At 55.0% G+C, this 57,671-nt stretch carries 17 protein-coding genes and 1 riboswitch (2 of these 18 only partly in view); of the genes, 12 read left to right on the top strand and 5 right to left on the bottom strand.

The window, feature by feature from the left end:
* The 6 genes from R70723_RS27570 to R70723_RS27545 form a co-directional block, all read left to right on the top strand.
* A protein-coding gene (locus R70723_RS27570) for a response regulator transcription factor (RefSeq protein ID WP_039877258.1) crosses the window boundary here: on the top strand, nucleotides 1-1,041 show its 3' portion. 510 nt of this gene lie to the left of the window's left edge; the window shows 1,041 of its 1,551 coding nt (coding positions 511-1,551); its start codon lies beyond the left edge, outside the window; it ends in the stop codon at nucleotides 1,039-1,041.
* A 112-nt stretch (nucleotides 1,042-1,153) separates the two neighbouring features.
* Nucleotides 1,154-2,959 (top strand): sensor histidine kinase, encoded by a 1,806-nt coding sequence (locus tag R70723_RS27565; RefSeq protein WP_372238281.1) that lies wholly within the window; start codon nucleotides 1,154-1,156, stop codon nucleotides 2,957-2,959.
* A gap of 114 nt (nucleotides 2,960-3,073) precedes the next feature.
* Nucleotides 3,074-4,063: an ABC transporter permease gene (locus tag R70723_RS27560; RefSeq protein WP_076418583.1), complete on the top strand. Its 990-nt coding sequence runs from the start codon at nucleotides 3,074-3,076 to the stop codon at nucleotides 4,061-4,063.
* A gap of 14 nt (nucleotides 4,064-4,077) precedes the next feature.
* Nucleotides 4,078-4,977, top strand: a complete 900-nt coding sequence (locus R70723_RS27555) for a carbohydrate ABC transporter permease (protein ID WP_039877255.1) — start codon at nucleotides 4,078-4,080, stop codon at nucleotides 4,975-4,977.
* Nucleotides 4,978-5,161: 184 nt separating this feature from the next.
* A complete protein-coding gene (locus tag R70723_RS27550) occupies nucleotides 5,162-6,904 on the top strand; it encodes an ABC transporter substrate-binding protein (RefSeq protein WP_039877254.1) in 1,743 nt (580 codons plus the stop codon).
* A gap of 104 nt (nucleotides 6,905-7,008) precedes the next feature.
* Complete coding sequence (locus tag R70723_RS27545) at nucleotides 7,009-9,414, top strand: glycoside hydrolase family 95 protein (RefSeq protein ID WP_039877253.1); 2,406 nt, start codon at nucleotides 7,009-7,011, stop codon at nucleotides 9,412-9,414.
* 149 nt (nucleotides 9,415-9,563) lie between these two features.
* Here R70723_RS27545 and R70723_RS27540 read toward each other — a convergent pair whose 3' ends face one another.
* Entirely contained in the window at nucleotides 9,564-10,043 is a 480-nt protein-coding gene (locus R70723_RS27540; RefSeq protein ID WP_039877252.1) for an SRPBCC family protein, read from the bottom strand.
* A gap of 317 nt (nucleotides 10,044-10,360) precedes the next feature.
* Here R70723_RS27540 and R70723_RS27535 point away from each other — a divergent pair, with 317 nt between their 5' ends.
* A complete protein-coding gene (locus tag R70723_RS27535) occupies nucleotides 10,361-11,500 on the top strand; it encodes a transglutaminase domain-containing protein (RefSeq protein WP_039877251.1) in 1,140 nt (379 codons plus the stop codon).
* 150 nt (nucleotides 11,501-11,650) lie between these two features.
* Here R70723_RS27535 and R70723_RS27530 read toward each other — a convergent pair whose 3' ends face one another.
* Both R70723_RS27530 and R70723_RS27525 read right to left on the bottom strand, forming a co-directional pair.
* The gene (locus tag R70723_RS27530) at nucleotides 11,651-13,111 is read right to left on the bottom strand and encodes an amino acid permease (RefSeq protein WP_039877250.1); all 1,461 of its coding nucleotides are present in this window, start codon (nucleotides 13,109-13,111) and stop codon (nucleotides 11,651-11,653) included.
* 158 nt (nucleotides 13,112-13,269) lie between these two features.
* A riboswitch (Lysine riboswitch) is annotated at nucleotides 13,270-13,484 on the bottom strand.
* A 100-nt stretch (nucleotides 13,485-13,584) separates the two neighbouring features.
* Nucleotides 13,585-14,718 (bottom strand): virulence factor, encoded by a 1,134-nt coding sequence (locus tag R70723_RS27525; RefSeq protein WP_039877249.1) that lies wholly within the window; start codon nucleotides 14,716-14,718, stop codon nucleotides 13,585-13,587.
* 446 nt (nucleotides 14,719-15,164) lie between these two features.
* Between R70723_RS27525 and R70723_RS27520 the strand changes: the two genes are divergently transcribed.
* The 3 genes from R70723_RS27520 (at nucleotide 15,165) to R70723_RS27510 (ending at nucleotide 40,992) form a co-directional block, all read left to right on the top strand.
* Nucleotides 15,165-15,863 (top strand): thioesterase II family protein, encoded by a 699-nt coding sequence (locus tag R70723_RS27520; protein WP_039877248.1) that lies wholly within the window; start codon nucleotides 15,165-15,167, stop codon nucleotides 15,861-15,863.
* A gap of 105 nt (nucleotides 15,864-15,968) precedes the next feature.
* Nucleotides 15,969-36,320: a non-ribosomal peptide synthase/polyketide synthase gene (locus R70723_RS27515; RefSeq protein ID WP_052421500.1), complete on the top strand. Its 20,352-nt coding sequence runs from the start codon at nucleotides 15,969-15,971 to the stop codon at nucleotides 36,318-36,320.
* A 151-nt stretch (nucleotides 36,321-36,471) separates the two neighbouring features.
* Nucleotides 36,472-40,992 (top strand): non-ribosomal peptide synthetase, encoded by a 4,521-nt coding sequence (locus R70723_RS27510; RefSeq protein WP_052421499.1) that lies wholly within the window; start codon nucleotides 36,472-36,474, stop codon nucleotides 40,990-40,992.
* A gap of 84 nt (nucleotides 40,993-41,076) precedes the next feature.
* Here R70723_RS27510 and R70723_RS27505 read toward each other — a convergent pair whose 3' ends face one another.
* Nucleotides 41,077-41,838: a GTP 3',8-cyclase MoaA family protein gene (locus R70723_RS27505; protein ID WP_156123853.1), complete on the bottom strand. Its 762-nt coding sequence runs from the start codon at nucleotides 41,836-41,838 to the stop codon at nucleotides 41,077-41,079.
* A 9-nt stretch (nucleotides 41,839-41,847) separates the two neighbouring features.
* Nucleotides 41,848-42,897 (bottom strand): cysteine peptidase family C39 domain-containing protein, encoded by a 1,050-nt coding sequence (locus R70723_RS27500; RefSeq protein WP_039877246.1) that lies wholly within the window; start codon nucleotides 42,895-42,897, stop codon nucleotides 41,848-41,850.
* 391 nt (nucleotides 42,898-43,288) lie between these two features.
* Between R70723_RS27500 and R70723_RS27495 the strand changes: the two genes are divergently transcribed.
* On the top strand, nucleotides 43,289-43,495 hold the full coding sequence (locus R70723_RS27495) for a hypothetical protein (protein ID WP_039877245.1): 207 nt from the start codon (nucleotides 43,289-43,291) through the stop codon (nucleotides 43,493-43,495).
* Between the two features lie 653 nt (nucleotides 43,496-44,148).
* Nucleotides 44,149-57,671: the 5' portion of a non-ribosomal peptide synthetase gene (locus tag R70723_RS27485; protein ID WP_331281994.1), read on the top strand. It continues 10,180 nt past the right edge of the window; the window shows 13,523 of its 23,703 coding nt (coding positions 1-13,523); its start codon is at nucleotides 44,149-44,151; the stop codon falls past the right edge of the window.

Below are 57,671 nucleotides of genomic sequence, written 5' to 3'. Positions count from 1 at the left end.
AGCGAGGTTGTGCTGCTCAAGCTGCTGAATCCTGCCAAGGGGGAAGAAGGAAAGGAAGAACGTGTCCGCAGTGAATTGGAGCGGCATTGGCAGCCGGAGGAGGCCGAGTTTTTCAGTCTGCCTCCCTATGCCGGCCTGCTGCTGAAGGAGCCGCTCAATGATGACGCAGCACGCATTGCACTTTGGCAGGAGCTTAACCGGGTCATCTCCAGGGAGGGGCTGGACTTTTACGCCGCAGCCGGAGGAACGGCTGCAGATCCGGACCAGCTTGCTGCTTCGTACAGCACAGCGAAGCTGCTGCTGGAGCAGGCTTTTTTCGGAGACAGGGAAATCTTGTCCGGCGGCTTCATGAAGCATTGGGCTGAGGCTGCGGAGGAGCCCGAGGAGGAGCAGGGAGAGCACGGCGAAGCTGAGCGTGATGAAGAGATGGAGCTGCTGCTGGCAGTTGAGACGGGCAGCACTGAAATCCTGTCACCGCTGGTGAAGCAGATGATCGGCAAGCTGGTGGAAGGCAGACATGATGAGGCTTATATCAAAAATAATCTGATCCGGAGCATCAGCAGCATCATTGCCCGGCTCGAGGCAGCCAACCCGGAGGTGCGTGCTCTGGTCAGCGATAATCCGTCCCCGGCGAGCGACGTGTACAACAGCTTTTTCCTGAGTGACATTCACCGTATGGTTGCAGATTATCTGGAGCAGCTGGCGGTTCAGCTGAACAGCGGGGGACGCGGGGATGAAATCAAGCGGATCACAGATCTCATCCAGCGCCGCTATAACGAGAACCTGAAGCTTGGGATGCTGGCGCAGATTTTTAATTATAACAGCGCTTATCTGGGTAAAATGTTCAAGAATCAGATCGGTGAGCACTTCAACACCTATCTGGATAAAGTGAGAATCGAGAAGGCGAAGCAGTTTCTTTCCCAGGGCATGAAGGTCTATGAGGTTGCAGAACGGGTCGGTTATATGAATGCTGATTACTTTAACGCGAAATTCCGTAAATATGTCGGTGTGTCACCGAGCGCCTTCCGCAAGGAGCATTAAGCTGCCGCAGGGCTTGCCGAACGTGAAGCACAGGTTTATGATAGACGGGCTGTTCCCCATCCGCAGCGGATGAGCGGGGCGGCCTGTTTGACATATCCGGGGGAGGATGAAGATGAAGCAGCTTGTTAGCCTGATTAATAATATGAAGCTGAAGTATAAGCTGATGATGTTTTATGTGGTGGTCGTTATGATTCCGGTGCTGATTGTCGGGATTATTCTGATCAGCTATTTCCGGAACGCAGCGCTGGAGCGGGCCATTGACCAGGCAACCAATAATGTGGAAAAAATTAAAAGCCAGATGTCCAGCAAGCTCCGGGTGCCTACGGATATCTCCAACCTGCTGTTTTTTGATGAAACGCTTAAAGTGTTTGTGAATACGAAGTACCCGAATATCCTTGAGCTGACAAAGGCTTATATGGAATATACCGATTTTCAGGCGTATATGTTCCAGTACCGGGAAATTGCCAATATCCGCTTTTTTATCGACAATCCGACGCTTGTTAACAACCTTGCTATTACCCCGCTGACCCGGGAGACAGAGGAAAGACCCTGGTTCAAGAAGGTAAAGGAGACCAAAGGTATTTACTGGCTCTACATTGACGACAAGGAGGATTTTTTGAGCAAGACCAAGGGCAGTATTAACAAGCTGAGCCTGATCCGCCAGGTGTCCTATCCTGAATACAACAGTACTGGAGTCATTATGGTCCAGGTTAATCAGGATGAGCTGAACAATATGCTCTCCCAGGAGCCGTTCGAGACCATTATTACCGATGAGCAGGGCTATATTGTAGCAGCCAAAAACCCGCAGCTGGTCGGCACGACACTTGCCTCCTTCGATATTGGTGTCAATCTGGAGAGCCAGACGGAAAAGGTAATCCAAACTCAGGTTAAGGATAAGGACTCCTATGTCATTCTGGATGAAATGAAACCCGAGCTTAGCATCAGCAAGCTGAAGATTATTTCTGTGTTTGAAACCAAGAGCATTCTAAGCGAAGCCAATAAGGTCAGCGTGCTCGGTCTGCTGATTGTCAGCGGCGTGCTGCTGGTTGCGCTGGTGATGGTGTATATCATCTCTCTGCTTACGACGAACCGTCTGCTGCGGCTAAGCCGCCAGCTGAACCAGGTAGCGCTGGGCAATCTGAATACTGTCTCCCACATCGACGGTACGGATGAAATTGGCCAGCTCTCCCGCCAGTTCAATTATATGGTATCCAGCATCAATCAGCTGATTAGCCAGGTAATTGAATCTAATGAGAAGAACAGCAGGCTGGAGATTGCCCAGCGTGAGATCAAGCTGAAGATGATGGCCAGCCAGATTCATCCTCATTTTCTGTTTAATGCACTGGAGTCGATCCGGATGAACGCCCATCTCCGAGGTGAGAAGGAAATTGCCAACATTGTCCGGCTGCTCGGCAAGCTGATGCGCAAGAATCTGGAGGTCGGCCGGGAACGGGCCCCGCTTAAGGAAGAAATCGAAATGATCCGCTCCTACCTGGAAATTCAGAAATTTCGCTACGAGGACAGGCTGATGTATGAGATTAACTTTGAGGCGAAGGCTGCAGAGGTACTGATTCCGCCGCTGATTATCCAGCCGCTGGTCGAAAATTCCGTGGTGCATGGGCTGGAGAATAAAGAGGGGACTGTGCATGTTCATGTGAGCGTGACGATGCGGGAGCAGGAAATACGGGTCCGGGTTACCGATGATGGCGTGGGGATGTCGGAGAAACGCCTTGCGGAGCTGCAGGAGGTTATTGCCAAAGCGGAGGAAGAGCAGGGAGGCCGGATCGGGATGCGCAATGTGCATCAGAGGCTGGTGCTGTATTACGGGGAGCAGCATGGACTGAGGATTGCCAGCGAAGAAGGGAAGGGTACGGAAATTTCCTTTACTATCCCCAATGATAGCGATTACAAGCATTAGTTCCCGGTCTGCTGTTTCAATGTCTAATTAGTATATGATTTTAGATAAAATATGTCGGGTATTCGCTTACATTTTGGTACGGTATGATATGAATATAAAAACGAAGGGGGAATAATGATCGTGAAAGCGCTCACTGAAAACGGTGTTACAGCAAATGAAAGCGTAACCCCCCACCCACCTACGAAGCGGAAAAATAGTGGATTTTGGAGTAGTGTACTGCAGCAAAAGTACTTGTACCTAATGTCTATTCCATTCGTAATCTGGGCTTTTATCTTCAGCTACCTGCCCTTATGGGGATGGATAATGGCTTTTCAGAATTATAAGCCTGCCAAATCCTTTGGCGAGCAGAAATGGGTCGGATTGGACAACTTCAAAGAGCTGTTCCAGGATGAACGCTTCTACCTCGTACTAAGAAATACACTGGCAATGAGTATTCTCGGATTGATCGTCGGCTTCGTGGTTCCTATCCTGTTTGCGGTTCTGCTTAATGAGCTGCGCGGGAGTGTATTCAAGAGAACGGTTCAGACCGTATCCTACCTGCCTCACTTTGTATCCTGGGTTGTTGTCGGCGGGATTGTCTACAAGACCCTCTCCATCGACGGAGGGATCGTGAATGACTTGCTGCTCTGGCTGAATGTTATCGATGAGCCGATTCAGTTCATGGCCCAAGGGAAGTATTTCTGGGGAATTGTAACGGGAGCCGACATCTGGAAAGAAACCGGCTGGAATGCGATCATCTATCTGGCAGCGATTACAGGTATCGACAAAGAGCTGTATGAAGCGGCAAAAGTGGACGGTGCAGGAAGAGTCAAGCAGATGTTCAATATTACGTTACCCGGTATCCGTTCAACCGTTATGGTCCTGCTGATTATGAACATCGGCCACCTGGTCGGTATCGGCTTTGAAAAGCAATTCCAGCTGCAGAACAACCTGGTTACCGATTATTCGGAAGTGCTGGATTTGTATGCGCTTAAATACGGTATTCAAATTATGCGGTTCTCCTATGGTACTGCGATAAGCATGTTCACCTCCGTAGTCAGTGTAATCCTGCTGTTTACAGCTAACGGTCTTATGAAGAAATTCACTAAAGAAAGCATTATGTAAGGAGGGGTTCATAAATGGCTAGCAAGGCTTTTCAAATGACAAAGTCTGAACGTGCATTCGATATATTCCTGTATGTTTTTCTTACCCTTGTAATGATCGTAACGTTATATCCCTTCCTCAACGTGCTGGCGATTTCTTTCAACGAATCTACAGATACCGTCCGCGGCGGCATTTACATCTGGCCGAGAGCCTTCACGCTTGAAAACTACGAACGGATCTTCAGCTATACCGGCCTGATTCAAGGCTTCAAGATTTCGCTTTTACGTACCCTGTTAGGTACATTGTTCGGTTTGATCAGTGCTTCCATGCTGGCCTTTACGCTCAGCCGTCCGGAATTCAGAGCCAGAAAATTTATCTCCACATTCCTGGCCCTGACGATGTATTTCACCGGCGGTATGGTGCCGATGTATATTCTGATGAAGGACTTGAACCTGATCGGAACGTTCTGGATTTATGTCCTGCCGGGAATGGTCTCCGCCTTCAATGTCTTCATTATCCGCTCCTTTATGGACGGTCTGCCATTTGCCCTGCAGGAATCAGCAAAGCTGGACGGTGCGAATGACTTTATGATTTTTTACAAGATCATCCTGCCGCTCTGTAAGCCGGTACTTGCCACCATTGCCCTGTTCCTCGCTGTAGGACAATGGAATGAATGGTTCACGACCTATCTGTACAACGGTAACAAGCCCGAGCTTACAACACTGCAGTATGAGCTGATGAAGGTGCTTGCAACAACTAACCAGGGCAGCGGCATGGTAAATGCCAATGATATGGCCCGGCAGATGGCGCAAATCTCACCTGAGTCGATCAAGATGGCAATCACAATTGTCGTAACTGTACCGATCCTCGTTGTTTATCCGTTCCTGCAAAAGTATTTTGTCGGCGGTATGACACTTGGAGCTGTTAAAGCCTAAATTCCGGTTATGATAGCCGGGGAGTGTGAATGCTGAGCGGATACATCTGCCGGATTACACTCCCCAAGCTTTACCGCTTGCAGGATTTATTATTATATTGATTTTGCAAGCGCTAACAACGGTATACTCAGGTTAAGCCTGATATGCATACAGGAACATACAAAATATTTGAGGGGGATATTAAATGAAAAGCAAAGGCATTAAAACTGCTTTTACACTCATGCTTATGAGCTCTATGCTGATCGCAGGCTGTGGCGGCAACAACGCTGCCAACAATACTGCAAACAATACGCCAGAGAATACCGGTAACAACACAGCAACGAACCAGCCGGCAGATGATGCAATGGATACTAGCCCTTTTACAATTTCATTCTTCGGTGGGGATGCAAGTCCGAACTGGAACAATATGCAGGATGATGTAGGTAAAGTCATTACTGAAAAGACCGGTGTAACTATTGATGCTGAATTTGATGTCGGCAGCGGCGGCGGTGACCAGAAGATTCCTATGATGGCTGCCAGCGGCGAGGTACCCGATCTGATCTTTGCAAAAGGTAACCTGAGCCTCCTGGTGGATGCCGGACTGATTATCGATTTGACTGATCTGATTGACAAGCATGCTCCGAACCTCAAAAAAGTGTACGGCGAAAACATGAACCGTCTGAAATACAGCCTGGATGATCAGAGTATCTATCAGATCCCTACTAACATGGGTGTCGGCCAGTCCTCCTTTGACGCAACCGGCGGCTTCGAAATCCAGCACCGTGTACTGAAAGAGCTTGGCTATCCTGAAGTAAAAACGTTGGCCGATTATGAAAAGGTACTGAAGGATTACGTAGCTCTGCATCCGGAAACGGACGGCCAGCCTACAATTCCGCTTACGCTGAATGCCGATGACTGGAAGATCATGATTACTGTTACGAATCCAGCCTTCATTACAACGGGTGCACCGGATGATGGTGAATACTATGTTGATCCGGAAACCTACGAAGCGAAGCTTCACTACAAGCGCCCTGAAGAAAAAGAATATTTCCGCTGGCTGAACGGCATGTATAACCAAGGCTTGCTGGATAAAGATACTTTCGTCCAGAAAGATGACCAATACAAAGCCAAAGTGGCAAGCGGACGTGTACTCGGTCTGATCTCCCAGGAATGGGAATATGCTGACGGCGAAAATGCCCTCAAGGCAGCAGGTAAAGATGAGTATACCTATGCCCACTTCCCTGTAACCATGAGCGAAGAGTATAAAGACCACTCCTTCATGCAGACTGGTATCGACGGCTACGGCCTGGCAATCACAACTGCTGCTAAGGACCCTGAGCGCATCATCAAATGGCTGGACTGGATGTCCTCCGATGAAGGCCAGATCCTGAGAAGCTGGGGTGTAGAAGGCAAGCATTACACTGTAAATGCAGACGGCAAACGTGAAGTTCCGGCTGAAATTTCCAACAGAAAAGCCAATGATTCCGCAAACTTCGCTAAAGAAACGGGTGTCGGCCAGTATCTGATCTTCGGTGCACGTTACGGAGACGGAGTAAAAGATCCGACCGACAACTACTATACTGCAACCTTCCCTGATGAAATTGTAGCTGCTTACTCCGATGCTGAGAAAGAATCACTCGCGGCTTATGGCGCTACAACCTGGAAGGACCTGTTCCCTAAAGAAGATGAGTTCCCAATCAAGGAAACCGGCGCCCTGTACAACCTGCCTGTTCCAACTGACGGTCAATATCAGGTAATCTTCAAGAAGACTACAGATATCATCCGCAAGCGTATTCCGGAAGCAATCCTGTCCAAACCGGGTGACTTCGACAAGGTATACGATGCATTCCTGGCCGAGCTGGACAAAGCCGGCGCTCAGGATATGGAAAAAGAATTCACTGAGCTCGTGAAGAAGAGAGTATCCCTGTGGACTGGTAAAGAATTTTAATCTAAAGGATACTGTCAGATAGCTAACTTAATGCAAGCAGCAGGGACCCGGTGTTAGTCCGGGTCTTTTGCTGTATACTGCGTCTATACGAAATGTGCGGGAGGATGAGGAACGTGAGCCAGAGGCAAATATGGAAATTACAGTACAAGCAGCCGGCGGCTGTCTGGGAAGAGGCGCTGCCGCTCGGCAACGGGCATATGGGCGCGATGGTATTCGGCGGCACAGCCGAGGAGCGGTTCCAGTTAAATGAAGACACCTTATGGTCAGGATTCCCCCGGGATACGAACAACTATGAGGCACTACGCTATCTGAAAAAGGCGCGTGAGCTGGTCACGGAGGGAAGCTATACCGAGGCTGAGAAGCTGATTAACAGCCGGATGCTTGGCGTAAACTGCCAGGCTTATATGCCGCTTGGTGATCTGCTGCTGAGCCAGCCGGGTGCAGAGGGCTGCACGGATTACAGCCGGGAGCTCGATCTGGACAGCGGGACCGCTTCTGTATCCTTCCGGACGGAAGCAGGCCTGTTCACCCGTGAAGCATGGATCAGTGCGCCGGATGGAGTGATGGTGGTCCGGGCTTTGAGCGAGGCAAGCGGAGGACTGAACCTTGTGCTGGCGCTTTCGAGTCCTCTGCGGCATACGGTGAAGCAGGCGGGAGAGACCGGGCTTGTGCTGGAAGGGCGCTGTCCGGCCCATATTGCTGATAACTATCACCAGGATCATCCGTATGCGATCCAATACGAGGACGGGCTGGGAATCGCCTTCGAGCTGCATTTGCAGGTTATTGCCACGGGGGGCAGCATCGAAGCGGCAGACGGGCGGCTGATTATCACCGGCGCGGATCAGGTGCAGCTGGTGCTTGCTGCGGCAACGGATTATGAGCAGGTGAAGAGCAGGGCTGCGCATTTGAAGGCTGAGGCGGCAGAGGTGAAGAGCGGCAGAACGGGCATAGAGCAGCTTAGCCCGGCTGAGAGCTGCGGACGGAGGCTGGCGGCGGCTGCCGAAGTACCGTATGAGGTGCTCAAGCAGCGGCACACAGCAGACCATCAGGCGCTGTTCCGCCGGATGGAGCTGGACCTCGGCTGGAGCGAGGCTGCTGAGCTGCCGACGGATGAGCGGCTGGCCGCCTACAAGAGCGGCGGGGAGGATCCGGCGCTGGAAGCGCTGCTCTTCCAGTACGGACGTTATCTGCTGATCGGCAGCTCGCGTCCCGGCTCGCAGGCCGCCAATCTGCAGGGGATCTGGAATGAGCATGTTACACCGCCGTGGAACAGCAACTATACGACGAACATCAATACGCAGATGAATTACTGGCTGGCTGAGGCCGGCAATCTGAGTGAGCTTCACGGGCCGCTGATTGATCTGATCGGCGAGCTGAGCAAGACCGGAGCCAGAACGGCCGCGGTCCATTACGGGGCACGCGGCTGGACCGCCCACCACAACGTGGATTTGTGGCGAAGCTCGGTGCCGTCCGGCGGCGATGCCAGCTGGGCGTTCTGGCCGATGGGCGGCGTGTGGCTGAGCCGCCATCTGTGGGAGCATTACGCGTATAACCCCGAGCCTGCCTTTCTGCAGGAGACGGCCTATCCGCTAATGAAGGGGGCAGCGCTGTTCGCGCTGGACTGGCTGGTCGAAGGGCCGGACGGCCTGCTCGTCACCAATCCGTCGACCTCGCCGGAGAACCGCTTTGTTACCGCTGAAGGAGAGCCCTGCAGCGTCTCTATGGGGTCGGCAATGGACATGAGCCTGATCCGGGAGCTGTTTGGACACTGCGTGGAGGCTGCGCGGATTCTGGACACGGATGAGGACTTCCGGCAGCAGCTGGAGCAGACGCTGCCGCAGCTGGCTCCGCTTGTTATCACTGCGGACGGCCGCTTACAGGAGTGGTTCGAAGATTTCACTGAAGCAGAGCCGGGGCACCGCCATGTCTCTCATCTGTACGGGCTGTACCCGGGGGAGCTGATCAATGAGCAGGATACCCCGGAGCTGGTTGAAGCCTCCCGGCGGACGCTTGAGAAGCGAATAGCATCAGGAGGCGGGCATACCGGCTGGAGCTGTGCCTGGCTGATCAACCTGTACGCAAGGCTGCGGGACGGGGAGGCGGCTCACGGCTTTGTGCGCACACTGCTGTCGCGCTCGGCTTATCCCAATCTGTTCGACGCCCATCCTCCGTTCCAGATTGACGGGAACTTCGGTGCGGCTGCAGGGATTGCCGAAATGCTGCTGCAGAGCCATCTGGGCGAGCTCCGCCTGCTCCCGGCCCTGCCGGAGGCATGGAAGAGCGGCAGGGTTAAGGGAATCAGGGCACGCGGCGGCTTCGAGCTTGAGCTGGAATGGCGGGACCGCGTGCTGGTATCGGCACGCATTACCGCATCCAGAGACGGGGAATGCCGTCTTGTATACGATCGCGGGCTGAAGATCACACGGCCGGACGGCAGCTTGGCCGATGCTGCTGAGCCTCTTCAGGTTAAAGCCGGTGAAGTTTACCTTGTAACTACGGATAAAGGTTAAGAGGAAGGACCTGCAATAAATAGTTGCGATATCAAACTGCTCTCTGTGCAGCATGAAGCTGCACGGGAGCAGTTTTTTTGCCGGGAATAACAAAGCCGGCGGCTGTCAGAGGCGCGGGACCTAGCCAATGAAATAATCTGCACCAGTAGTTACTCAACATATTCAGCAAGATTCTCCAGACTGGACCGCAACCCCTCGTCGTGGTCTTCCTTGCGTATTCCTTCCGGCACGTTCTCGCAAACGATGGTGACTAAAGTGCCTTCCGGCGCGGCGGCTAAGCTCCAGGTCATGATCATTTCTCCGGCATAGGCCGGATCGTCAGATTGGAACTCGGCCAGCTGTACCAGACGCTCGTCCGGAATACATTCCAGGAACCTGCCCTGGACAATATCGGTATCCTCCGAGCTTTTGCCTTGTGTCGCAGAATCCGGCTGAAGATAGGTTAAGGACATCCGGTAAGCGCCGCCTTCCCTGACATCGAACTCAAAGATATGGCACTTCATCCCCTTGGGCGGCAGCCACACAACCTGGGCTTCCGGGTCTATGAGTGCCTTGTAAATATGATGCGGTGAGGCCTTGATGACTCGCGAGGCAGCGTCGGTTCTCTTTTTGCCGGGTGTATTTGTCACAGCGTTAACCCTCCCTGTGTCCGTTTCCGTTCATGTTTATTATAGCAGTGGCCAGATTCATCATACAGCAGGGTACTATTCTATCCTAAAGCCTTATTTCACTGACATTCCAGGCCGATAATAATAGTATATATATTTAATTTGAGATAATATGGGAATAATGCTGCGAAGTGCAGCCTAGCAGATTAAAGAAATTGGGATCCATGAGATTATGGTCGTATAAAATAAATTTCCGGCATCTACTATAGAGTGGAGTACAAACTATACTCTGCAGTAAGCCACAGCCATTTGAAGGTTGCAGGAGGCAAGGGGGAAACATGCGAAAGAAACATATGTCGCTGATGAAGGCGCTACTCGGGGGGATGCTGCTGTCTGCAGCTTTACCGCCGGCGGCTTATTACGGCTGGGGACAGGTACACGCGGCTGCTGCATCCGCCTCGCTTCAATCGGTAAGCGAAATGACGCAGAAGCTGACAGGGGCAATGAGTAACCGCCGGGAGACGATCACCTTTAAATATGCAGGGAAGACCAACAAGCTGAAGGCACAGGTGCAGAGTGCAATTGACCAAGCCATGGCCAGTGATATTTATCTGTATTACATCGTTGACAGCTACGCCTTTTCATATACCCAGAACGGCCAGTCTGCCAATGTGACAGTGCAGGTGAAATACCGCGAGACGCAGCAGCAAACCGCATATGTGAATAAACAGGTAAAGGCGATTTTGCAGAAAATCATTACGCCGGGCATGAACAACCACCAGAAAATCAAGGCTATTCATGACTGGGTGGTGCTGAACCTGAAATACGATAATTCGTACACCAAATATACTGCCTACGAAGGGCTGACAACCGGCAGCGCCGTATGCCAGGGCTATTCTCTGCTTACCTATAAGCTCCTTCTCGGCGCAGGGATTCCGAATAAAATCGTCGAAGGCACTGCCAAGCCGGCGGGCGGGGCAAGACAATCGCATGCCTGGAATCTGGTTCAGCTGAACGGGCTCTGGTACCACCTGGATACTACTTGGGATGATCCGGTGCCGGCCATCGGGGGCGAGGTCAGCACAGCATACTACATGAGAACGGACTCGCAGATGCGCCGTGACCACAGCTGGACCAAATCCTACCCTGCCGCATCAGTTACCTATGCCCAGACACTGTCCGAGCTGGTCAGCCGCGGCGGGACGGCAGTGTCCGTGTATGAGCAGCTGCAGGAGCAGCTGGATTACAGGCTGTATGAGGAAAAAGAGGTCGTCAGCTCCGCTGCAGAGCTGAAGGAGCTTGCGGGCGCGGCTATGGCTTCCGGCAAGCAGTCACTGCTGTTCCGCTACCGGGGGAGCGAGAAGCTGCTTAAGAGTGATCTGCAGACGCTGTATGCGCTGGGGCTGAGTCAGCTTGCCTACACCAGCTCCGCCTTTGAGAATACCGGTGATCTGAAGGTCTATGTGACCTGGAAATAAGCAGGGGCTACGCACCCTCGATGTAAGAAACGAAGAGGTTGGGCTACTGAAATCAAGCTAAAGGGATATACAACAAAAAAATGCTCCGCGCCATTATCTGGCGGCGGAGCATTTTTAATGCAGTAAATCGTTCACCAGCTGAATGATGGCTTAATCTGCTGGAGTGCTGAGATCACAATCCTTGAGCGGAATGAGACGGCTTGGTCTGAACCAGCTGTAACCGGCCCAGATCAGCAGGAATAGCGGCACGCTGACGTAGGAGACCAGCACGCCGTACCAGTCGATGCTACTGCCGGTGAAGGCGCCCATGTTCTGGCCGAGCACTGCGATCATACAGAGTGCGAAGGCAAAGAGCGGCCCGAACGGGAACCATCTGGCCCGGTACGGCAGCTCATCCAGTGAGTGGCCCTGCTTCACAAAAGCGCGGCGGAACCGGTAATGGCAGACGGCAATGCCCAGCCAGTTAATGAAGCCGCACATCCCGGAGGCGTTAAGCAGCCAGTTATAGACGGCCCCGTCGCCGAAGAAGGAGGCGAGGAAGGCCAGCATGCCGACCGCTGTCGTTACCAGCAGAGCACCGACAGGCACGCCGCGGCTGTTCAGCTTGCCCAGCGCGCGCGGCGCCATGCCGTCCTTGGCCATCGCGTACAGGACGCGGGTGGAGGCATACATGCCGGAGTTACCGGCCGATAGCACGGAGCTCAGGATAACGGCATTCATCACAGAAGCGGCGATCGCCAGTCCGGCTTTGTTGAAGATAATGGTGAACGGGCTGACGCCGATGTCATCAATGCCCCCGCGCAGCAGGTCTGGATTCGTATAGGGGATCACCATGCCGATAACGAAAATCGCGAAGATATAAAAGATCATAATCCGCCAGAATACCTGGCGGATGGCAATCGGCACGTTCCGGCGCGGATTCTCGCTCTCACCGGCAGCAACGCCGACCAGCTCGGTTCCCTGGAAGGAGAAGCCGGCGGCCATAAAGACGCCCACGAAGGCAAAGAAGCCGCCGTGGAACGAGCTTCCGCCAAGCTGGAAGTTGCTGAAGCCGATCTTCTCGCCGCCCATAATGCCGAAGATCATCAGCACGCCGACAACCAGGAAGACAATAACGGTGATGATTTTGATAATCGCGAACCAGTATTCGGATTCCCCGTACCCGCGCGAGGAGAGGAAGTTCAGGCCGAACATCAGCAGCAGGAACAGCAGGCTCCAAAGAGCGGAGGAGCTCTCAGGGAACCAGTACTTAATAATGACCGTTGCGGCGGCCAGCTCGGCTGCTATGGTTACCGCCCAGTTGTACCAGAAATTCCAGCCGATGGCGAAGCCGAAGGCCGGGCTGACAAACCGGGTGCCGTAGGTGCTGAAGGAACCGGAATCAGGCAGGTAGGTGGCCAGCTCGCCGAGGCTGGTCATCAGGAAGTACACCATGAGTCCGACTGCGGCATAGGCGAGAAGAGCCCCGCCCGGACCGGAGGAGGCAATGGCGCCGCCGCTGGCCAGGAATAGCCCTGTTCCAATCGATCCGCCCAGGGCGATCATCGTCAGGTGCCTGGCTTTGAAGGTTTTGCGCAGTGCCGGCTGCTGGTTGTCTTGTGTTGCTTGCATACAAATGGACACTCCTTCTGAAGGTTCGTGTTTCTGTTCATGAAGGGGAGTGGTATACGAAGCCGCCCCCGTGCAAGAGGGCGGCAAATCCTGTAGGCGCAAAAAAACCGCAGACGGATCTGCGGTTTCCTGAAAATACGGCTCCGCATCATACTCCCTGTTAAGATAGCGCAACACCGTGCAGAATCCTGCAGGCCGTAGCGGCCTGAGGTGCACAGTGACAGTTCCGTGCCTGTTCGGCAACGGCCCCAGTCTGCGCGGCATTTAGGAGCGGCGGCGCAGACTTCGGCGGATATTCCTTTCGGCGGCTTCACAGGCGGCTCTTAACGCCTCTGCACGCTTACTGATAATATTCGCGACCTCTACCTCATCTTAGGTATGATGAGGCTATCTTTATACAATATGAACACAACAGGATTTAGTATAATGCAACTCCTAAGGCTCATGCAATAACAAAATACGGCAGCTGCATGTCAGGTACGGCGGCGCTCCGACATTTGCTGCCAGACAGTCCCGGCTGCTTCTTCGCCGGAAGCGATCCGCTCCAGCGCCATGCGTGCCTGCAGGCCCACCTCGAATTCCGGGTCTTCGGCCGCAGCCGCCAGTGCATCATGAGCTTCGGAGGTGCCGACCTCATAGAGGAAGCGCGCCGCCCGCCAGCGGACGAGCTTGCTGGCGTCCTTGAGCGACGCCGTCATCACCGGCGTCGCAGCCGGGTCGCCGATGTCGGACAGCGTGTCCCCGGCCGTGCGCCGCACAGCCGGGGCACTGTCAGCCATCGCCTCATAGAGCAGCTCCATCGCCTCCGGCGTGCGGATGTCGCCCAGGTACACGACCGCAAGCCTGCGCAGCTGCAGCTTGGGATCGTGCAGCGCCTTGCGCAGCTCCGGCAGGAGCTCCGCACTCGGCGCCAGGTCCTCCAGCGCGGCGTAGCGCACGCGCCAGTCGGTGTCCTGCAGGTCTCGCAGCAGCTCGTCCTGCCCCTTCTTCTGCCGCTGCTCGACGAACTCGCCGGCAGCCCCGTGCGCGATGGCCTGCTGCACGAGGGAGTCGAGGCGTTCCTGCGGATACGCCGCCTCCAGCTCCTGCTCGACCTCGCGGGCAATGTCCGGCGGCTCGCCGTAGCGCACGCCGTAATCGGTAAGCTTGCGCTCCTTGATCAGCACAGCGCTGGCCACATCGGTCACAGCCTGCGTGAAGCGGCTGGAGAGGGCGATGCGCTCCTCATTCGCGCCGGTCTTCACGCGGATCTGGATCGGGATGCCGCGGAACATCTGCACAAATACCTGCGACTCCCCGAAATGGGCTCCCGCGTTTTCATCGGCGGGGTCAAAGTCCGCATTTAATCCGTCTGCGCCGAAACGGCTCTGCACCTCCCGCAGAATCGCCGCCCAGTCGGCGCTACCCTTACGCTCCAAGGCGGCAAAGTCGGCAGCGTGATATATGCTGATAACGCCCGGAATGCCCAGCATATCGCGTGCCCAGGCAGGAGCGGTCCGCTGGCTTTCCGGAGTGTATGTCCGGCGTATGCCGGGCTCCAGGCTTTCGTCCAGATGAAGCTTCATCGTATTTGGACTTGGAGTCGGTTCAATAAATGTGATCTTCATACGTTAAGCTCCCCTTCAAACGGTACAATACCGTAGTCTTTATCCGCATTTTACATCATTTCAGCTGTGAAAAACAAAAGGGCAGAGCCCTGAACCCGCTAAAATTTAAAATTTTTCCCGATTTAATTTACAGGTTTAGGACAAACCGACTGAAATTAAAAGCCTTACTCGCCCTGTCTTCCTGCTTTTCGGGGCTGCGTCTTTGTTCATTATTTAGCGCACAGAATGAGGTAGCGGACGATCATAAACAAGTGACTAATTTAAGGGTTCGATACTTCCAAACCTGGGGCCAAAATCAACTTGACGACTGGTAGATAGAGGGATACCATGGATATTATACCTATCCTTTAACTGGAAAATGTGGGTTTGTAACCGTTAATTTCTTTATTTAAACTGATTAAATAATAATTGCATTAAAATTAAATAAACGATGAGAGAGATGGGTTATGAAATTATTCTGTTTACCTTATGCCGGTGGTTCAGCCTCTGTTTACAGCCAATGGTCAAGCAAATTAAGCGGAATCGCTGAAGTTATACCTGTGGAGCTAGCTGGTAGAGGCAGGAGAATGCCCGAACCGCCTTATCTGTCTTTGGAAGAAGCAGTTGAAGATATTACGTCGATTATTATGCAGCAATTAAGCGGAGATCCATATGCGGTTTTCGGGCATAGCCTGGGAGCCATTCTTGCATATGAAACGATTTATCAATTGAAAAGCAGGGGGGTTAAGGAGCCTGACGCCGCATTTTTCTCTGGCAGATCTGCTCCGCATGTACGAGCCAAGGATGACAGAATCGTTCACCTGCTTGCGGATGAAGAGTTTATATCGCACTTAATGGAATTAGGAGGAACTCCGCCGCAGTTTTTTGAAAATACTGAATTAATGAATCTTTTTTTGCCTATTATCAGATCAGATTTCCGGTTATCAGAGACTTATATTTTCAAAGAGAAAAGCAGTAAGCTCGGGTGTGATGTCAATATATTCTACGGTAATCAGGATGATACCTTGTCAGGAGCTATCGGAGAGTGGGATCAAGTAACTGAGAAGGATTGCAAGTATGCTGAATTTGATGGAGATCATTTTTTTATCCATAGTCAATCGCAATCTGTTATAAAGGCTCTTATTAAAGGTCTCCATCTCCGCTAGTCAGCGGCTCGCCGGGAAACCAGCGAAAGGCGGAGGTATTATTCAGAATCTATTTACTAGCCGGTTCATTCCGATCAGCACAATTAATTAGGGGGACTTACTTGTATGAGACAGTTAAGCGGGAGCGAATCTGTATTCTCATTATCACACGCACAGCGAAGAATCTGGATGATGGAGCAGCATTATCCCGATACTTCACTCAATAATGTGACACTGTATTTTATTTTTAAAGGGGAAGCGAATTTAGAATGGATTGAAACAGCCATCCACTGTAACCTCAGTAACCACACCGGGTTTGGATTGCGATTCACCCGCAGCCAGGACGGTGAGCCGTATCAATATTATATACCCCACCGCAAAACCCCGTTGCCGATGATTGATTTCAGTCCTTTAGATAATCCTGATGAAGCATTTCAGCTCTGGACACAAGAGCAGGCGGCTACCCCCTTCCAATTAGAAAATGGCCCTTTATATTACGTGGCCTTATTTAAAATCAGAGAAAATGAATGCGGTTACTTAATCAAGGCGCATCATATTATTGCCGATGGATGGTCAGGGTACGTGTTGCATCAGGACACTCTTGAGATTTATGAAAAGCTGGCAAAAGGTGAAGAACGTCCAGCGGGGAGGTCCAGCAATTTTCTGGATTTTGCTGATGATGAAGAACATTATTTAGCTTCTAATCGATACATAAAAGACAAGCAGTTTTGGTTACAGCGTTATCATGACTTTGAGTCCCCTACGACTATGGGAACTTCTAAAGCCGGTACCAACGATTCGGCTGGAACACGGAGATCATTTCGGCTGAACAAAGTGCTTTCTGACCAAGTCAGAGAAAAGCTTAGTGAGAACCGGGTTTCACTTAATGCATGGTTTGTATCGTTAATGCTTGTCTATTTGTACCGGACTACGGGACAAAGTGATTTAGTAATCGGAACTCCGGTCGTAAACCGCTCGGGACCCAAAGAAAAATCTGCAATAGGCATGTTTGTAAGCACAATGCCGCTGCGGGTGCAAATGAACGCTATACAGAGCTTCGATTCATTTAGCAGGGAAGTACAGCGGGAACTGATGTCATGTTATTTTCATCAAAAATATCCTTACGATAATCTGGTGCAAGAATTAGAGCTGCGGAAAAAAGGAACAGATCAGCTATTTTCTGTTGTTGTAAATAATTATGGCACCAGACTGGTAACAAATTTAGAAAATCTTACTGTAAGCGCAAACGAGGTTTATAGCGGACATCAATATTATCCATTCCAGTTTATTGTTAGAGATTGGTTTGAGACTGGTGAGCTTGAATTGGCGTTTGATTATAAAGCCGACCATTCGGATGGAATCGTAGAGCAAATATATAGCTCTTTTAATGTCATGCTTCAGGATATCATTCAAGAACCTGGCCTCATGATTCAAGATATCCGACTATTAGATGAAGGGGGAACCCGTCAGCTTACAGTTGGATTCAATGACACGGCAGCAGCGTATCCGCGGGAAGCGACAATCCACGGACTGTTCGAAGCGCAGGTGGAGAAGACGCCGGGTGCGGTGGCGGTCGTGTATGGCGACCAGCAGCTGACCTACGCGGAGCTGAACGCGCAGGCGAATCAGCTGGCGTGGACGCTGCGCGGCCATGGCGTAGGTCCGGAGCGTATCGTGGCAATTTTGATGGAGCGCTCGCTGGAGATGGTCGTCGGGATGCTCGGCATCCTGAAGGCCGGCGGGGCGTACGTGCCGATCGATCCGGATTATCCGGCCGAGCGGATTGCTTATACATTGAGGGACAGCGGGGCGGAGTGGCTGGTGACAAACCGGGCTGCCGAGCTTCGGACGCCGGCGCTTCCGTTTGCGGGCTGCCGGGTGTATGCAGGGGAATCAGTGCCGGAGCAGACGGGGAATCCGCCGCAGACGGCAACGCCGGAGCAGCTGGCCTACGTGATCTATACTTCAGGGACAACCGGAAAGCCGAAAGGGACGATGATTACGCACCGGAACGTGGTGCGGCTGCTGTTCAATGACCGCATGGCGTTTGATTTCAATGAGCGGGATGTGTGGACGCTGTTCCACTCCTATTGCTTCGATTTCTCGGTCTGGGAAATGTACGGCGCACTGCTCTATGGAGGCAAGCTGGTCGTTGTGCCATTGATGACGGCGAGGGATCCGGAGCAGATGGTGCGGCTGCTGAGGCAGGAACGGGTGACGGTGCTGAACCAGACGCCGAGCGCGTTTTATGCGTTGTCGCAACGTGAAATGGAAGAGGCGGACGCGGAGCTGTGCGTGCGGACCGTTATCTTTGGCGGGGAAGCGCTGGCGCCGGGGCGGTTGCGGTCATGGCAGCGGAAGTATCCGGATACGGATTTGATCAATATGTACGGGATCACGGAAACGACAGTGCACGTGACATACAAGAAGCTGGGAGAGGCGGAGATTACAAGCGGCATCAGCAACATCGGCAAGCCGCTTCCGACGCTGCGGGCCTATATTCTTGGTGACGGACAGCAGCTGCAGCCGGTCGGCGTCGCAGGCGAGCTGTGCATTGCGGGAGAAGGTCTGGCGCGGGGGTACTTGAACAACCCGGAGCTGACGGCGGAGAAATTCGTGGACAACCCGTTTGAACCGGGGGCACGGATGTACCGGACCGGGGATCTGGCGAGATGGCTACCGGACGGAAACCTGGAGTATCTGGGGCGGATCGACCATCAGGTGAAGATCCGGGGCTACCGGATCGAGTGCGGGGAGATTGAGGCGCGGCTTCTGGCGCATGCGTCCATCCGCGAAGCGGTGGTGCTGGCCCGTGAGGATGAGCAGGGACAGGCGTACTTATGCGCATATTATGTGAGCGATGAGGTGGTTGCTGTACCGGAGCTGCGTTCACACTTGGCGGGACAGCTGCCGGATTACATGATTCCGTCCTACTTTGTGGAGCTGGAGCAGCTGCCGCTGAGCACTAACGGCAAGGTGGACCGTAAGGCGCTGCCGGTGCCGGAAGCGGCGCAAACCGGCAGCGTCTACGAAGCACCGGGCACGCCGGCGCAGCTGCAGCTGGTGGAGATTTGGCAGGACGTGCTGGGGGCGGAGCAGGTCGGCATCCACGATAACTTTTTTATGCTGGGCGGCGACTCGATCAAGGCGATCCGCCTGGTCAGCCGGATCAACCGTGACCTGGACGTTACTCTTCCGTTAAAAGAGCTGTACCTGCATCAGACCATCGGCGAGCTGGCCGGGCTTCTAGTGCAGGAGCATAAGCCGAACCGGCAGCTGGAGTCAGGGCGGGAGATGCTGGAGCAGATGAAGCGGCGCATCATGGAGGATCCGGAACAGGCGAAGCATCTGCCGGAGGATTACGAGGATGTGTATCCGCTGAGCAAAATTCAGCAGAGCATGGTGTTCTACTCGAGACTGCGGCCGGAGGAGCCGATATACCACGATCAGTTTTTGTACCATTTCAAGATCGTGTCGACGGACCGGTTGGCGGAAACGCTGCAGCGGTTATCCGATAAGCATCCGATCCTGCGCACCACCTTTGATCTCACACATTTTGAGGAAGAAGTCCAGATCGTGCATACCCGGATCACGCCGAATCTTTTGTCGGAAGATATCTCCTCACTCAGCCATGAGGCGCAGGAGCGTGTGATCCAGGCATACATTGAACAAGACAAGCAAAGCTTGTTCCGGTTTGACGAAGAGGTGCTGTGGCGGGTTCACTTGTTCCGGCTGGATCCCCAGGATAATTATTGCATGGTGGCTACAATCCACCATGCAATGCTGGACGGATGGAGCCTGGCATCCCTCCAGCAGGAGGCTGTGGACCTTTATCGGCAGCTGCTGCAGGGAAAGCCGGCCAAGATGCAGGCGCTGCAAAGCAGCTACAGGGATTATGTGGCGATCAACCGGTTCCGGGAGAGTGACGAGGAGAGCCGGCAATATTGGATCAGGGAACTGGCGGGGTATACCCGGAACAAGCTGCCGTTCAACTACGCGGGCAAGAAGAGGGAGCGGGGAGGGGTCAGCAAAATATACCGCAGACCCCTGAGCCGTACGCTGCTTGAATCCTTGGAGCGGCAGGCGAAGCGGTACAGATGTACGGTCAAGGAGCTGTGCTTAAGCGCTTACGTCTATTTGCTGGGCATTCTGACGACGGAGGAAGAGATTGTTACAGGTGTGGTCAGCCACGACCGGCCGGCCATGGAGGATGCAGACAAGGTGTTGGGCTGCTTCCTCAATACGGTGCCGCTCCGCACAGAAGTGACAGGTCAGGTGTCGAAGTCGGAACTGGTGAGCCGGACGAAACAGCAGCTTGCACAAATGAAGGCGTATGAATTGTCTCTAGCCGAAATCGCCCATTTAATCGGTGAAGTGTCAAACCTGTCGGTCAACCCGGTCTTTGATACGCTGTTTAACTATACTGATTTCCATGTGCTGGAGGAAATGCGGACGGGCCAAGAGAGGGCATGGGAGACGGCGTCACTAAGTTTGGACGCAAACGAAATGACGAATACATTGTTTGATCTGGAGATTTTTCAAGCCCTACAGAAGCTGTATATGCAGATCAAATACGCGCCGGGGTATTTTGATGACCGGGAGATCGAAACGGCGTTTGCCTGGTACGAACGAATCTTAGAGGCTTTGTGCGACGAGGAGAGTGATCTCTTGTCGATGGAGCATCTGATGACGGCTGGGGAACGGCAAGATCTGGCGTATGAATGGAACCGGACGGATGTGCCATACGCCACAGAGAAGACGCTCCACCAGCTGGTTGAGGAACAAGCGGCCAGGACGCCTGATGCAGTGGCGGTCGTGTACCTGGATCAGCAGCTGACCTACGCGGAGCTGAACACGCGGGCGAATCAACTGGCGCGGATGCTGCGCGGTCAGGGCGTGGGGCCGGACGGCATTGTGGCGATGATGGCGGAACCCTCGCTGGAGCTGATTGCCGGAATGCTCGGCATTCTGAAAGCCGGCGGGGCATATCTGCCGATCGATCCGTCGCTGCCCGCTGAGCGGGTCCGGTATATGCTCAGCGACAGCGGAGCGGCAGTGCTGCTGCTGGGGCCTGGTCTGGATGTCGGCGGTTTTGAGGGCGCGGTAGTCGAGCTGACGCCTGGTGAACAAGGGCAATCGGGGGCCGACCTGCCGCTAGAGCTGGATTCCCGGCGTTTGGCGTATATGATCTACACTTCAGGCACGACGGGAAATCCCAAAGGGGTCATGATAGAGCACCGCTCGGTAGTTAACTTCATCACCGGGATGGCGCAAGTGATTCCCTTTGCCCCGGCGAAGTCGATTTTATTTGCGACGACACTGTCGTTTGACATCTCAGTGGTGGAGACGCTGCTGGCGTTGACACAAGGCATGCGGGTCGTGGCAGCGAGCAAAGAGCAGCAGAAGGACCCTCAGCAGCTGGCGGAGCTGATCGGGCGCCAGCGCATCGGCATGGTGCAGATGACGCCATCACGGGTGAAGATGCTGTTATCGGCGGGCTGTGACGCGTGGCTGGAAGGCGTAACCGAAATCCTGATTGGTGGAGAGGCCTGGACGGGCGAGCTGCTGACGGAGCTGCAAAGCAAGTCAAAGGCCGCACTATTCAATATGTACGGTCCGACGGAGACGACGATTTGGTCCGCAGTGCGGGAAGTCACCGCTGAGCAGACCGTGACCGTCGGGGGGCCGATGGCCAATACGCAGCTGTACATTGTAAATGACAAGCGGCAGCTGCAGCCGGTGGGTGTCGCGGGTGAACTGTGTATTGCAGGGGACGGCTTGGCACGAGGGTACTACAACCGGCCGGAGCTGACGGCGGAGAAATTCTTAGATAACCCGTTTGGGCCGGGAATGCGCATGTACCGGACGGGCGATCTGGCAAGATGGCTGCCGGACGGCAGCCTGGAGTACTTGGGGCGGATTGACCACCAAGTGAAGATTCGGGGCTACCGGATTGAGTGCGGGGAGATCGAGGCGCGGCTTCTGGCGCATGCGTCTGTCCGCGAAGCGGTAGTGATGGCCCGTGAGGATGAGCAGGGGCATGCGTATTTATGTGCATATCTTGTGAGCGACGCGGCGGTTGCTGTGCCGGAACTGCGTGCACATTTGGCAATACAGCTGCCGGATTACATGATTCCGTCTTATTTTGTGGAGCTGGAAAGAATTCCGCTGAACAACAACGGCAAGGTAGACCGTAAGGCACTTCCAGCGCCGGACCGGGAAGCGTACACCGAAGGCTGCGAAGCGCCGCGGGATGTGCTGGAGACGCAATTGGCGGCGTTGTTCGCTGTGGTGCTCGGGGTCAATGAGGTCGGGATCAACGATTCGTTCTTCGAGCGCGGCGGCCACTCGCTGAAAGCGGTGGCGCTGGTATCGCGGATTCATCAGCAGCTGGGCGTCGAGCTGCCGCTGCGGGAGCTGTTCGCACGGCCGACAGTGAAGGCATTGGCGGCCCATGTGCGCAGCGCCGAACAAAGCGGCTACGGCCGGATTGAGCCGGCGGCGGTACAGGCCTCGTACCCGCTGTCTTCGGCGCAGCGGCGGCTGTATGTGTTGCATGAGCTGGAGCCGGAGAGCACGCGCTACAACATGCCTGGCGTTGTGGAACTGGCCGGTCAGGTGGATATGGAACGTCTGGAGCAAGCGATTCGTGCGGTTATTGCCCGCCATGAGTCGCTGCGCACGTCGTTCACATGGGCAGACGGCGAACCGAGACAACACATACACGGAGAAGCCCCGTTTGAATTAGTGCTTCAGGAAGCGGAAGAGTCGCGGGCACAAGAGTTCACCCGGAGCTTCGTCCGGCCGTTCGCGCTGGATGAGGCCCCACTGCTGCGGGCCGGATTGCTACGGCTGGCGGAGGAGCGTTATTGGCTGGTGTGGGACATGCATCATATCGTGTCAGACGGCGTGTCGATGAATATTTTGGTGTCGGACTTCATGGCGGCGTATGCCGGTGAGGAGCTGGCGCCGCTGCGGATCCAGTACAAGGACTATGCGGTGTGGCAGCAGAGCGTGCTCGAAGTGGAGCGGATGCAGGCACATGAGGCGTACTGGCTATCGGCTTATGCGGAGGAAGCGCCGGTGCTGGAGCTGCCGGCTGACCGGCTGCGTCCGGCCGTCCAGGGCAGCGAAGGCGGGAAGGTTCATGCACAGATCCGTGCGGACGTAGCCGAGGGGCTGGAACGGATTGCGGCAGAGACGGGAGCAACGCTGTACATGGTGCTGCTGGCAGCGTATAACGTGTGGCTGCACAAGTACACGGGCCAGAATGACATTGTGGTCGGGACGCCGGTGTCGGGCCGGACGCATGGGGATACAGAAGCTATGATCGGGATGTTCGTGAACACGCTGGCGCTGCGCAATGCCCCGTCCGGGGAGAAGCGGTTTATCGACTTCGTACGCGAGGTGAAGGAGCGGACATTGTCGGCGTTTGAGCATCAGGACTACCCGTTTGAGGAACTGGTGGAGAAGCTGAACGTGCGGCGCGATATGGGGCACAACCCGTTGTTTGACACGATGCTGGTGCTGCAGAACATGGAGCAGGCGGGGTTCCGTCTGGCGGACGTTGACGTTCGTGGGGTTGAGCTGAGTCATTCGGCGACGAAGTTTGACTTAACGCTGAATGCTGTGGAGCAGGATCAAGGCCTCCAGCTGACGCTGGAATACAGCCGCGCGCTGTTCAACGGGGAGACGGCCGAACGGTACCTGCTGCACTTTGAACAGCTCTTGTCCCAAATAGCAGGACAGCCGGAAGCAAGCATTGGCGCGTACGAGCTTGTAACACCAGCGGAGAAGGAGCAACTGGTGTACGGATTTAACGACACAGCGGCGGCGTATCCGCGGGAAGCGACAATCCACGGACTGTTCGAAGCGCAGGTGGAGAAGACGCCGGGTGCGGTGGCGGTCGTGTATGGCGACCAGCAGCTGACCTACGCGGAGCTGAACGCGCAGGCGAATCAGCTGGCGTGGACGCTGCGCGGCCATGGCGTAGGTCCGGAGCGTATCGTGGCAATTTTGATGGAGCGCTCGCTGGAGATGGTCGTCGGGATGCTCGGCATCCTGAAGGCCGGCGGGGCGTACGTGCCGATCGATCCGGATTATCCGGCCGAGCGGATTGCTTATACATTGAGGGACAGCGGGGCGGAGTGGCTGGTGACAAACCGGGCTGCCGAGCTTCGGACGCCGGCGCTTCCGTTTGCGGGCTGCCGGGTGTATGCAGGGGAATCAGTGCCGGAGCAGACGGGGAATCCGCCGCAGACGGCAACGCCGGAGCAGCTGGCCTACGTGATCTATACTTCAGGGACAACCGGAAAGCCGAAAGGGACGATGATTACGCACCGGAACGTGGTGCGGCTGCTGTTCAATGACCGCATGGCGTTTGATTTCAATGAGCGGGATGTGTGGACGCTGTTCCACTCCTATTGCTTCGATTTCTCGGTCTGGGAAATGTACGGCGCACTGCTCTATGGAGGCAAGCTGGTCGTTGTGCCATTGATGACGGCGAGGGATCCGGAGCAGATGGTGCGGCTGCTGAGGCAGGAACGGGTGACGGTGCTGAACCAGACGCCGAGCGCGTTTTATGCGTTGTCGCAACGTGAAATGGAAGAGGCGGACGCGGAGCTGTGCGTGCGGACCGTTATCTTTGGCGGGGAAGCGCTGGCGCCGGGGCGGTTGCGGTCATGGCAGCGGAAGTATCCGGATACGGATTTGATCAATATGTACGGGATCACGGAAACGACAGTGCACGTGACATACAAGAAGCTGGGAGAGGCGGAGATTACAAGCGGCATCAGCAACATCGGCAAGCCGCTTCCGACGCTGCGGGCCTATATTCTTGGTGACGGACAGCAGCTGCAGCCGGTCGGCGTCGCAGGCGAGCTGTGCATTGCGGGAGAAGGTCTGGCGCGGGGGTACTTGAACAACCCGGAGCTGACGGCGGAGAAATTCGTGGACAACCCGTTTGAACCGGGGGCACGGATGTACCGGACCGGGGATCTGGCGAGATGGCTACCGGACGGAAACCTGGAGTATCTGGGGCGGATCGACCATCAGGTGAAGATCCGGGGCTACCGGATCGAGTGCGGGGAGATTGAGGCGCGGCTTCTGGCGCATGCGTCCATCCGCGAAGCGGTGGTGCTGGCCCGTGAGGATGAGCAGGGACAGGCGTACTTATGCGCATATTATGTGAGCGATGAGGTGGTTGCTGTACCGGAGCTGCGTTCACACTTGGCGGGACAGCTGCCGGATTACATGATTCCGTCCTACTTTGTGGAGCTGGAGCAGCTGCCGCTGAGCACTAACGGCAAGGTGGACCGTAAGGCGCTGCCGGTGCCGGAAGCGGCGCAAACCGGCAGCGTCTACGAAGCGCCAAGCACGCCGGCGCAGCTGAAGCTGGTGGAGATTTGGCAGGACGTGCTGGGGGCGGAGCAGGTCGGCATTCATGATAACTTTTTTGTGCTGGGCGGCGACTCGATCAAGGCGATCCGCCTGGTCAGCCGGATCAACCGTGACCTGGACGTTACTCTTCCGTTAAAAGAGCTGTACCTGCATCAGACCATCGGCGAGCTGGCCGGCTTTTTATCTCAAGAGGGAAAGGCGGAGCGGCAGCTGGAGTTGGGACGGGAGATGCTGGAGCAGATGAAGCGGCGCATCATGGAGGATCCGGACCAGGCGAGGCATCTGCCGGAGGATTACGAGGACGTGTATCCGCTGAGCAAAATTCAGCAGAGCATGGTGTTCTACTCGAGATTGCGGCCGGAGGAGCCGATATACCACGATCAGTTTCTGTACCATTTCAAGATCGTGTCGACGGACCGGTTGGCGGAAGCGCTGCAGCGGTTATCCGATAAGCATCCAATCCTGCGTACCACCTTTGATCTCACACATTTTGAGGAAGAGGTCCAGATCGTGCATACCCGGATCACGCCGAATCTTTTGTCAGAGGATATTTCCTCAATCAGCCATGAGGCGCAGGAGCGTGTGATCCAGGCATACATTGAACAAGACAAGCAAAGCTTGTTCCGGTTTGACGAAGAGGTGCTGTGGCGGGTTCGCTTGTTCCGGCTGAACACACACAATGATTATTGCATGGTTTCTACGATCCATCATGCGGTGTTGGACGGATGGAGCCTGGCGTCCTTCCAGCAGGAGGCCATGGATATATATCAGCAGCTGCTGCAGGGCAAGCCGGTTGAGACGCAGGCGCTTCAAAGCAGCTACAGGGATTATGTGGCGATCAACCGGTTCCGGGAGAGCGACGAGGAGAGCCGGCAATATTGGATCAGGGAACTGGCGGGGTACACCCGGAACAAGCTGCCGTTCAACTACGCAGGCAAGAGGAGGGAGCGGGGAGCGGTCAGCAAAATATACCGCAGACCCCTCAGCCGTACGCTGCTGGGTTCCTTGAAACGGCAGGCGAAGCGGTACGGATGTACGGTCAAGGAGCTGTGCTTGAGTGCGCACGTCTATTTGCTGGGCATTCTGACGACGGAGGAAGAGATTGTTACAGGTGTGGTCAGCCACGACCGGCCGGCCATGGAGGATGCAGACAAGGTGTTGGGCTGCTTCCTCAATACGGTACCGCTACGCATAGGAGTGACAGGTCAGGTGTCGAAGTCGGAACTGGTGAGCCGGACGAAACAGCAGCTTGCACAAATGAAGGCGCATGAGCTGTTTCTGGTCGACATTGCCCATTTAATAGGTGAAGTGTCAAGCCCGTCGGTCAACCCGGTCTTCGATACGCTGTTTAATTATACCGATTTCCATGTGCTGGAGGAGCAGCTGGGGGATGAGCTGGTATCAGAGCCGGTCCATTTTAACCTTGAAGCCAATGAGATGACGAATACATGGTTTGATTTGGAGGTATCTCAATCCCTTCAGGAACTGAACATGCAGATCAAATACGCGCCGGGGTATTTTGATGACCGGGAGATCGAAACGGCGTTTGCCTGGTACGAACGAATCTTAGAGGCTTTGTGCGACGAGGAGAGCGATCTCTTGTCGATGGAGCATCTGATGACGAGTGCGGAACGGCATGGGATCGTGTATGAATGGAACCGTACGGGTACGCCGTACGCAGCAGAGAAGACGCTGCACCAGCTGGTTGAGGAACAAGCGGCGAGGACGCCCGAGCGGCCTGCTTTAAGCTGGAAGAGCCAAAAATTAACCTATCGGGAGCTGGACGAGCGATCGAACCGATTGGCGCGGCGGCTGCAGGCCCGCGGGGTGAAAGTCAATGATCATGTCGGGTTAATGACCGGGCGGAGCTTTGAGATGATCATCGGGATGCTGGCGATTCTGAAAGCCGGCGCAGCGTATGTACCGATTGACCCGGATTACCCGCAAAGCCGAATTGCGCATATTATTGGCCATGCAGGAGTAAGCATCCTTGTCGTCGACCAGACGTATGAAGGAGCGCCAATGCAAGTTGTGGACAGCCGGGACCCTTCGCTGATTGAGCATTCCGGCGGGGCGCTGCAGCTTGCCAAAGATTCAAAGGAATTGGCGTACATCATTTATACATCCGGCTCAACCGGAGAACCGAAAGGGGTCATGATTGAACATCATTCGGCGGTAAACTTGGTCAGCTGGGTCAATCAGGAATTTAGCGTTCATGAGGAAGACCGGCTTTTATTCATTACTTCGATGTGCTTTGATTTGTCAGTGTATGACATTTTCGGCCCTCTTGCGGCGGGAGCCCAGATTGTGATTGCAAGCCGGGAGCAGGTACAGGATCCAAAACAGATGCAGCGGCTGCTGGAACAGGAAGCGATTACGATTTGGGACTCGGTGCCGACGACGCTGAACCATGTGCTGCACAGCATAGAGGAACAAGAAGAGGCGTTTAGCCAGAAAGCTCTGCGGCTGGCGCTGGTGAGCGGGGACTGGATTCCGACCGATTTGGCGGAACGGGCGAAGGCATACTTCCCTCACGTTCAAGTGATAGGACTTGGGGGTGCGACGGAAGCAACCGTATGGTCCAACTACTATCCGATCGAGAAAGTTCCGGCGGATTTGACAAGCATTCCGTACGGAAAGCCGCTGGCGAACAATACCTTCTACATTCTGGACGCTGATTGGCATCCGGTGCCATACGGGGTGGCCGGAGAGCTGTATATCGGGGGCGTGGGTGTAGCCAGAGGATATTTGAACGATCCGGCCAAGACAAGCGCATCGTTTATGCAAAATCCGTTTGTGCCGCAGGGGCGGATATACCGGACGGGGGACATGGGGCGAATGCTGCCGGACGGTAACATGGAGTTTCTGGGACGTCAAGATCACCAGGTGAAGATCCGGGGCTACCGGGTGGAGCTTGGAGAAATCGAAAACCAGTTGCTGAGACATGAGATGGTACGTGAAGCGGTGGTCGCCGCCCGAGAGGATGCAGCCGGCGGAAAATATTTGTGTGCGTACGTGGTGCTGCAGCAGGAGACAGCCTCGGCGGATATTCGGGAGCACCTTGGGCGGACGTTACCGGCGTATATGATACCAGGGTATGTGATACCGATGGAGCGTTTGCCGCTGACTCCTAACGGCAAGCTGGACCGCAAAGCGTTACCGGAGCCGGACACCAGAATGCATTCGGAAGAACAGTATGAGGCACCAAGCACCGAAACGGAGCGGAAGCTGCTCAACATTTGGCGGGACGTGCTTGGTTTAGAGAACATAGGGGTAAGTGACGACTTTTTTGCAGTTGGCGGGCACTCCTTGCGGGCAACCGCGCTGGTGTCCAAAATACAGAAGACGATGAATGTAGAGCTGACGCTGCAGGAAGTATTCCTCCTTACCACGATCAAAGAGCAGGCTCAGAAGATGGAGGGAATGTTGAAGACGGCATACAGCTCTATCGAGCCGACCAGTCTGGACAAGGATTACCCGCTGTCTTCGGCGCAGCGGCGGCTGTATGTGCTGCATGAGCTGGAGCCGGAGAGCACGCGCTACAACATGCCTGGCGTTGTGGAACTGGCCGGTCAGGTGGATACGGGACGGCTGGAGCAAGCGATTCTTGCGGTTATTGCCCGCCATGAGTCGCTGCGCACGTCGTTCACATGGGTGGACGGCGTGCCGAGACAGCAGATACACGAAGAGGTGCCGTTTGAATTAGTGCTTCAGGAAGTGGAGGAGCCGCAGGCACAGGAGCTCATATGGAATTTCGTACGGCCGTTCACACTGGATGAGGCACCGCTGCTGCGGGCCGGACTGCTGCGGCTGGCAGCGGAGCGTTATTGGCTGGTGTGGGATATGCATCATATCGTGTCAGACGGTGTGTCGATGAATATTCTGGTGTCGGACTTCATGGCGGCGTATGCCGGTGAAGAGCTGACGCCGCTGCGGATCCAGTACAAGGACTACGCGGTGTGGCAGCAGGGCGTGCTCGAAGTGGAGCGGATGCAGGCACATGAGGCGTACTGGCTATCGGCCTATGCGGAAGTAGCACCGGTGCTGGAACTGCCAGCTGACCGGATACGCCCAGCGGTGCCGGGGAGTGAAGGCGGCCGGGTGTATACGCAGATCAGTCAGGACGTTGCCGAGAGGCTGAAGCAGATTGCGGCAGAGACGGGAGCAACACTGTACATGGTGCTGCTGGCAGCGTATAACGTGTGGCTGCACAAGTACACGGGGCAAAGCGACATTGTGGTCGGGACGCCGGTGTCGGGCCGGACGCATGGGGATACAGAAGCTATGATCGGGATGTTCGTGAACACGCTGGCGCTGCGCAATGCCCCATCCGGGGAGAAGCGGTTTATCGACTTCGTGCACGAAGTGAAGGAGCGGACATTGTCGGCGTTTGAGCATCAGGACTACCCGTTTGAGGAACTGGTGGAGAAGCTGAACGTGCGGCGCGAAATGGGCCGCAACCCGTTGTTTGACACGATGCTGGTGCTGCAGAACATGGAGCAGGCGAGCTTCCGTCTGGCGGACGTTGACGTTCGTGCGGCTGAGCTGAGTCATTCGGCGACGAAGTTTGACTTAACGCTGAATGCTGTGGAGCAGGATCAAGGCCTCCAGCTGACGCTGGAATACTGCCGCGCGCTGTTCAACGGGGAGACGGCCGAACGGTACCTGCTGCACTTTGAACAGCTCTTGTCCCAAATAGCAGGACAGCCGGAAGCAAGCATTGGCGTGTATACGCTTGTAACGGAGGAGGAGAAGGTGCAGCTGCTGCAGGGGTTCAACGACACAGCGGCGGCGTATCCGCGGGAAGCGACAATCCAGGGACTGTTCGAAGCGCAGGTGGAGAAGACGCCGGGTGCGGTGGCGGTCGTGTATGGCGATCAGCAGCTGACCTACGCGGAGCTGAACGCGCAGGCGAATCAGCTGGCGTGGACGCTGCGCGGTCACGCTGTGGGGCCGGAGCATATCGTGGCGGTTATGGCGGAACGCTCGCTGGAGCTGATGATAGGACTCTATGGCATCCTGAAGGCCGGCGGGGCGTACCTGCCGATCGATCCGGCGCTGCCTGCAGAGCGCATCCGCTATATGCTCAGCGACAGCGGCGCGGCGACGCTGCTGATACAGCCTGGGCTGGATGCATGCGGATTTGAGGGCACGGTTGTCGAGCTGACGCTTGGGGGACAAGCGCAATCTGAAGCCACTCCGCCGCTAGAGATGGATTCCCGGGGACTGGCGTATGTAATCTACACCTCGGGCACGACTGGGAATCCCAAGGGGGTCATGATTGAACACCGGGCGGTTATTAACCGCTTGGAGTGGATGCAGAACCGCTACCCGATCGGAGCACAGGATGTTCTTCTGCAGAAGACGCCGATTACGTTCGACGTTTCGGTATGGGAACTGTTCTGGTGGGGCATGACCGGAGCCCGGGTCTGCATGCTTGCGCCGCAGGGAGAGAAGGATCCGGAGGTGCTGGCCGAAACGATAGAGCGTCACGGCGTCACGGTAATGCACTTTGTGCCGTCGATGCTGAGCGTGTTTCTGGAGCAGGCGGGGCAAGGTTTTGGCAGGGAGCAGCTGGGCAGCTTGCGCCGGGTATTTGCCAGCGGGGAAGCATTGAAGCCGCAGCACGTGACCGGGTTCTATAAGGTAATGCAGGGGAGCGGAGCGACGCTTCACAACCTGTACGGACCAACGGAGGCTACGGTGGATGTCACATATTACGACAGCGCTTCGACCTTCGCGGAACCGGCAGTCCCGATCGGCAAGCCAATCGCTAATACGCAGCTGTACATTGTGAATGAGAACCGGCAATTGCAGCCGGTGGGTGTCGCGGGTGAACTGTGCATAGCAGGGGACGGCTTGGCACGTGGGTACTACAACCGGCCGGAGCTGACGGCAGAGAAATTCGTGGACAACCCGTTTGAGCCGGGGACACGGATGTACCGGACCGGAGATTTGGCGAGATGGCAGCCGGACGGCAATCTGGAATACCTGGGCCGGATCGATCATCAGGTGAAGATCCGTGGCTACCGGATCGAGTGCGGGGAGATTGAGGTGCGGCTTCTGGCGCATGCGTCTATCCGAGAAGCGGTAGTGCTGGCCCGTGAGGATGAGCAAGGACAGGCATACTTGTGTGCATATTATGTGAGCGACGCGGCGGTTGCGGTACCGGAACTGCGTTCACATATGGCAATACAGCTGCCCGATTACATGATTCCGTCTTATTTTGTGGAGCTGGAGAGAATTCCGCTGAACACCAACGGCAAGGTAGACCGCAAGGCTCTTCCAGCGCCGGACCGGGAGGCGTACACCGAAGGCTATGAAGCGCCGCGGGATGCGCTGGAGATACAATTATCTGAGTTGTTCGCTGTGGTGCTCGGGGTCAATGAGGTCGGGATCAGCGATTCGTTCTTCGAGCGCGGCGGCCACTCACTGAAAGCGGTGGCGCTGGTATCGCGGATTCATCAGCAGCTGGGCGTCGAGCTGCCGCTGCGGGAGCTGTTCGCACGGCCGACAGTGAAGGCATTGGCAGCCCATGTGCGCAGCGCCGAACAAAGCGGCTACGGCCGGATTGAGCCGGCGGCGGTGCAGGCCTCGTACCCGCTGTCTTCGGCGCAGCGGCGGCTGTATGTGCTGCATGAGCTGGAGCCGGAGAGCACGCGCTACAACATGCCTGGCGTTGTGGAACTGGCCGGGAAGGTGGATATGGAACGTCTGGAGCAAGCGATTCGTGCGGTTATTGCCCGCCATGAGTCGCTGCGCACGTCGTTCAGGTGGACAGACGGTGAGCCGAGACAGCTGGTGCACGAAGAGGTGCCGTTTGGATGGAGCTGCCGCGATGTGGAAGAAGCACAGGCGCGGGAGTTCACCCGGAGCTTTGTGCGGCCGTTCGCGCTGGATGAGGCACCGCTGCTGCGGGCCGGAGTGCTGCGGCTGGCGGAGGAGCGTTATTGGCTGGTGTGGGACATGCATCATATCGTGTCAGACGGTGTGTCGATGAATATTCTGGTGTCGGACTTCATGGCGGCGTATGCCGGTGAGGAGCTGGCACCGCTGCGGATCCAGTACAAAGACTTTGCGGTGTGGCAGCAGGGTACGCTCGAAGTGGAGCGGATGCAGGCACATGAGGCATATTGGCTATCCGCTTATGCGGAGGAAGCGCCGGTGCTGGAGCTGCCGGCTGACCGGCTGCGTCCGGCGGTGCCAAGCAGCGAAGGCGGCCGGATACACACTGAAGTAAATGCCAAGATGTTAGATGCCCTAAAAAGGATTGCGGCAGAGACGGGAGCGACGCTGTACATGGTGCTGCTGGCAGCGTATAACGTGTGGCTGCACAAGTATACGGGGCAAAGCGACATTGTGGTCGGGACGCCGGTGTCGGGCCGGACACACGGGGATACGGAGCCCATGATTGGGATGTTCGTGAACACGCTGGCCTTGCGCAATGCCCCGTCCGGGGAGAAGCGGTTTATCGACTTCGTACGCGAGGTGAAAAAGCGGACATTGTCGGCATTTGAGCATCAGGATTACCCGTTTGAGGAACTGGTGGAGAAGCTGAACGTGCGGCGCGATATGGGCCGCAACCCGTTGTTTGACACGATGCTGGTGCTGCAGAACATGGAGCAGGCGAGCTTTGGACTGACAGATATTGACGTTCGTCCGGTTGAGCTGGGCCATTCGACGGCGAAATTCGATCTGACGCTAAATGTGTGGGAAGCCGAAAAAAATCTTCTCCTGACGCTGGAATACAGCAGCGTGCTATTCAACAAGGAGACGGCCGAGCGGCAGCTGTCTCATTTTGTCCACCTCTTGACTCAAATGACAGAACAAGCGGATGCCACCATAGCTTCTCTGGAACTTGTAACACTAGAGGAGAAGGAACAACTGCTGTACGGGTTCAACGACACTGCGGCAGCGTATCCGCGGGAAGCGACGATTCACGGGCTGTTCGAAGCACAGGCGGAGAAGACGCCGGATGCGATAGCGGTTGTACACGGGGATCAGCAGCTGATCTATGCGGAGCTGAACGCGCGGGCAAATCAGCTGGCCTGGACGCTGCGCGGTTACGGCGTGGGGCCCGAGCGTACCGTGGCGATTATGGCGGAGCGCTCGCTGGAGCTGATGATCGGGGTGCTCGGCATCCTAAAAGCTGGCGGGGCGTACGTGCCGATCGATCCGGCGTATCCGGCGGAGCGGATTGCTTACATGTTGGAAGACAGCGGAGCCGGTCTGCTGCTCATCTCCGGAGACACGCAAGTACCAGCAGCCTATGCGGGAGAAGTGTTAACCCTGAACACGGCGCAGTATGCAGGGAATCCGGAGAACGTACCGGTAGTCAGTGGACCGGAGAATATGGCGTATGTCATCTACACGTCCGGATCGACGGGTCAGCCCAAAGGAGTCGTGATTACCCAGCAGAGCCTGGTTAACTATATCAGTTGGGCGTGCAAGGTGTATGTACAGGGAGACCCGCTGGATTTCCCGCTGTATTCATCGGTTGCGTTCGACCTCACGGTCACTTCTATGTTTACTCCGCTTGTGAGCGGCAATCGGGTTGTCATCTATTCCGGCCAAGACATCGTCCTGGTGCTGGAGCGGATGCTGACTGAAAATCAAGTCGGGATTGTAAAGCTCACCCCGACGCATTTGAGCCTGCTGGGCGAAATCCCGGCTGCCGGTTCGAATCTGAAGCGGATTATCGTGGGAGGAGAGCAGCTCGAAGCTCATGTGGCAAGGAAATTTGCCAGCCGCTGTGCTTTTCCCGTTGAAATCTATAATGAATACGGGCCAACGGAAACCACGGTCGGCTGCATGATTTACCGCTATGACGAGTCCCAAGGAGGAATGCATGCGGTTCCTATCGGCATGCCGGCAGATAATGCAAAAGTCTATGTGCTGGATGCAAGCCGGCGTCCGGTAGCCACGGGCGTTCCCGGAGAAATGTATATCGGAGGGGAAGGGCTGGCTAGAGGATACCTCAACCGTCCGGAACTGACGGCGGAGAAATTCGTAGCCAATCCGTTTGAACCGGGAACGCAGATGTACCGGACCGGGGATTTGGCGAGATGGCTGGCGGACGGAAATCTGGAGTATCTGGGACGGATCGACCAGCAAGTGAAGATCCGGGGCTACCGGATCGAGTGCGGGGAAATCGAGGCGCGGCTTCTGGCACATGCGTCTATCCGTGAAGCGGTAGTCATCGGCCGGAAGGATGAGCAGGGACAGGCGTATTTATGCGCATATGTAGTGAGCGATAAGGCGGCTAAGGCACCGGAGCTGCGTTCGCACTTAGCAGGACAGCTGCCGGATTACATGATCCCGTCTTACTTTGTGGAGCTGGAGCAGCTGCCGCTGAATACTAACGGCAAGGTGGACCGCAAGGCGCTGCCGGAGCCGGAAGCAGCGCATACAAGTAGGGTTTACGAAGCACCGCGGACAGCGCGGGAAGCCTTGCTGGCATCGGTTTGGCAGGAGGTTCTGGGCGTAAAGCGGCTGGGAATCAAAGATTCCTTCTTTGAGCTGGGCGGGGATTCGATCAAAGCCGTTCAGATAGCTGCGCGGCTGCGGGGGCATCAGCTGCACCTGGCGATCCGGGATCTGTTCCGGTATCCGACGGTCCTGGAGCTAAGCCCGCATGTACAGACGCTGACACGTCAGACCGATCAAGGGCCAGTAGAAGGCGAAGTGCGGTTAACGCCAATCCAGCAGGGACTGTTTGAGCGGTCGGCGCAGCTGCCGCACCATTATAACCAGGCGGTGATGCTGTATCGGCGGGACGGATTTGACGAAGCCATCCTGGGCCGTGTATTTGAGGGGATCGTGTCGCACCATGATGCGCTGCGGATGAGGTACCGGAAAGAAGCGGAGGGCATCGTGCAGTGGAACGGCGGGCTGGCAGAGGCGGGCTTTAGCCTGGACGTCATTGACTTGCACGCTGAACCTGACGTGGAGACGCGGATCGCGGCGGAAGCTGAGCGCCTGCAGCGGGGGCTGCACCTGGAGCAGGGACCGCTGCTGCGCCTGGGGCTGATGAAGACCGGTGAGGGCGATCATCTGCTGATCGTCATCCACCATCTGGTGGTGGACGGGGTGTCATGGCGGATTCTGTTCGAAGATGTGCAGACGGGTTATGAGCAGGCGGAGCGGGGCGGGGAGATCCGCTTCCCGGAGAAGACGGATGCGTTCCGGACGTGGTCGGAAGCACTATCGCGCTATGCGGACAGTAAGGAACAGCTGGGTGAAATCGCCTATTGGAAACACATCGAGCAGACGCCGGCTGGGGTGCTGCCGGAGGAGGAAGGACCGGGAGAATCCGACCGGAGCGGCGGAGCGGTGACCATTGAGCTGTCGCAGGAAGAGACGGATCAGCTTCTGAACCAGGCGGGCCGGGCGTACCATACGGAAATCAACGACATCCTGCTGACGGGGCTAGGGCTGGCGCTGCGGGAATGGAGCGGCGGGCGGCAATTTGTAGTGGACCTGGAAGGGCATGGCCGTGAAGAGATCGGGGAAGCGGTGGATGTGAGCCGTACGGTCGGCTGGTTCACGGCGGTCGTGCCGACGCTGCTTGACCTGGGGGCATCCGAGGCGTTGTCCGACTGTATCAAAACAGTGAAAGAAGGGCTGCGCAGCGTACCGAACAAAGGTCTGGGGTATGGCGTGCTGAAGTATATGACGGCAGCGGAGCACAAGGGGGAGCTGAAGTTCGACCTTCGCCCGGAGATCTGCTTCAATTATCTGGGCCAGTTCGATCAGGACGTGACCGGTGGCGTATTCGAAGCGTCGGAGTACGGGACAGGCAGCAGCATGGATCGGAACCTTCAGAGTGAGTACAAGCTGAGTCTGAACGGGATGGTGAGCGGCGGGAAGCTTATGTTTACGTGTAATTATGCGGCGGATACTTACCGGAGGGCAACGGTGGAATGGTGGATGGCGTGTTATGCAGAGCAGCTTCGCAGGCTGATTGCCCACTGCACCGGGCAGGCGTACAGCGAAAAGACCGCGAGTGATTTTAGCTCTAGCGGATTAGATATTGAAGAAATAGAGAACATTTACACATTGCTTGAGCAAATGAACTAGGAAAAAGGGTTATAGCAGGGGGGTGTAAGGACATCCCTCTGCACTCTATATGAAGAGAATACGGTATCAGCAGATATCTAAATTGACTGGCCCGAGAGATTAACCCCGGTTTTATAATAGCGGTCTTTAAACAACTTGTCGGGAGGGAATCATGAGTATAAGAAGAGATTTGATAAAAGACATCTATTATCTGACGCCGATGCAAGAAGGTATGTTATTTCATTCTATGCTTTACAAGTCAAATGAGTATTTTGAACAATATGCTTTGGAGCTTGAAGGTGACTTAAATGTAACTCTGGTTAATCAATCATTTGCGATGCTGATTGAGCGATACGATATACTTCGAACCGTATTTGTCTGGGAAAAAGTGAAGAAGTCTGTTCAGGTCGTAGCAGAAACCCAAAAGGCAGATTTGATTTTCGAAGATATTTCCCAGTTAAGTGAAAATGAGAAGTCCAGATATGTGAACGAGTATAAGCAAAAAGACCGGGATCAGGGTTTTGACTTATTGAAAGGGCCTTTAATCCGATTAGCCGTTCTACAAAAAAAGTCCGATTCACACATAATGATTTGGAGCTTCCATCATATTTTGATGGATGGCTGGTGTGTAAGCATTCTTATGCAGGAGTTTATGCATATATATCAATGCCTGAAGAGTAAGCAGCCAATTCAACTAGACACGCCAATACAATTTAACCGATACATACAATGGCTGGAAAAGCAGGACCGGGAAGCGGCACAGCAGTACTGGGGCAGGTACCTGGAGAACTATGAGCAACAGGCGAGTGTGCCGCGGTCGGCTTGGAAAACAGGACATGCGGGAGCGGGAGCCGAACCGCAGGAGCATAGCTTTCGTCTGGAAAAGGAAATGACCCTGGGGCTGGAGCAGCTGGCCCGCCAGGCACAGGTGACGCTGAACACGGTGATGCAGACGATCTGGGGACTGCTGCTGCAAAAGTACAACCAGAGCAGGGATGTGGTATTCGGTGCGGTCGTATCGGGGAGACCGGCGGAGGTGCCGGGGATTGAACGGATGATCGGCCTGTTTATCAATACGGCGCCGGTACGGGTCAGCAGCTATCCCGGCCAAAGTGTAACGGCGCTGCTGCAGCAGGTGCAGGATGCGGCGCTTGCGTCAGAAGCTCACAGCCATTATCCGCTGTATGAGATCCAAGGGCTAAGTGCACTGAAGCAAGGGCTGGTCGACCACATTTTGGTGTTTGAGAACTATCCGGTCGCCGAAGCAATCGGGCAAGCAGGCGGGACGGACAGTCCTCTGTTTGGGATCCGTGACGTCAAAGTATACGAGCAGACAAACTATGATCTAACTGTCGTGCTTGTTCCGGGCGAAGCGCTATCCATTGAATTCAGGTACAACGATAAGGTATATGATGGTGAGTTCATCCGGCGGATGGAGGGACATATCCGGGAGATTGTACAGCAGCTGCTGGAGGATGCGCAGCGGACAGTGGCTTCGATATCGCTCGTAACGGCGGAGGAGGCGGACCAACTGTTGTATGCGTTCAACGACACGAAGGAAGAGTATCCCCGGGAAGCGACGATCCACGGCCTGTTTGAAGAGCAGGTGGAGAAGACGCCGGATGCGGTGGCAGTTGTGTATAGAGACCAGCAGCTGACCTATGCGGAACTGAACACACAGGCAAATCAGCTGGCGTGGACGCTACGGAGGCATGGTGTGGGGCCGGACCGTATCGTGGCGGTTATGGCAGAACGCTCGCTGGAGCTGATGGTAGGGCTGTATGGTATCCTGAAGTCCGGCGGGGCGTACCTGCCGATCGATCCGGCGCTGCCGGCTGAACGCATCCGGTATATGCTCGAAGACAGCGGCGCGGCCGTGCTGCTGATGGAGCCTGGGCTGGATGCATGCGGATTTGAGGGCACGGTAGTCGAGCTGACGCCCGGGGGACAAACGCAATCAGGGGCCAACCCGCCGCTGGAGCCGGATTCCCGGGGGCTAGCGTATGTGATCTATACCTCGGGAACAACAGGCAACCCCAAGGGGGTTATGCTAGAGCACCGTGCGGTTGTTAACCGTCTGCAATGGATGCAGAACCGCTACCCCATTGGAGAACAGGATGTTATTCTACAGAAGACTACGATTACATTCGACGTTTCGGTGCTGGAGCTGTTCTGGTGGGGCATGACAGGGGCACGGATCTGCATGCTTGCGCCGCAGGGAGAGAAGGATCCGGCGGTGCTGGCTGAAACGATTGAACGGTACGGCGTCACGGTGATGCATTTTGTGCCGTCGATGCTGAGTGTGTTTCTGGAGCAGGCCGGCCAATCGTTCAATAGGGGGCAGCTCGGCAGCTTACGCCGGGTATTAGCCAGCGGCGAAGCGTTGAATCCACAGCATGTGGCAGGTTTCTACAAGGTAATGCAGGAGGGCGGAGCGACGCTTCATAACCTGTACGGGCCGACAGAAGCAGCCGAGGTTTCATATTTTGATTGCATTCCACCCTTCAAGGAAGCGGCAGTGCCGATCGGCAAGCCGCTCGCCAATACGCAGCTGTATATTGTGGGCGACAACCGGCAGCTGCAGCCTATTGGTGTCGCGGGTGAGCTGTACATCGCGGGCGACTGCTTAGCACGTGGGTACTACAACCGGCCGGAGCTGACGGCGGAGAAATTCGTAGATAACCCGTTCGGGTCTGGAACACGAATGTACCGGACGGGGGATTTGGCGAGATGGCTGCCGGACGGCAACCTGGAATACATGGGGCGGATCGACCACCAAGTGAAGATCCGGGGCTACCGGATCGAGTGCGGGGAGATTGAGGTGCGGCTTCTGGCGCATGCGTACATTCGCGAAGCGGTAGTATTGGCCCGTGAGGATGAGCAAGGGCAGGTGTATTTATGCGCATATCTTGTGAGCGACGAAGCCGTTCCGTTAGCAGAGCTGCGTTCACACTTGGCAGGACAGCTGCCGGATTACATGATTCCATCCTATTTTGTGGAGCTGGAGCAGCTGCCGCTGAACAATAACGGTAAGGTGGACCGCAAGGCGCTGCCGGCGCCGGACCGGGAAGCGTATACCATAAGCTATGAAGCGCCAAGAAATACGCTGGAGACGCAATTAGCGGAGTTGTTCGCGGTAGTGCTCGGGGTCAATGAGGTCGGGATCAGCGATTCGTTTTTCGAGCGCGGCGGCCACTCGCTGAGGGCATTGACGCTGGTGTCACGGATTCATCAGCAGCTGGCGATAAAGCTGCCGCTGCGCGAGCTATTCGCACGGCCGACAGTGAAGGCGTTGGCGGAATATGTGCGCAGCGCGGAGCAAAGCGGCTACGGCCGGATCGAGCTGGCGGCAGCGCAGGTATCGTATCCGCTGTCTTCGGCGCAGCGGCGGCTGTATGTGCTGCATGAGCTGGAACCGGAGAGCACGCGCTACAATATGCCGGGCGTTGTGGAACTGGCAGGGAAGGTGGATACGGAGCAGCTGGAACAGGCCATCCGTTCGGTCATCGCCCGCCATGAGTCGCTGCGCACTTCGTTCGTATTGGTAGAAGGTGAGCCGAGACAACAGGTGCACGAAGACGTGGTGTTTGAATGGACATGCCGGGATGTGGCTGAATTGCAGGCACAGAGGCTCATCCGGAGCTTTGTCCGGCCGTTCGCATTAGACCAGGCACCGCTGCTGCGCATTGAACTGCTGCGGCTGGAAGAGGAGCGCTACTGGCTGCTGTGGGACATGCATCATATTGTGTCAGACGGCGTGTCGATGAATATTCTGGTATCGGATCTCATGGCGGCGTATGCCGGTGAGGAGCTGGCGCCGCTGCGGATTCAGTACAAGGACTACGCGGTGTGGCAGCAGAACACGCTCGAAGTGGAACGGATGCAGGTACATGAGGCGTACTGGCTGGCGGCTTATGCGGAGGAAGCACCGGTGCTGGAGCTGCCGGCTGACCGGCTGCGTCCGGTGGTGATAAGCAGTGACGGAGGGCGGGTATACACCGAGGTGAATGCCGAGACGGCAGATGCCCTAAAACGAATGGCCACGGAGACCGGAGCGACGCTGTACATGGTGCTGCTGGCAGCGTATAACGTGTGGCTGCACAAGTACACAAGGCAGACCGATATTGTGGTCGGAACGCCGGTGTCGGGACGGACGCATGGCGATACAGGGCCGTTGATCGGGATGTTCGTGAACACGCTGGCGCTGCGCAACGCCCCGTCCGGAGACAAGCGGTTTATCGACTTCGTGCGTGAAGTGAAGGAGCGGACGCTGGAGGCGTTCGAGCATCAGGATTACCCGTTTGAGGAACTGGTAGAGAAGCTGAATGTGCGCCATGACCGCAGCCGTAATCCTTTATTTGATACGATGCTGGTACTGCAGAACATGGAACAATCGAATCTCTATTTAGCAGATATTAAGGTTCGCTCTGTTGAACAGGATACTGCAGCGGCTAAGATGGATCTGATGATGACTGTTGTCGAGACCGAACAAGGCCTTCAATTATCCTTGGAGTATAGCCGGGATTTGTTCAATCATGAGACAGCGACGAGACTGCTTCAAGGATTCAGTGAACTTATCAAAGGTACGGCAACCGATTCTTCTGCACACATTCGAAAATTAAAACTGGAAATCTTTCAAGATGAAAAAGAAGAGGACGAAGATGAATTATTCGAAATAGTTCACTTTGACTAACAACTCAAACAGCGCGTGCCGATTTGATGATCGGCACGCGCTGGCTGTTTTAGCTTTTTTATCGGAGTTTATGATACCGGGCTATTAATACCTTGCCAGTTTCATATTAGGATCAAAGTGTTCCAAGCATTCCTTCCAGGATTTGGATGTAACAACCTCGATATTATCATTATCCCCCCGAAGATAATCATGTCTGCCGCATTTTGAGCATAAAGGATTGAACATCTTAGACATATTCTCAGCAGTGACCTCGTTCAGATTCTTAATTCCGATATCGTATTTGAAAAATTTATCGATTGACCCTCCGACTGCACAGCAATAAAATCCTGAAGCATTTAATCCGACGCCGCATGCCTCAGTTGTCCAACAGCCTCTATACTGATGATTCGGATCATTGTGAATATCAGATGGAGCATAATGAATTAAGTCAAACCCTGATTGGTAGTTACTTATTTTGGATGTATTCTCAACGATAATACTTGGATAGTTAAGCTCTAACCAGTCTAATTTATTCTTTGTAAATTCCGTATGTCCATTAGTAGCAACTATTAATCTAAGAGATTTATTATAATTCCATTTATACTGGAACAGGGCATGAATAATATTATTAAATTCCGGGTGAACCGTCGGTTCTCCGCCCATGACTCTAATTTGTTCCCAACGGTGATCATTGGTAATGGTCTGGTCAATGAATTTATTTATTTGCTCAATACCAATGTTTGTATCTTTGCCTCCTGGCATTAAAGACAAGCCTCTATCACAATTAAAGCACTGCAGTGTGCACACATGGGTAATATCTATTTCTATTTTTTTTACATTGGGTACATGCATTTTTTCAGGCATCATTTTACGCTCCTAATCATTGTGTAATTGCCGTACGACGTCATTCAGTATGTTAATTTCATTGATGCGAAGTTCATCAATAATAGATTTAATTCTATTAAGAATAGAGATTTCATTGGTTAACATATACTTCATCGTCAATGAACGGATAACATCAGCTTGAGCTACAACCTTCTGATAGGAATTTACAATCTCTGAATCGTGAATCATATGTCGCTGGAAAAAGAAATGTATTCGATCAAACATACACTTTTTATGCTCCCACAAACAATGCAGTGGACGAATGTCAAACCTGATTTCATTAGCAATAAGTGCATCAAAAAATAAATTCAGCTGAGTATATACATCCACTCCGTAGCCCCAATTTTGACTGGATAAATTATGGTTTAAATTTTTCATATGTTCCGTCCGGTCATCAAAATCATATGCCGAAAGCTTCCCTGCACAATTATTTGAGAACAGGTAGTCCTCTAACTTGTCAATTACTTTTGCTTTGTCAAAGCTATAGTCTACATTCTCCTTCATCTTGAGATAGCTCGAATAGCCGGCTTCGGAAAATTTTAACGCTTTCATAAAATCTTCAAAGCTGACATCAGATTCTGCGTACTGCATTCTTTCATTAAAACCAATAATATGAAACCGGTTATTCAATAAATCATATCCCGTTATAAGCAGATCATGCGTATTATGGAATTTCTTGTATGCCTGTCTATGTGGAATATAGTACTCATCTACAAACGAATAGAAATAATATCCCTCATTAATTTTTGATATAATCTCCATACGTAAATCATGCTGTTCTTCAGTGTTAATCTTAAGTGCGAGATCACTTTCGAGATAGTCTAACCAAGGAATACCTCCGTAAATATCTCCTGCTATAAAATCAATGTCAAAATCATCCTTATTTTTAATGAAATTTAAATTGCACTTTAAATGAATGAAGTTGCTGTAAAACCATGTTAATGTTTCCGGGTAGTTGGATGTAATTGAAAGAGGGAAGGCTCTGTATTGATAAACAATGATAGGAGGTTGTGGATTAATCGGGAGTTTTACAGTTTGCATATTTGTATGGTCTCCTCTTGTGGTTTCTGCGATATTTATATTTATGTATAGCCCAAGCTTCTGGCAGCCGGCCAGTCTCCGCAAATGCCCTTCTGAGTATACTGTACAGCAGATATATAACCGCTTACATTTGTATGTTCACCGCTTCCTTTGGCTGATTTATTTCATTTGACAAATTAATAACCCTACAAAGTTTGTTTAATATAAGTGAAAAAATAGGGTTAATTGTGTTTTTATTCAAACTTTGATATATTTTATTTTATTGCCATGATTTTGATGTGTCAAGAGAGGATATTCTTTATGCGGTTTGCTTCCAATCGTTATAAAGCGCGATTTGAATACGCTTACAGTTCAATCTTGTAACTAACTCCAATAAAGGAGGTGAATGAGAATGCTGAAGTACAGTCAAGAATTTTATGATCGCCTGGAATCATTAGAAAACTATGCCGTGGGACAAATTGAAAAGCAGGCGGAAACTATACATCTTGATAGTGATAAAGCCCAAGCATTTCAAAAAGCAAAAAGTCAGCAGGAGGTGTACGTAGAAATGAAAAAAATGCTGACCCAGCTCAGACTTGACTATCTACAATGCCACTAGCAGAACTCCAATGAGCTGACTTCAGTTAACGTAAAGATAGGATAACATCCCCGACAAGCTTACACCGGTATTGCACCGGAGCCAGCTTGTCTTCTTTTTTTCGACAATTATAAACATTAATCCTAGTACTTCTTCGGCATAGGTCGACAAGAATACAATAATTTGGGTTGATGGGCATTAATGGATGAAATATAATATAAGTTGTTGTTGTGCATTTTTATGGAAAGGGGTTCCGGAAGCTTTTACCTCTAAGGATTAGAACAGTCTGCTTGCATCCCGAAAGGCGATGTTTATTACAAGCTTCTCTTTCTATTTAGGGATGGAATCACATTCTAGTATAAATATGGCATCAGATATAATATATTTCAATGAGTTATCGCATTTGTATATAACCCGTTTGTATTTTCAGGCCAAGGCTCGCATGAAGGCGCGCCTGGTTATACCGTTAAAAGTCAGTGATCCCTTTTATAGCCCGCTCATGAGCCGGCCATTGCTCCGTTTCGCGCATTTTGAGCGGCCGTACACTTCGTCCTTGCTTGCATGAATAAGTTGGAAGCGCTATCTGTTCATTTGTAATGCTAGATTGGCTTGGCGAACTAATCTGGTAGATTAATGCTTATCTATTGACGTATGTACCAAAAATCACAATTCTGATGCTGCTCTTAAAGTCAAGAAGCTGCCTGCCGCTGAGCAGAAATTACGTTTGGAATAGGCGATTAACGAGGTCTAACATAATATACTTGGAGGTTCAAGAAATGGATTCTTTAACCGTAAGGCTTATGGCTTCTAGTGGCAAATATTCGGAGGCCGTTGATTATTGGCTTGAACAGCTTGCGGAATCTCCCGCACCAACAACCATCTCTCTAGGCAGAGAAAGTGTTTTATCCAGCCATTCGTTCGGGCAGGTCGAACAGCAGCTTTCGGACTGGACTTTGCAACGTGTAGAATCGTTATCAAAAAACTCGGAGCAGGCAATGTTTATGGTCCTGATGTCCGGAACGCTGTCATTTCTTTCGCTGTATCTAAATCATACGGATTTATTAGTAGGTATGCCTCCACTGAAAAAAAAACATAGCGAAGAAGCTGCTTCAGCCGTATTGCCGGTTCGAACCGTGGTCCGCTCTGAGAGTACTTTCAGGGACGTGCTGCTCCAAGTGAGCAATGGCTTAACAGAAGCCGCCAAACATCAGAAATTCCCCCATCCTTACATAGCTGAGAAAACCGGACTGCCTACGAATCGTAACGAATTATTGCGTTTTGGCACGATTGTCTCATTCAACAGCATTCACCAAAAGATTGATCCCGCCCTCTCTGAATGCCTCATTCATATATTTTTTCAAAAAAAGGACGATACACTTTCATTTGTACTGCACTATGATACCGGCCGCTATACTCATGAGAGCCTGATCAGATTGAAGCAGCATCTCGCTGACTTTCTTGATTTAATAATGGGACAAATGAATACGCCGCTTGCCCAGATCGATATGATTTCGAATGAGGAGAAAAAACAGCTGCTGTACGGATTCAACGACACAGCAGCAGCATATCCGCGGGAAGCGACAATCCACGGACTGTTCGAGACGCAGGCGGAGAAGACGCCGGATGCGGTAGCGGTTGTGTATGGGGATCAGCAGCTGACCTATGCGGAGCTGAACGCGCGGGCGAATCAGCTGGCGTGGACGCTGCGCGGGCAAGGAGTGGGGCCGGAGCATATCGTTGCGGTTATGGCGGAACGCTCGCTGGAGCTGATGATAGGACTCTATGGCATCCTGAAGGCCGGCGGGGCGTACTTGCCGATTGATCCGGCGCTGCCGGCAGAACGCATCCGGTATATGCTCAGCGACAGCGGCGCGGCGACGCTGCTGATACAGCCTGGGCTGGATGCATGCGGATTTGAGGGCACGGTAGTCGAGCTGACGCCTGGAGGACAAGTGCAATCGGGGTCCAACCCGCCGCTAGAAGCGGATTCCCGGCGTTTGGCGTATGTAATCTACACCTCAGGGACAACAGGCCACCCTAAGGGGGTCATGATTGAGCACCGCGCTGTCATCAACCGCCTGGAGTGGATGCAGAACCGCTACCCAATCGGAGCACAGGATGTCCTTCTGCAGAAGACGCCGATTACGTTCGACGTTTCGGTGTGGGAGCTGTTCTGGTGGGGTATGACGGGAGCCCGGGTCTGCATGCTTGCGCCGCAGGGAGAGAAGGATCCGGCGGTGCTGGCCGAAACAATTGAGCGTCACGGCGTCACGGTGATGCACTTTGTGCCGTCGATGCTGAGCGTGTTTCTGGAGCAGGCCGGACGAGCGTTTAGCGGGGAGCAGCTGGGCAGCTTGCTCCGGGTATTTGCCAGCGGGGAAGCGTTGAAGCCGCAGCACGTGACCGGGTTCTACAAGGTCATGGAGGGGAAGAAAGCGACGCTTCACAACCTGTACGGACCGACGGAGGCTACGGTGGATGTCACGTATTACGACAGTGCTTCGACGTTCGCAGAGACGGCTGTGCCGATTGGCAAGCCCATTGCCAACACGCAGCTGTACATTGTGAATGAGAACCGGCAATTGCAGCCGGTGGGTGTCGCGGGTGAACTGTGCATAGCAGGGGACGGCTTGGCACGTGGGTACTACAACCGGCCGGAGCTGACGGCAGAGAAATTCGTGGATAACCCGTTCGAGCCGGGGACACGGATGTACCGGACCGGGGACTTGGCCAGATGGCTACCGGACGGCAACCTGGAGTACCTGGGCCGGATGGATCATCAAGTGAAGGTCCGGGGTTACCGGATCGAGTGCGGGGAGATCGAGGCGCGCCTTCTGATGCATGGACATATCCGCGAAGCGGTCGTACTGGCCCGTGAGGATGTGCAGGAGCAGGTCTACTTGTGCGCGTATCTTGTGAGCGACAATACAGTTCCGTTACCTGAACTGCGTTCACACTTGGCGGAACAGCTGCCGGACTATATGATCCCGTCTTATTTTGTGGAGCTGGAGCAGCTGCCGCTGAATACTAACGGCAAGATGGACCGCAAGGCGCTGCCGGCACCGGACCGTGAATCGTACAACGTAGGCTACGAAGCGCCGCGGGATCTGCTGGAGACGCAATTATCGGAGTTATTCGCAGAGATGCTGGGGGTCAACGGGGTCGGCATCAGAGATTCATTCTTCGAACGCGGCGGCCACTCGCTGAAAGGCGTAACACTGCTGTCGCGGATTCATCAGCAGCTGGGCGTCGAGCTGCCGCTGCGGGAACTGTTCGCGCGTCCGACAGTGGAGGCGTTGGCGGCCCATGTGCGCAGCGCCGAACAAAGCGGCTACGGCCGGATTGAGCCGGCAGCGGTGCAGGCATTATACCCGCTGTCTTCGGCGCAGCGGCGGCTGTATGTGCTGCATGAGCTGGAGCCGGAGAGCACGCGCTACAATATGCCTGGCGTTGTGGAACTGGCCGGCCAGGTGGATACGGACCGGCTGGAACAGGCGATCCGTTCGGTCATCGCCCGCCACGAATCGCTGCGCACGTCGTTTGCATGGGTGGACGGCGTGCCGAGACAGCAGATACACGAAGAGGTGCCGTTTGAATTAGTGCTTCAGGAAGCGGAGGAGTTGCAGGCACAGGAGCTCATACGGAATTTCGTACGGCCGTTCACACTGGATCAGGCACCGCTGCTGCGGGCCGGAGTGCTGCGGCTGGCGGAGGAGCGTTATTGGCTGGTGTGGGACATGCATCATATTGTGTCAGATGGTGTGTCGATGAATATTCTGGTGTCGGATTTCATGGCGGCGTATGCCGGTGAGGAGCTGGCACCGCTGCGGATCCAGTACAAGGACTACGCGGTATGGCAGAAGGGTACGCTCGAAATGGAGCGAATGCAGGCTCATGAGGCATACTGGCTATCGGCCTATGCGGAAGTAGCGCCGGTGCTGGAGCTGCCGGCTGACCGGATACGCCCGGCGGTGCCGGGGAGTGAAGGCGGCCGGGTGTATACGCAGATCAGTCAGGACGTTGCCGAGAGGCTGAAGCAGATTGCGGCAGAGACGGGAGCAACACTGTACATGGTGCTGCTGGCAGCGTATAACGTGTGGCTGCACAAGTACACGGGGCAAAGCGACATTGTGGTCGGGACGCCGGTGTCGGGCCGGACGCATGGGGATACAGAAGCTATGATCGGGATGTTCGTGAACACGCTGGCGCTGCGCAATGCCCCGTCCGGGGAGAAGCGTTTTATCGACTTCGTGCACGAAGTGAAGGAGCGTACATTGTCGGCGTTTGAGCATCAGGACTACCCGTTTGAGGAACTGGTGGAGAAGCTGAACGTGCGGCGCGATATGGGGCGCAACCCGTTGTTTGACACGATGCTGGTGCTGCAGAACATGGAGCAGGCGGGGTTCCGTCTGGCGGACGTTGACGTTCGTGGGGTTGAGCTGAGTCATTCGGCGACGAAGTTTGACTTAACGCTGAATGCTGTGGAGAAGGATGAAGGCCTCCAACTGACGCTGGAATACAGCCGCGCGCTGTTCAACGGGGAGACGGCCGAACGGTACCTGCTACACTTTGAACAGCTCTTGTCCCAAATAGCAGGACAGCCGGAAGCAAGCATCGGCGCGTACGAGCTTGTAACACCAGCGGAGAAGGAGCAGTTGGTGTACGGATTTAACGACACAGCGGCGGCGTATCCGCGGGAAGCGACAATCCAGGGACTGTTCGAAGCGCAGGCGGAGAAGACACCGGATGCAGTGGCGGTCGTGTATGGGAATCAGCAGCTGACCTACGCGGAGCTGAATGCGCAGGCGAATCAGCTGGCGTGGACGCTGCGCGGGCAAGGAGTGGGGCCGGAGCGTATCGTTGCGGTTATGGCGGAACGCTCGCTGGAGCTGATGATAGGACTCTATGGCATCCTGAAGGCCGGCGGGGCGTACCTGCCGATCGATCCGGCGCTGCCTGCAGAGCGCATCCGCTATATGCTCAGCGACAGCGGCGCGGCGGCGCTGCTGATACAGCCTGGACTGGATACATGCGGATTTGAGGGCACGGTAGTCGAGCTGACGCCTGGAGGACAAGTGCAATCGGGGTCCAACCCGCCGCTAGAGATGGATTCCCGGCGTTTGGCGTATGTAATCTACACCTCAGGGACAACAGGCAACCCTAAAGGGGTCATGATTGAGCACCGCGCTGTCATCAACCGCCTGGAGTGGATGCAGAACCGCTACCCGATCGGAGCACAGGATGTCCTTCTGCAGAAGACGCCGATTACGTTCGACGTCTCGGTGTGGGAGCTGTTCTGGTGGGGGATGACCGGAGCCCGGGTCTGCATGCTTGCGCCGCAGGGAGAGAAGGATCCGGAGGTGCTGGCCGAAACGATTGGGCGTCACGGCGTCACGATAATGCACTTTGTGCCGTCGATGCTGAGCGTGTTTCTGGAGCAGGCGGGGCAAGGTTTTGGCAGGGAGCAGCTGGGCAGCTTGCGCCGGGTATTTGCCAGCGGGGAAGCATTGAAGCCGCAGCACGTGACCGGGTTCTACAAGGTCATGGAGGGGAAGAAAGCGACGCTTCACAACCTGTACGGACCGACGGAGGCTACGGTAGATGTCACGTATTACGACAGTGCTTCGACGTTCGCAGAAACGGCTGTGCCGATTGGCAAGCCAATCGCCAACACGCAGCTGTACATTGTGAATGAGAACCGGCAATTGCAGCCGGTGGGTGTCGCGGGTGAACTGTGCATAGCAGGCGACGGCTTGGCACGTGGGTACTACAACCGGCCGGAGCTGACGGCGGAGAAATTCGTGGACAACCCGTTTGAGCCGGGGACACGGATGTACCGGACCGGAGATTTGGCGAGATGGCTGCCGGACGGCAATCTGGAATACCTGGGCCGGATCGACCATCAGGTGAAGATCCGGGGTTACCGGATCGAGTGCGGGGAGATCGAGTCGCAGTTGCTGGCGCATGCGTCTATCCGAGAAGCGGTAGTGCTGGCCCGTGAGGATGAGCAAGGGCAGGCGTACCTGTGCGCGTATCTCGTGAGCGGCGAGATTGTTCCAGTACCGGAGCTGCGCTCCTATTTGGCGGAACAGCTGCCGGACTATATGATCCCGTCCTATTTTGTTGAATTGGAATCCATTCCGCTGAACACCAACGGCAAGGTAGACCGCAGGGCGCTGCCGGTGCCGGAAGCGGCGCATACCGGCAGCGTCTACGAAGCGCCAAGCACGCCGGCGCAGCTGAAGCTGGCGGAGATTTTGCAGGACGTGCTGGGAGCGGAGCAGGTCGGCATCCATGATAACTTCTTTGTGCTGGGCGGCGACTCGATCAAGGCCATCCGCCTGGTCAGCCGGATCAACCGTGACCTGGACGTTACTCTTCCGTTAAAAGAGCTGTACCTGCATCAGACCATCGGCGAGCTGGCCGGGCTTCTAGTGCAGGAGCATAAGCCGAACCGGCAGCTGGAGTTGGGGCGGGAGATGCTGGAGCAGATGAAGCGGCGCATCAAGGAGGATCCGGAACAGGCGAAGCATCTGCCGGAGGATTACGAGGACGTGTATCCGCTGAGCAAAATTCAGCAGAGCATGGTGTTCTACTCGAGACTGCGGCCGGAGGAGCCGATTTACCACGATCAGTTTTTGTATCATTTCAGAATGGTGTCGGCGGACCGGTTTGCCGAAGCGCTGCAGCAGTTAACCGATAAGCATCCGATTCTGCGCACCACCTTCGATCTCACGCATTTTGAGGAAGAGGTCCAGATCGTGCATCCCCGGATCGTGCCGAATCTTTCGGCGGAGGATGTTTCCTCCCTTCGGCGGGAGGAGCAGGAACGTGCCATCCGGGCGCATATCGAACAAGACAAACAGAATGTGTTCCGGTTCGACGGAGAAGTGCTGTGGCGGGTGCGCTTGTTCCGGCTGAACACACACAATGATTATTGCTTGGTGTTTACGTTCCACCATGCGATTCTGGATGGATGGAGCGTGGCATCCTTCCAGCAGGAGGCCATGGATATCTATCAGCGGCTGCTCCAGGGCAAGCCGGTTGAGACGCAGGCGCTGCAAAGCAGCTACAAGGATTATGTAGCCATCAACCGGCTGAGGGAGAGCGACGAGGAGAGCCGGCAATATTGGATCAGGGAACTGGCGGGGTATACCCGGAACAAGCTGCCGTTCAACTACGCGGGCAAGAAGAGAGCCGGCGGAGCGGCCAGCAAAATATACCGCGGGCAACTGGGCGGCACACTGCTTGAATCCTTGGAGCGGCAGGCGAAGCGGTATGGGTGTACGGTCAAGGAGCTGTGCTTGAGCGCGCACGTGTATTTGCTGGGCATCCTGACGACGGAGGAAGAGATTGTCACAGGCGTAGTCAGCCATGACCGGCCGGCACTCGAGGATGGAGAGAAAGTACTGGGTTGCTTCCTGAATACGGTACCGCTCCGCATGGGAGTCACAGGTCAAGTGTCAAAATCAGAACTGGTGAATCGGACGAAACAGCAGCTTGCACAAATGAAGGTGCACGAACTGTTTCTGGCCGATATCACGGATGCGATCGGCGAAGTGTCAGGTCCGGGGGTCAACCCAATCTTTGACACGATGTTTAACTACAATGATTTCCATGTGCTGGAGGAGATGCAGCCGGGGCAAGAAATGGCATCGGAGACAGCGTCACTGAACCTGGAAGCAAGCGAAATGACAAATACATGGTTTGATCTGGAGGTCTCGCAATCCCCTCAGGAACTGAGCATGAAAATCAAATATGCTCCGGCTTATTGGGATGACCGGGAGATCGAAAGGGCGTTCGCTTGGTACGAACGAATCCTTGAGGCTCTGTGTGTTGAGGAGACTGATCTCTTGTCGATAGAGCAGCTGATGACGGCTGGGGAACGGCAAGAGATCGTGTATGAAAAGAATCGGACGGATATGCCATACGCAGCAGAGAAGACACTGCACGGACTGTTCGAAGCGCAGGCGGAGAAGACGCCGGATGCAGTGGCGGTTGTGTATGGGGATCAGCAGCTGACCTATGCGGAGCTGAACGCGCAGGCGAATCAGCTGGCGTGGATGCTGCGCGGTCACGGCGTGGGGCCGGATCATGTCGTGGCGATAATGGCGGAACGCTCGCTAGAGCTGATGATAGGACTCTATGGCATCCTGAAGGCCGGCGGGGCGTACCTGCCGATCGATCCGGCGCTGCCTGCAGAACGTATCCGCTATATGCTCAGCGACAGCGGCGCGGCGACACTGCTGATACAGCCTGGGCTGGATGCATGCGGATTTGAGGGCACGGTAGTCGAGTTAACACCTGGGGGGCAGGCGCAATCCGAGGCCAATCCGCCGCTAGAGATGGATTCCCGGGGACTGGCGTATGTAATCTACACCTCGGGCACGACTGGGAATCCCAAGGGGGTCATGATTGAACACCGGGCGGTTATTAACCGCTTGGAGTGGATGCAGAACCGCTACCCGATCGGAGCACAGGATGTCCTTCTGCAGAAGACGCCGATTACGTTCGACGTTTCGGTGTGGGAGCTGTTCTGGTGGGGGATGACCGGAGCCCGGGTCTGCATGCTTGCGCCGCAGGGAGAGAAGGATCCGGAGGTGCTGGCCGAATCAATTGAGCGACACGGTGTCACGGTAATGCACTTTGTGCCGTCGATACTGAACGTGTTTCTGGAGCAGGCGGGGCAAGGTATTGGCAGGGAGCAGTTGGGCAGCTTGCGCCGGGTATTTGCCAGCGGGGAAGCATTGAAGCCGCAGCACGTGACCGGGTTCTACAAGGTCATGGAGGGAAGGGAAGCGACGCTTCACAACCTGTACGGACCAACGGAGGCTACGGTGGATGTCACGTATTACGACAGTGCTTTGACGTTCGCAGAGACGGCTGTGCCGATTGGCAAGCCCATTGCCAATACGCAGCTGTACATTGTGAATGAGAACCGGCAATTGCAGCCGGTGGGTGTCGCGGGTGAACTGTGCATAGCAGGCGACGGCCTAGCGCGGGGGTACTTGAACAATCCGGAGCTGACGGCGGAGAAATTCGTAGCCAATCCGTTCGAACCGGGAACGCGGATGTACCGGACCGGAGATTTGGCGAGATGGCTGCCGGACGGCAATCTGGAATACCTGGGCCGGATCGACCACCAGGTGAAGATCCGTGGCTACCGGATCGAGTGCGGGGAGATCGAGGCGCGGCTTCTGGCGCATGCGTCTATCCGAGAGGCAGTCGTGCTGGCCCGTGAGGATGGGCAGGGACAGGCGTATCTGTGTGCGTATCTTGTGAGCGAGAAAGCCGTTCCGGTAACAGAACTGCGTGCACACTTGGCGGAACAGCTGCCGGACTATATGATCCCGTCCTATTTTGTGGAGCTGGAGGGAATTCCGCTGAACACTAACGGCAAGGTGGACCGCAGGGCGCTGCCGGTGCCGGAAGCGGCACATACCGGCAGCGTCTACGAAGCACCGGGCACGCCGGCGCAGCTGCAGCTGGCGGAGATTTGGCAGGACGTGCTGGGAGCGGAGCAGGTCGGCATCCATGATAACTTCTTTGTGCTGGGCGGCGACTCGATCAAGGCGATCCGCCTGGTCAGCCGGATCAACCGTGACCTGGACGTTACTCTTCCGTTAAAAGAGCTGTACCTGCATCAGACCATCGGCGAGCTGGCCGGGCTTCTAGTGCAGGAGCATAAGCCGAACCGGCAGCTGGAGTTGGGGCGGGAGATGCTGGAGCAGATGAAGCAGCGCATCACGGAGGATCCGGACCAGGCGAAGCATCTGCCGGAGGATTACGAGGATGTGTATCCGCTGAGTAAAATTCAGCAGAGCATGGTGTTCTACTCGAGACTGCGGCCGGAGGAGCCGATTTACCACGATCAGTTTTTGTACCATTTCAAGATCGTGTCGGCGGACCGGTTTGCCGAAGCGCTGCAGCAGTTAACCGATAAGCATCCGATTCTGCGCACCACCTTCGATCTCACGCATTTTGAGGAAGAGGTCCAGATCGTGCATCCCCGGATCGTGCCTAATCTTTCGGCGGAGGATGTTTCCTCCCTTCGGCGGGAGGAGCAGGAACATGCCATCCGGGCGCGTATCGAACAAGATAAACAGAATGTGTTCCGGTTCGACGGAGAAGTGCTGTGGCGGGTGCGCTTGTTCCGGCTGAACACACACAATGATTATTGCTTGGTGTTTACGTTCCACCATGCGATTCTGGATGGATGGAGCGTGGCGTCCTTCCAGCAGGAGGCCATGGATATCTATCAGCGGCTGCTCCAGGGAACGCCGGCGGAGGTAAAGCCGCTGCAAAGCAGCTACAAGGATTATGTAGCCATCAACCGGCTGAGGGAGAGCGACGAGGAAAGCCGGCAATATTGGATCAGGGAACTGGCGGGGTATACCCGGAACAAGCTGCCGTTCAACTACGCGGGCAAGAAGAGAGCCGGCGGAGCGGCCAGCAAAATATACCGCGGGCAACTGGGCGGCACACTGCTTGAATCCTTGGAGCGGCAGGCGAAGCGGTATGGGTGTACGGTCAAGGAGCTGTGCTTGAGCGCGCACGTGTATTTGCTGGGCATCCTGACGACGGAGGAAGAGATTGTCACAGGCGTAGTCAGCCATGACCGGCCGGCACTCGAGGATGGAGAGAAGGTACTGGGTTGCTTCCTGAATACGGTACCGCTCCGCATGGGAGTCACAGGTCAAGTGTCAAAATCAGAACTGGTGAATCGGACGAAACAGCAGCTTGCACAAATGAAGGTGCACGAACTGTTTCTGGCCGATATCACGGATGCGATCGGCGAAGTGTCAGGTCCGGGGGTCAACCCAATCTTTGACACGATATTTAACTACAATGATTTCCATGTGCTGGAGGAGATGCAGCCGGGGCAAGAAATGGCATCGGAGACAGCGTCACTGAACTTGGAAGCAAGCGAAATGACAAATACATGGTTTGATCTGGAGGTCTCGCAATCCCCTCAGGAACTGAGCATGAAAATCAAATATGCTCCGGCTTATTGGGATGACCGGGAGATCGAAAGAGCATTCGCTTGGTACGAACGAATCCTTGAGGCTCTGTGTGTTGAGAAGACTGATCTCTTGTCGATAGAGCAGCTGATGACGGCTGGAGAACGGCAAGAGATCGTGTATGAAAAGAATCGGACGGATATGCCATACGCAGCAGAGAAGACACTGCACGGACTGTTCGAAGCGCAGGCGGAGAAGACACCGGATGCAGTGGCGGTTGTGTATGGGGATCAGCAGCTGACCTATGCGGAGCTGAACGCGCGGGCGAATCAGCTGGCGTGGACGCTGCGCGGTCACGCTGTGGGGCCGGAGCATATCGTGGCGGTTATGGCGGAACGCTCACTGGAGCTGATGATAGGACTCTATGGCATCCTGAAGGCCGGCGGGGCGTACCTGCCGATCGATCCGGCGCTGCCTGCAGAGCGCATCCGCTATATGCTCAGCGACAGCGGCGCGGCGACACTGCTGATACAGCCTGGACTGGATACATGCGGATTTGAGGGCACGGTAGTCGAGCTGACGCCTGGAGGACAAGTGCAATCGGGGTCCAACCCGCCGCTAGAGATGGATTCCCGGCGTTTGGCGTATGTAATCTACACCTCAGGGACAACAGGCAACCCTAAAGGGGTCATGATTGAGCACCGCGCTGTCATCAACCGCCTGGAGTGGATGCAGAACCGCTACCCGATCGGAGCACAGGATGTCCTTCTGCAGAAGACGCCGATTACGTTCGACGTCTCGGTGTGGGAGCTGTTCTGGTGGGGGATGACCGGAGCCCGGGTCTGCATGCTTGCGCCGCAGGGAGAGAAGGATCCGGAGGTGCTGGCCGAAACGATTGGGCGTCACGGCGTCACGATAATGCACTTTGTGCCGTCGATGCTGAGCGTGTTTCTGGAGCAGGCGGGGCAAGGTTTTGGCAGGGAGCAGCTGGGCAGCTTGCGCCGGGTATTTGCCAGCGGGGAAGCATTGAAGCCGCAGCACGTGACCGGGTTCTACAAGGTCATGGAGGGGAAGAAAGCGACGCTTCACAACCTGTACGGACCGACGGAGGCTACGGTAGATGTCACGTATTACGACAGTGCTTCGACGTTCGCAGAAACGGCTGTGCCGATTGGCAAGCCAATCGCCAACACGCAGCTGTACATTGTGAATGAGAACCGGCAATTGCAGCCGGTGGGTGTCGCGGGTGAACTGTGCATAGCAGGCGACGGCTTGGCACGTGGGTACTACAACCGGCCGGAGCTGACGGCGGAGAAATTCGTGGACAACCCGTTTGAGCCGGGGACACGGATGTACCGGACCGGAGATTTGGCGAGATGGCTGCCGGACGGCAATCTGGAATACCTGGGCCGGATCGACCATCAGGTGAAGATCCGGGGTTACCGGATCGAGTGCGGGGAGATCGAGTCGCAGTTGCTGGCGCATGCGTCTATCCGAGAAGCGGTAGTGCTGGCCCGTGAGGATGAGCAAGGGCAGGCGTACCTGTGCGCGTATCTCGTGAGCGGCGAGATTGTTCCAGTACCGGAGCTGCGCTCCTATTTGGCGGAACAGCTGCCGGACTATATGATCCCGTCCTATTTTGTTGAATTGGAATCCATTCCGCTGAACACCAACGGCAAGGTAGACCGCAGGGCGCTGCCGGTGCCGGAAGCGGCGCATACCGGCAGCGTCTACGAAGCGCCAAGCACGCCGGCGCAGCTGAAGCTGGCGGAGATTTTGCAGGACGTGCTGGGAGCGGAGCAGGTCGGCATCCATGATAACTTCTTTGTGCTGGGCGGCGACTCGATCAAGGCGATCCGCCTGGTCAGCCGGATCAACCGTGACCTGGACGTTACTCTTCCGTTAAAAGAGCTGTACCTGCATCAGACCATCGGCGAGCTGGCCGGGCTTCTAGTGCAGGAGCATAAGCCGAACCGGCAGCTGGAGTTGGGGCGGGAGATGCTGGAGCAGATGAAGCAGCGCATCACGGAGGATCCGGACCAGGCGAAGCATCTGCCGGAGGATTACGAGGATGTGTATCCGCTGAGTAAAATTCAGCAGAGCATGGTGTTCTACTCGAGACTGCGGCCGGAGGAGCCGATTTACCACGATCAGTTTTTGTACCATTTCAAGATCGTGTCGGCGGACCGGTTTGCCGAAGCGCTGCAGCAGTTAACCGATAAGCATCCGATTCTGCGCACCACCTTCGATCTCACGCATTTTGAGGAAGAGGTCCAGATCGTGCATCCCCGGATCGTGCCTAATCTTTCGGCGGAGGATGTTTCCTCCCTTCGGCGGGAGGAGCAGGAACATGCCATCCGGGCGCGTATCGAACAAGATAAACAGAATGTGTTCCGGTTCGACGGAGAAGTGCTGTGGCGGGTGCGCTTGTTCCGGCTGAACACACACAATGATTATTGCTTGGTGTTTACGTTCCACCATGCGATTCTGGATGGATGGAGCGTGGCATCCTTCCAGCAGGAGGCCATGGATATCTATCAGCGGCTGCTCCAGGGAACGCCGGCGGAGGTAAAGCCGCTGCAAAGCAGCTACAAGGATTATGTAGCCATCAACCGGCTGAGGGAGAGCGACGAGGAGAGCCGGCAATATTGGATCAGGGAACTGGCGGGGTATACCCGGAACAAGCTGCCGTTCAACTACGCGGGCAAGAAGAGGGACGGCGTGGCGGCCAGCAAAATATACCGCGGGCAACTGAGCAGCACACTGCTTGAATCCTTGGAGCGGCAGGCGAAGCGGTATGGGTGTACGGTCAAGGAGCTGTGCTTGAGCGCGCACGTGTATTTGCTGGGCATCCTGACGACGGAGGAAGAGATTGTCACAGGCGTAGTCAGCCATGACCGGCCGGCACTCGAGGATGGAGAGAAAGTACTGGGTTGCTTCCTGAATACGGTACCGCTTCGCATGGGAGTCACAGGTCAAGTGTCAAAATCAGAACTGGTGAATCGGACGAAACAGCAGCTTGCACAAATGAAGGTGCACGAACTGTTTCTGGCCGATATCACGGATGCGATCGGCGAAGTGTCAGGTCCGGGGGTCAACCCAATCTTTGACACGATGTTTAACTACAATGATTTCCATGTGCTGGAGGAGATGCAGCCGGGGCAAGAAATGGCATCGGAGACAGCGTCACTGAACTTGGAAGCAAGCGAAATGACAAATACATGGTTTGATCTGGA

It is taken from the genome of Paenibacillus sp. FSL R7-0273 (assembly GCF_000758625.1).
Lineage (GTDB): Bacteria > Bacillota > Bacilli > Paenibacillales > Paenibacillaceae > Paenibacillus_AQ.
Note: the sequence above shows the minus strand (reverse complement) of the source record. Positions and strands in the feature narration are given on the sequence as shown.

Excerpts from the sequence above, each read along its gene's own strand:
- R70723_RS27520 (WP_039877248.1), top strand. The coding sequence starts at position 15,165 with ATGAAATTATTCTGTTTACCTTATGCCGGTGGTTCAGCCTCTGTTTAC.
- R70723_RS27495 (WP_039877245.1), top strand. The coding sequence starts at position 43,289 with ATGCTGAAGTACAGTCAAGAATTTTATGATCGCCTGGAATCATTAGAA.
- R70723_RS27530 (WP_039877250.1), bottom strand. The coding sequence starts at position 13,111 with ATGCAAGCAACACAAGACAACCAGCAGCCGGCACTGCGCAAAACCTTC.
- R70723_RS27515 (WP_052421500.1), top strand. The coding sequence starts at position 15,969 with ATGAGACAGTTAAGCGGGAGCGAATCTGTATTCTCATTATCACACGCA.
- R70723_RS27525 (WP_039877249.1), bottom strand. The coding sequence starts at position 14,718 with ATGAAGATCACATTTATTGAACCGACTCCAAGTCCAAATACGATGAAG.
- R70723_RS27510 (WP_052421499.1), top strand. The coding sequence starts at position 36,472 with ATGAGTATAAGAAGAGATTTGATAAAAGACATCTATTATCTGACGCCG.
- R70723_RS27555 (WP_039877255.1), top strand. The coding sequence starts at position 4,078 with ATGGCTAGCAAGGCTTTTCAAATGACAAAGTCTGAACGTGCATTCGAT.
- R70723_RS27565 (WP_372238281.1), top strand. The coding sequence starts at position 1,154 with ATGAAGCAGCTTGTTAGCCTGATTAATAATATGAAGCTGAAGTATAAG.
- R70723_RS27535 (WP_039877251.1), top strand. The coding sequence starts at position 10,361 with ATGCGAAAGAAACATATGTCGCTGATGAAGGCGCTACTCGGGGGGATG.
- R70723_RS27545 (WP_039877253.1), top strand. The coding sequence starts at position 7,009 with ATGAGGAACGTGAGCCAGAGGCAAATATGGAAATTACAGTACAAGCAG.
- R70723_RS27505 (WP_156123853.1), bottom strand. The coding sequence starts at position 41,838 with ATGATGCCTGAAAAAATGCATGTACCCAATGTAAAAAAAATAGAAATA.
- R70723_RS27550 (WP_039877254.1), top strand. The coding sequence starts at position 5,162 with ATGAAAAGCAAAGGCATTAAAACTGCTTTTACACTCATGCTTATGAGC.
- R70723_RS27500 (WP_039877246.1), bottom strand. The coding sequence starts at position 42,897 with ATGCAAACTGTAAAACTCCCGATTAATCCACAACCTCCTATCATTGTT.
- R70723_RS27560 (WP_076418583.1), top strand. The coding sequence starts at position 3,074 with ATGATCGTGAAAGCGCTCACTGAAAACGGTGTTACAGCAAATGAAAGC.